Raw genomic sequence first — 57671 nt, forward strand, 5'->3', positions numbered from 1 at the left:
CTCCGAGGCGATCATTTCGAGGGTGGACTGCTGGCGGTGCAGCTCGGCATCGACGGCGGCGGCGACGTCGGGGTCGAGCTCATGGAGGGAGCTGTTGAGAATCGACATGAGTCTTTCCTGGGGAGAGGGGGTGGTCAGCTCTGGATGAAGGCGGCGTACTCGTCGGCCGACAGCAGCTCGCCCGGCTCGCCGCTGATCTTCACCTTGAACAGCCAACCGCCCTCGAACGGGGCGGAGTTCACCAGCGAAGGGTCGTTGACGACGTCCTCGTTGATCTCGATGATCTCGCCGTCCACGGGCGCGTAGAGGTCGCTGACCGACTTGGTCGACTCCAGCTCACCGCAGGTCTCGCCCGCCGTGATCGTCGAGCCGACCTCAGGAAGGTCCACGTACACCACGTCGCCGAGCGCGTTGGCCGCGTGCTCGGTGATGCCGACCGTCGAGACGCCGTCCTCGGCGCCCGACAGCCACTCGTGCTCCTTGCTGTAGCGCAGCTGCTGGGGGTTGCTCATGGCTCGATTCTCCTGTACGCGAGGGTGTGATCGTGAATGGGGGCACCTCCCGGACGAAGTCCGGGGGAGCGTCTTGCACAGTGAGACGCGCGGGGGCGCGCCGCTGCCCGGTCCGCCGTGCGGGAACCGTTACTTCTGCCGCTTGTAGAAGGGCAGGGCGACGACCTCGTACGGCTCATGGCTTCCACGGATGTCCACGCAGACACCCTCGGTGCCCGGTGTGGCGTAGGCCGCATCGACGTAGGCGATGGCGATCGGCTTGCCGAGCGTGGGGGAGGGGGCCCCGGAGGTGACCTCGCCGATGACCGTGCCGTCGGCGGTGACGACGGAGTAGCCGGCGCGCGGCACCCGGCGGCCCTCGGCGATCAGACCGACCAGCTTGCGCGGCGGGCTGGTCTCGGCGCGCTCGGCGGCCGCCGTCAGCGCGTCGCGGCCCACGAAGGCACCGTTGTTGGTGGTCTTCTCGAACTTCACCACCCGGCCCAGGCCCGCGTCGAACGGCGTGGTCGCGGTGGTCAGCTCATGCCCGTACAGCGGCATGCCCGCCTCCAGGCGCAGCGTGTCGCGGCAGGACAGGCCGCAGGGGACCAGACCGGCGTCCTTGCCGGCCTCGGTCAGCGCCTCCCAGAGGGCGACCGCGTCCGCCGGCCGGACGAACAGCTCGAAGCCGTCCTCGCCGGTGTACCCCGTACGGGCGATCAGCGCCTGGACACCGGCGACCGTGCCCGGCAGGCCCGCGTAGTACTTCAGACCGTCCAGGTCGGCGTCCGTCACCTTCTTGAGGATGCCGGGGGACTCCGGGCCCTGCACCGCGATCAGCGCGTAGGCGTCCCGGTCGTCGCGGATCGCGGCGTCGAAGCCGCCCGCGCGGGAGGTCAGCGCGTCCAGCACCACCTGGGCGTTGGAGGCGTTGGCGACGACCATGTACTCCTCGTCGGCGAGGCGGTAGACGATCAGGTCGTCGAGGATGCCGCCCTCGGCCTCACAGATCATGGTGTAGCGGGCGCGGCCGGTCTTGAGGGCGCCGATGTTGCCGACCAGCGCGTAGTCGAGGAGAGCGCCGGCCTGCGGGCCGGTGACGGTGATCTCGCCCATGTGGGAGAGGTCGAAGAGGCCGGCGCGGGTGCGGACGGCGACATGTTCGTCGCGCTCGCTGCTGTAGCGCAGCGGCATGTCCCAGCCGGCGAAGTCGGTCATGGTGGCGCCGAGCGCGCGATGGGTGGCATCCAGCGCGGTGCGGCGGGGGGCATCAGTCATGGTTCTGGGCTCCCAGGCATGGGTGACAAGACGTTCTCCCCATCTGTCATCGGAACCTGAGAGGTTCACCGGGATCCCGCGAACGGACCCGGTTTGCACCTTGGGTGGAGCCGCCCCTTCAGCCGGGCAGTGGCTCGCTTTTCAGATCTGCCTCGCCCGCGCGGTATAGGGGCCTGAGAGATTCAAGGGAGGACTTGCTCCTTCGGCGCCCCGCCGTGGCGGCCGGGGACTCTCCCGCGCGGATTCAAGCGGCCGGTATGGAGTTGGCGGTGCACGGGTGAAACGGGATGTGCACGTGGCGGCCACATCATTGCACGGGATCGCCCGGGGGAGGAGTCCCGGTCGCCGTCCCGTTCCCGACGTGGGCGGATCGGGATGCACCTTGATGAGCATTACCTTTTCTTGACACTCTGCGGGTAAGGGACGGACTCAGGCCGGACCGGAATGGACGGGGAGGCGATCACGGTGCACAGGGACGCGGCATTCGCGGCCACATCAGGGGCCGTACCGCCGGACACCGCGCCGGTGGCGGCCCCCGCCGTGCGCCGGACCGGCCGGCGGCGGCACTCCGTCGTACGGCCCGGGCGCAGCGACCGGGTCGTGGACCTGCGCGGCGAGGGGCGCGCCGGGAGCACCGCCGAGCTGCGGTTCCCGGCCGGTGACCTGGTCGTGGTCTCCGGTCTGCCGGGCAGCGGCAAGAGCACCCTGATGCACCGGGTGGTGCCGCCGCTGGACGGTCGCGGCGCCGTGGTGCACCGGATCGATTCGCAGGACGTACGTGAGCACTGGGAGCGCGGCAGGCTGCGCCGGCTGCCGTACGGCCTGTACCGCCCGCTGGTACGGGCCGCGCACTATCTGGCGCTGGGCAGGGCGCTGCGCTCCGGCGACAGCGTGGTGGTGCACGACTGCGGGTCGCTGTCGTGGGTGCGCCGCTGGATCGCGTGGTCGGCCGGGCGCCGTGGCCGCGGGCTGCATCTGCTGCTGCTCGATGTTCCGCCGGAGGTGGCGCGCTCCGGGCAGGAGGCGCGTGGCCGCGGGGTGTCGGGGTACGCCTTCGGCCGGCACCTGAGGGCGGTGGGACGGCTGGTCGGCGCGGCGGAGTCGGCCGCGCTGCCGAAGGGGTTCGGCTCGGCGGTACTTCTCGACCGCCGGTCGGCGAGCGCCCTGGAGACGCTCAGCTTCCACTGAGCGGAACCCCACTGAGTGGACCGAGTGGACCACTGGGTGGACCGCTGAGCGGACCGCCATTTCCGGCCACCTCGCGGACCCGGCCCCGTACGGTCCGCCCCGGACCTTCTCGTCTAGGGTCTTTGGCCAGGTAGCGCGGTTTGGAACGGGTGGATGCAGATGAACTTTCCGGAGCAGGGGATTCCGCAACTGGCATGGCCGGCGAACGAGCTCGAAGAGGTGCTGGCCGCGTCGGTCGGGCACCCGGGCGCCGGCGGCCGGATCGTCGAGGTGCTGGGCCGCAGCCGGCTGTGGGTGCCGCTGCCCAACGGCGGCGGCCCGGAGAGCGCGGGCCTCGGTGCCCGCGGCCTGGATCTGCCCACCGTCGAGATCGGCGGTGCGGCCTATGTCCCCGTCTACAGCTCCGAGCAGGAGTTTCTGCGGGTCGTCGGCTCGCATATGTCCTTCACCGTGGCCCCGGCCCGGGAGTTCGCCCGCGGACTGCCGCCGACGATCGGGATCGCGGTCAACCCGGACGGCACGGTCGGCGTACCGCTTCCGCCGCCCGCGGTGGCCGAATTGTGCCGGGAGGGACGTCCAGGACCTCAGGAATCCACCGGACTGCCGAGCGGCGGACGGGTGCGGCTCTTCGAACCGGACTGGCAGGACGAGCCGGTGGACTTCCTGGCCGCAGCCGGACTGGAGTTCTCCGGTGCCGGAATTGTCCTGAGTGCCCGGCGTGCCCTGGCTAGTGTCGAGGGCGACACGCCCGCGCTGTTCGTCGGTGTTCAGGTCGCCGCGGCACCCGCCGCGCTGCACGACGGCAGCGCCCGCGCGACGGTGCTCACGGCCCTCGGACGTGCGCTCGGCGCGGTACCGGTGCCCTGGCCGGTGCAGCTGGTGATGCTCGATCTCGCCCTCGGCGACCCGGTCGCCGACTGGCTGCTGGAGCGCGTACGGCCCTTCTACTCTCGGGACCACTCGTAAGCTGGTTGGATGACGCGCGGGCGCACCCACACGTGCCCTGCCGAGAGAAGGGACGGACACGTGAGCGCGGGTGCGCATCAGGGGCCGGCGGCGGCCGGACAGCTGGAGCAGTTGCTGCAGCAGGTCTCGCCCGGCCGGTACGACGCCTATGAGGCGCTGCTGCATGCGCTCGCCGCGGGCCAGGTATGGATGCTGCTCTGGCACGGCCGGGCCGGTTCGCCCGAGGCGCAGTACGGAAACATGGAGGTCGACGGCCTCGGCTATGCGCCGTGTGTGACCTCCGCGCCCGAACTCGCCGCCTCCGGCTGGAACCGCGACCACGAGGTCGTCAGCGGCCTGGAGATCGCCGGTTCACTCTTCCCCGACCGCTGGGGGCTATGGCTCAATCCGCACTCTCCCGGCGGCGGGGTCGGCATCCCCTGGCTCGATCTGCGCCGGATCGCCGGCGGTCTCGACCGGCTGCCCGCCGGGCCGCTGCGGATCTCCGAACCGGTCATCGACATCCCGCAGTTCTACGCCCTGCTCGCGCAGAACGCCCACCGCACGCCCGCCGTCCGGTCCTTGCGCCGGGCCTGGGTGCAGCCCGCCCTCGGCGCCCCGTATCTGGCGATCGGGCTGGATCTGTACGACACCGGCCAACAAGCGGTGGATTCCGCCCGGTTGATGATCCAGCAGTCGATCGGCGCGGTTCCGGACGGCCTGCCGGTCTCCACGGTCGCGCTGAACGACGAGTACGACCCGGTCGGGATGTGGATGCGGGCTTCGGCGCGCCCGTTCTTCGACCGTGACGGCTACGCCCAGCCGCCGGGGCAGCCCGCCCCCGCGCCCTCGTACGGCTACGGCTACCCAAGGGCCTACTGACAGCCTGTCCCGCCCACCGGAGCGTGTCGCTCCGGTGTCGCCCCTGGGGCGAATTCGCCCTGTATTCCCCGCGGTTGAGGCGTACTCCCGCGGCCTCACGCCCCGCTCAGCCCGCACGTCTGTCCGTATAACGGAATGCCGTGGAGCACATCACAGTTACGCATCCTTTCCCGGTCAGGGCTGGTGACTGATCGCGAAGGGGATGAAGACTCCGGAAACAACAGGGCCTCGGTCCTTTGTACGAGCGTCATCGAGCGTCATCCCGCACGGCTTCGCGTGAACTTTCAGATTTCCGCAAGACCACCTTCCGCGACGCCCACCGGACTTGCACCGAATTGCACCATTGCTCCATTGCACCAGTGATGTGAATCAGGCCGCTACCGCGGCGGGCAAGTGGCCGGCCACCGTCGGCCGAGAGGGGTCAAAGGCACCGTGACCACACCGATCGAGACCACCGGGGCGGCTGCCGAGGCGCAGCCGGAAGCGGTGCTGAAAGGCGTGGAGGGCAAGCGCATCGAGGGGCGCTCGCTCGGTCAGATCGCATGGCTGCGCTTCCGGCGGGACAAGGTCGCGGTGGCGGGTGCCATCGTTGTCATCCTGCTCATCGTCATCGCCGCACTCTCCCGCCCCCTCCAGGCCCTGCTGGGCCTGGACCCGAACAGCCCCAACCAGTCGCTGATCGACCCCAACACCACGCTTCCCAAGGGGGACTTGGGCGGCATGAGCGGGGACCACCCGCTCGGTGTGGACCCCAAGTTCGGCCGCGATCTGCTCGCCCGGATTCTGGAGGGCTCCTGGGTGTCGCTGATCGTGGCGTTCGGCGCGACGCTGCTGTCGGTCGCTATCGGCACCGTCCTCGGGGTGGTCGCCGGCTTCTACCGCGGACGGGTGGACGCCTTCATCAGCCGGATGATGGACGTCTTCCTGGCCTTCCCGCTGCTGCTGTTCGCCATCGCGATCTCCGCCTCGCTCCAGGGCGGCGCCTTCGGCCTGGAGGGCCTGCCGCTGCACATCTCGGTGCTGATCTTCGTGATCGGCTTCTTCAACTGGCCGTACATGGGCCGGATCGTGCGCGCCCAGACGCTGTCGCTGCGGGAGAGGGAATTCGTGGACGCCGCCCGCGGCATGGGTGCGCGCGGGCCGTTCATCCTCTTCCGCGAGCTGCTGCCCAACCTGGTGGGGCCGATCATCGTCTACTCGACGCTGCTGATCCCCTCCAACATCCTCTTCGAGGCGGCGCTGAGCTTCCTTGGCGTCGGTATCCAGCCGCCCCAGGCGTCCTGGGGCGGCATGCTCAACCAGGCGGTCAAGTACTACGAGGTCGATCCGCAGTACATGATCGTCCCCGGCCTTGCGATCTTCGTCACCGTGCTCGCCTTCAACCTGCTCGGTGACGGTCTGAGGGACGCGCTGGACCCGCGCAGCCGCTGACGGCCCCGCCGGATATCCGACCAGACGCCTCATCTGCGTTTTTGAAGTTTCGACGTTTCTCGACTGAACGAAGGGGACACCGACCATCATGCGAAGGTCAGTTCCGGTCGCGGCGATAGCGGCCATCACCAGTGCGGGCCTTTTGCTGGCCGGCTGCAGCGGAGGCAAGGGCTCCTCGGACGGTTCGTCGGAGGCCAACGCCGCCACCAAGGGCATCGTCAACGCCTCGGACGAGAAGGGCGGCACGGTCACCTACGCGATCAGCGACGCCCCCGAGTCGTTCGACCCGGGCAACACCTACTACGCCTTCATCTACAACTTCAGCCGGCTCTACGCGCGCCCGCTGACCACCTTCAAGCCGGGCCCCGGCACCAAGGGCAACGAGCTGGTCCCGGACCTCGCCGAGTCGATGGGCAAGCCCAGCGACGGCGGCAAGACCTGGACGTACAAGCTCCGCAAGGGCGTCAAGTACGACGACGGCTCCACCGTGACCTCGCAGGACGTCAAGTACGCCGTCGAGCGCTCCAACTTCGCGCGTGACACGCTCTCGCTCGGCCCGAACTACTTCCAGCAGTTCCTCAAGGACAACGACGGCGGCTACAAGGGTCCGTACAAGGACAAGAGCAAGGCCGGCCTGAAGTCCATCGAGACGCCGGACGACCAGACGATCGTCTTCCACCTGAAGAAGCCGTTCGCCGAGTTCGACTACCTGGTCAGCGCCCCGCAGACGGCCCCGGTCCCGCAGGCCAAGGACAAGGGCGCGGACTACACCAAGTCCGTGCTCTCCACCGGCTCGTACAAGTTCCAGAGCTACGAGGAGGGCAAGCAGCTCACCCTCGTCCGTAACCCCCAGTGGTCCGCGAAGACCGACCCGCTGCGCAAGCAGCTGCCGGAGAAGATCGTCCTCAAGCTGAAGGTCGCCCAGTCGACCATCGACAAGGACCTCCAGTCCGGCAACACCCTGGTCGACCTGGCCGGACGCGGTGTGGACGGCCAGACCCAGGCCCAGCTGCTGACCGACTCCAAGGCGAAGGCCAACACCGACAACGCGCTCGGTCAGCGCCTGGTCTACACGGCGATCAACACCAAGGCGAAGCCGTTCGACAACCTCGAGTGCCGCAAGGCCGTCGAGTACGCGATCGACAAGAAGGCCGTACAGACCTCGCTCGGCGGCCCGATCCGCGGTGAGATCGCCTCCACGGTCCTGCCGACCGACATCGACGGCTACCAGAAGTACGACCTGTACCCGCAGAAGTACGACGGCGACAAGCTGGACCTCGCCGAGGCCAAGAAGCACTGGGCCAAGTGCGGTGCCGGCAAGACCACCACGACGATCCTGGCCCGTAACGACCGCCAGGACGAGGTCGACGCGGCCACCTCGGTCATCGACTCGCTGAAGAAGATCGGCATCACCGCCAAGATCCAGTCGTACCCGACCAGCAAGTACTTCTCGGACTACGCGGGCGTGCCGGAGTTCAACAAGAAGAACAACGTCGGCCTCATCATGATGCAGTGGGGCTCGGACTTCCCGACCGGCTACGGCTACCTCCAGCAGATCCTCAACGGCAAGGCGATCAGCAAGTCCGGCAACACCAACCTCTCCGAGCTGGACGACCCGGAGATCAACAAGCTGCTCGACACCGCCATCGCCAACACCGACAAGGCGGCCCGCGAGAAGGCGTACGCCGAGATCGACAAGAAGACGATGGAGCAGGCGGCGCTGGTCCCGCTCACCTACTTCAAGGTCCTGATGTACCGCTCGCCCAAGGCCACCAACCTGGTGTCCACCTCGGCCTTCAGCGGTCAGTACGACTACCTCAACATCGGCGTCAAGAAGTAGCAGCCCTGGAAGGCAGGTGAAGGCATTGGTGTCCGCGGGCCGGTTCCGGCCGGCCCGCGGCGCCGACGCCGCATCCCCGTGTTCTCGTACATCATCCGCAGGTTGATCAGCGCAGTGATCCTGCTGCTGATCGTCAGCGCGGTCACCTTCGGCATCTTCTTCCTGCTGCCGAAGCTGGCCGGGCAGAGCACCGACCAGCTTGCCCAGCAGTACATCGGAAAGGCCCCCACGCCCGCGGACATCGCCGCGGTGAAGAAGAACCTCGGCCTGGACAAGCCCGTGTACGAGCAGTACTGGGACTTCCTCAAGGGCATCTTCGTCGGCGTCGACTACAAGTTCGGCCCGGAAGCGGCCAAGTGCCATGTGCCGTGCTTCGGTTACTCCTTCAAGACGCATATCGAGGTCTGGCCGGAGATCCAGTCCCGGCTTCCGGTGACCCTCTCGCTGGCCGCCGGTGCGGCCGTGCTGTGGGTCGTCTCCGGTGTCGCCACCGGCGTGCTCTCCGCGCTGCGCCCCGGCTCGCTCTTCGACCGGGCGGCGATGAGCGTCGCACTGGCCGGCGTCTCCCTCCCGATGTTCTTCACCGGCGCCCTGGCGCTGGCCCTGTTCACCTACCAGTGGCCGATCTTCGAACGCAGCGACTACGTACCGCTGCTGGAGGATCCGCTGCTGTGGGCCCGGACCCTGGTCCTGCCCTGGGTCACCCTGGCCTTCCTCTACTCCGCGCTCTACGCCCGGCTCACCCGGGCCGGCATGCTGGAGACGCTGAGCGAGGACTACATCCGCACCGCCCGCGCCAAGGGCCTGCGGGAGCGCAAGGTGGTCGTACGGCACGGTCTGCGCGCCGCGCTCACCCCGATCATCACGGTCTTCGGCATGGACCTGGGCCTGCTTCTCGGTGGTGCGCTCATCACCGAACAGGTCTTCTCCCTCAAGGGAGTCGGCGCCTTCGCCGTCGAGGCGATCAACGCCAACGACCTGCCGAACATTCTCGGCGTCACCCTGCTCGCCGCGTTCTTCATCGTCATTTGCAACCTGGTGGTGGACGTTCTGTACGCCGCCGTCGACCCGCGGGTGAGGCTCTCGTGACCGACTCCTCCGAGGACAAGACCGCCACCGCGGCGGCCGGGCCGGCCGCCGCCGACGCGAAATCGCCCTCCGCCTTCCTCGAAGTGCGGGACCTCAAGGTGCACTTCCCCACCGACGACGGTGTGGTCAAGTCCGTCGACGGGCTGACCTTCAGCCTGGAGAAGGGCAAGACGCTCGGCATCGTCGGCGAGTCGGGCTCCGGCAAGTCCGTGACCTCGCTCGCCGTGATGGGCCTGCACCGCGCCTCGCGCCAGCAGCGCAGCAAGGTGCAGATGTCCGGCGAGATCTGGCTGGACGGCAAGGAGCTGGTCTCCGCCGACCCGGACGAGGTGCGCCGGCTGCGCGGCCGCGAGATGGCGATGATCTTCCAGGACCCGCTGTCCGCGCTGCACCCCTTCTACTCGGTCGGCAACCAGATCGTCGAGGCCTACCGCGTCCACAACGACGTGGACAAGAAGACCGCCCGCAAGCGCGCCGTCGAGATGCTCGACCGGGTCGGCATCCCGCAGCCCGACAAGCGGGTCGACGACCATCCGCACCAGTTCTCCGGCGGTATGCGCCAGCGCGCCATGATCGCGATGGCGCTGGTCAACAACCCCGAGCTGCTGATCGCGGACGAGCCGACCACCGCCCTGGACGTCACCGTCCAGGCGCAGATCCTGGACCTGATCCGCGATCTCCAGAAGGAGTTCGGCTCGGCGGTCATCATCATCACCCATGACCTCGGGGTGGTCGCCGAACTCGCCGACGACCTGCTGGTGATGTACGGCGGGCGGTGCGTCGAGCGCGGCCCGGCCGAGAAGGTCTTCTACGAGCCCCAGCACCCCTACACCTGGGGCCTGCTCGGCTCCATGCCGCGTATCGACCGCGAGCAGACCGAGCGGCTGATCCCGGTCAAGGGCTCCCCGCCCAGCCTGATCAACGTCCCGTCCGGCTGTGCCTTCAACCCGCGCTGTCCGTACGCGGACGTGCCCAAGGACAACCTCACCCGTACGGTCCGCCCCGAGCTGAGCGAGGCCGGCGGCGGGCACTTCTCCGCCTGCCACATGGCGCCGGAGGAGCGGAAGCGTATCTGGACCGAAGAGATTGCGCCGAAGCTGTGACCGAGACGACTGACGACCCGAACAAGAAGATCCCGCTCCAGAAGGAGAGGGAGGTCCCGGCCGAGAGCGCGCCGACCTCCACCGGGCCCGAGCCGCTGCTCAAGGTCCGTGGTCTGGTCCGGCACTTCCCGATCACCAAGGGCCTGCTCAAGCGGCAGGTCGGGGCGGTGCAGGCGGTCGACGGCATCGACTTCGACGTACGGCCGGGGGAGACGCTCGGCGTCGTCGGAGAGTCCGGCTGCGGCAAGTCGACGATGGGCCGGCTGATCACCCGGCTCGACGAGCCGACCGGCGGCTCCATCGAGTTCCAGGGCCAGGACATCACCCATCTGTCGCCGGGCCGGCTGCGGCCGATGCGCCGCGACGTCCAGATGATCTTCCAGGACCCGTACGGTTCGCTGAATCCGCGGCACACCATCGGCGGGATCGTCTCCACCCCCTTCCGCCTCCAGGGCGTCGAGCCCGAGGGCGGGGTGAAGAAGGAGGTGCAGCGGCTGCTGGAGCTGGTGGGCCTGAGCCCGGAGCACTACAACCGCTATCCGCACGAATTCTCCGGCGGCCAGCGGCAGCGCATCGGCATCGCCCGGGCGCTGGCGCTCAAGCCCAAGCTGGTGGTGGCCGACGAGCCGGTCTCCGCGCTGGATGTGTCGATCCAGGCGCAGGTCGTCAACCTGATGGACGACCTCCAGGAGGAGCTGGGCCTGACGTACGTCATCATCGCCCACGACCTCTCGGTGATCCGGCATGTCTCGGACCGGATCGCGGTGATGTACCTCGGCAAGATCGTGGAGCTGGCCGACCGCAGCGCGCTCTACGAGGCGCCGATGCACCCGTACACCAAGGCGCTGCTGTCCGCGGTGCCGGTGCCCGATCCCAAGCGGCGTACCGAGCGCGACCGGATCCTGCTCAAGGGCGATGTGCCCTCGCCGATCAATCCGCCCTCCGGCTGCCGGTTCCGCACCCGCTGCTGGAAGGCGACGGAGGTGTGCGCCACCACGGAGCCGCCGCTGGTGGCCCTGCGGACGGGGCATCAGGTGGCCTGCCACCACCCGGAGAACGCCGAGGAGTCCGCCGCGGCGGGTACGGGTAACGCGTCAAGTGATCAGTAACACCTGACGACTTGGCAAAGTCCCGGGTAAAACGGGGCGGGAGAGTACAGAGTGAACACGGTTGTTTTCTTCATCCGTATGTTCGAAAGGACGGCTCATGGTGCTCTCCCGTTCTGTGCGTCGCACCCCCCGCCTGCTTGCCCTCGCCACCGCGGTCGTCGCGGCCGCCACGATGGCCACCGCGCCCGGCGCATCGGCCGATGCGCCCGGTGCATCGGCCGGTGCGCCCGGCGTGGGGGACCCGTACTTCCCCAAGCTGGGCAACGGCGGCTACGACGCCCTGCATTACGACCTCGGTGTCAGCTACGACCCCGAGAGCGGCCTCCTCGACGGCCGTACCACCCTCAAGGCCAAGGCCACCAAGAACCTCGACGCCTTCAACCTCGACCTTCAGAAGCTCACCGTCGAATCGGTCAAGGTGAACGGGCGGAAGGCGGCCTTCCGCAGAGCCGGCGACGAGATCACCGTCACCCCCGCCGCCCGCCTGCACAAGGGCGAGCGGTTCTCCGTGACGGTGACCTACGGCGGTATACCCCAGCCGCTCGGCGGCCCCATCATCTTCGGTTCCGACTACGGCTGGATGAAGACCAAGGACGGCGTCTTCGTGGCCTGCGAGCCCAACGCCGCCTCGACGTGGTTCCCCTCCAGCGACCACCCCGGCGACAAGGCCACCTACGACATCCGCATCGACGCTCCCAAGGGGCTGACCGGCATCTCCAACGGCCGTCTGGTCTCCTCGCACGTCAAGGGCGGCCGTTCGTACTCCCACTGGCGCGAGACCAAGCCGATGGCGACGTACCTGGCCACCGCCACCATCGGCAAGTTCGACGTCCGTACGGGCACCACCCCCGGCGGCATCCCCATCTACGTTGCCACCGACCCGACGCTGCCCACCGGCAAGGTCGATGTCTACGGCGTCACCGCCGAGGCCACCGACTACTGGTCGAAGGTCTTCGGCAAGTACCCCTTCGAGGAGACCGGCGCGATCGTCGACGACATGCCGGACGCCGGGTTCTCGCTGGAGGTGCAGTCCAAGCCGGTCTACTCGGCGGTGCGCAACGAGACCACCATCGTCCATGAGCTGGCCCACCAGTGGTTCGGCGACTCGGTGTCGGTGAAGACCTGGCCCAACATCTGGCTGAACGAGGGCTTCGCCACCTACGCGCAGTGGCTGTGGGACGAGCACAAGGGCCGTGCCAGCGCCCACGATTCCTTCCTGAAGGCCTACAACTCCCGCCCCGCCGACGACCCCTTCTGGAAGATCAAGGTCGGCAATCCGCAGCGTGACACGATGTTTGACGGCGCCGTCTACCAGCGGGGCGCGATGACGCTTCAGATGCTGCGCGAGCGCATCGGCGACAAGGCGTTCTTCAACCTGCTGCCCACCTGGACGCGTCAGCACCGCTACGGCAACGCGGAGACCTCCCAGTTCATCGCCCTGGCCGAGAAGATCTCGGGGCAGCAGCTGGACGATCTCTTCAAGACCTGGCTGCACACCGGCAGCAAGCCGGCGCTGCCCGGCAAGTAGACCCGGCGGGCCGGTTCAGTCGGCGTCCCGCTGGCCGCGGCGGCTGCGCAGCTGCTGCGGCCGCGGGAGATGCAGCCCGAGGTAGACGGCCCCCATCCGGAGTGCGAAGACCACCCCCGCCGAGACGGCCGCGGCGGGGGTGGCGCCCGTGCCGAGGTGGTGCAGCAGCAGGTAGCAGCAGGCGCCGGCCAGCGCGGCGATCGCGTAGACGTCCTCGCGCAGCAGCAGCGGCGGGAACTCGCCGCACAGCACATCGCGGATCACCTCGCCGGTGACCCCGGTCAGCACGGCCAGGATGATCACAGCCAGCGGGGTGGCGCCCGCCTCGATGGCGGCCCGGGCGCCGATCACGGTGACGACGGCCAGCCCGACCGCATCGACCACCAGCAGCGATTTGCGGGGCAGCGTCCAGAACCGCAGATAGGCCATGGTGCCCACGCCCACGCAGATGATCACGGTCAGCAGTACCCAGTCGTGCGTCCAGTACAGCGGCTGCCGGTCGAGGATGAGGTCGCGCAGGGTGCCGCCGGAGATGGAGGCGGCGAAGGCGAGCACCAGACCGCCGAAGGGGTCCATGTTGGCGCGGTAGGCGGCCAGCACCCCGCTCGCCGCGAAGGCCGCGACGCCGGCCAGGTAGAGGACGTGAAGCATGGCGCACATCATCGCAGGGACGGAACAAGGGGTTCCGCCCGAGGCCGTTAAAACTGACACTACCGGTCGGTAACTATCCGGTGTAGCGTGCAAGCCATGGCTCTGGTGACCATAGGCAACAGTGAGTTCGACCGCGACACCGCGGTCACCCGGCGCGCCCCCGGCGTCTACGACGCGTATCTCTCGGCCGGCTGGACGATCATCCAGGCGGTCAACGGCGGCTACCTCCTCGCCCTGATGGGCCGCGCCCTGGGCGACGCGCTCCCGCACCCCGATCCGCTCTCGGTCACCGCGCACTACCTCACCGCCTCCGTCCCCGGCCCCGCCGTCATCCGTACCGACGTGGTCCGCAGCGGCCGCACGATGTCCACCGGCACCGCCCGCCTCCTCCAGTTCGCCGAGGACGGCAGCGAGGTCGAGCGGCTGCGGGTGCTCGCCTCCTACGGCGACCTCGGCGCACTGCCCGACGACGTCCGTACGACCGCCAAGCCGCCCGCCATCCCGCCGTACGAGCACTGCCTGGGCGCCGACAATGCCACCGGCGGCCGGCCCGCCATCCCCGGCAGCACCGCCATCACCGACCGGCTCGCCCTCCGTCTGGACCCCGCGACCGCGGGCTGGGCCGTCGGCGCCCCGTCCGGCAAGGGCGAGATGCGCGCCTGGTTCGGCCTCGCCGACGGCCGCGACCCCGACCCGCTCTCCCTCCTGCTGACCGTCGACGCGCTGCCGCCCACCGCCTTCGAGATGGGCCTCTCCGGCTGGGTCCCCACCGTCGAACTGACCACCCATATCCGCCACCGCCCGGCGCCCGGCCCGCTCCGGGTCGCCATCACCACCCGCAATCTGGCGGGCGGTTTCCTGGAGGAGGACGCGGAGGTCTGGGACACCGAGGACCGACTGGTGGCGCAATCACGCCAGTTGGCGCGGACCCTGCCGGCGGCCTGACGCGGCGCGCCCGCCGCGAGGTACCGCGCCGGCCCCTATGGAGCGCCCTTTGCGCAGGTGACCCCCGGTAAGGGTGGGTTGAGCGTGACGCAAAAGCGCGCGCGGGGGCGCTGGGCCACGTGTCAGACTGATCGGCATGGGGGACGTACCGCTGACGCTGGAAGACGGCACCGTCGTATGGCTGCGGGCCGAGGAACCGGCCACCGCCGGGCAGCTCCCGCACCACGCCGCTGACAGCGAGGACGGCGAACTGGAGCTGCCCGACGCGTTCGGCTCCGCCCAGCCGGTCAGCGTGGACAGCCGGACGGCCCGGGCGCTGAGCCGCGGCGGGGAGGTCCTGGGGGAGGCGCTCCGTCCGCTCGGCGGCGTCCTCGGCCAGATCCACCGCTCGATCTCCAGCGGCAGCCACCGCCCCGACGAGGTCACCGTGGAGTTCGGCGTCACGCTCGGATCCGATCTGCGCCTGGGCGTGTTCTCCGGCAACGGCGAGGCGAGCTTCAAGGTCTCCGCCACCTGGAACCTGGGCGACGGCCGGGGGGACCCGGGCGGGGCGGCGCCGTGATCACAGGGGCAGGTCCGGACACCCCGCTCCAGCTGTCCTTCGCCTCCGTACGGCACGGCGAGCGGGCGGTCGGCGCGGGCGTACTGGTCGCCGAGCGGCTGGTCCTGACCTGCGCCCATGTCGTCAACAGCGCACTGGGCAGGGACCGTTTCACCCAGCAGGCCCCGGGCCCGGCCGACCCCGTCACCCTGCGGCTGCCCCATGTCGCCGCCGGCACGGACCTGACCGCCCGGGTGGTACGGGAGATGTGGGCGCCGCCCAGGGCCAGGGCGGCCGGCCGCGGACCGGTCGAGCCCGGACAGGTGCCCTACCACGGCGATCTCGCCGTACTGGAACTGACCGCCCCGCCGCCCGACGGCGCCGAGCCTGCCCCGTTCCTCCAGCACAACTACGCGGGCGAGACCATCGCGTTATGGGCCAGCGGCAATCCGCTGCCCACGCTCCGCGCCGTGCCCCGGGTCTCCGCACCGCCCTGGATCGCGCTCGATGTGCTCGGCGGCACCCAGGTCACCGAGGGCTTCAGCGGCGGACCCCTGTGGGACCGCGAACGGCAGGCCGTGGTCGGGCTGGTGGTGGCCGTGCACCAGGCCCCGGGGACGGCCGCTCCCGGAGACCGGCCGGCGACGATGTACGCCATCAGCGTCCCCGCCATCGAGGCCGAACTCCCCACGCTCCCGCCCTCGGCGGTGCCCACCGCCCGCCGCGGAGTCCAGCAGCTGCTCACCGCGCTGGAGCGGGTCCTGAAGGGCCGCGAGACGATCCTCGACTGCGAACAGCGGCTCGCCGCCCGGCTCGGCAGGCCCTCGGCGGGCCCGGCGGCCGACCTCGAACGGCTCGTCGGCCTCGCGATCAGCGTCCGCCGCGGCATCCCCGAACTCCTCGACCTGGTACGGGACTGTGAACCCCCGGGCACGGCCGGCCCGTACGACCCGCACGTCCGGCCCGTCCTCCACGGCGCCCGCGAGGACTGGGAACGGCTGCGCCGCGCCGCCCGTACGGTCCGCCCCGGCGAATACCTGACCACCCGCCAGCGCCGCGACCTGTCGGGGCTGCTGGCGCACTGCACCCGTACCGACCCCCGCACCCTGCTGGAACGCGTACTGCCGCACGCCCCCGAACTCCCCGCCGTCGCGGGCCTCGCCGACGCCATGGACGCACTGGAGGGCTTCGGTTCCGCCACCGGCGCGCCGGTGCCGCCGCTGCTCCAGGCCGTGGTGCGGATCAGTGTCGAGGAGCGCGCTGCCGGTGAGGTCTATCCGGCCGAGGATCTGGATGCCTGGGTCGAGCGGGTGGCCGGCCGGTCGGGGGTGGACGCGGCGGCGGTCAGCCAGTTCCGCGCCGATCTGGAGGCCGCCGCGGCACCGGTCCGCCCCGTGGCCCACGGCCTGGCCTGTGGCGGCGCCCGCCCGGCCGCGGTCGCCCCGCGCGTCCAGGTGGAGCTGCTGCCCACCGCCACCGGCCGCCGCTTCACGTACCAGATCTGGACCTTCGCCGACGGCCAGCCGCACCGCCTCGCGCTGGTCCGGGACGCCGAGGCGGGCAGTGAGCAGGTGGTCGACGACATCCGCCGGGTGCTGCGCACCGAAGTCCGCGAGGACCCGGAGACCGCCCTCGTGGAGTACTTCCTGCCGTGCGCCTGGCTCGGCCTCGACGTCGACTCCTGGGAGTCACCGGACAGCGACGAGGACGGGCCGTTCGCACCGGGCATCACCCGCCGGGTGGTGGTGCGCACCACCGAGCGCTCCCGGGAGAGCTACGCCGGCTGGAAACAGCGCACCGCCGCCCTGCCGTACGCCAAGCGCCTCGTCCTCGATCACCGGCACACCGACCGCAAGGTCGCCCGCGCCCAGCTGGAGGTGCACCGCGACGCCGGGACGGTGATCGTGGCGTGCGAACCGCACCACCACGGCACGCTGCTGCGCCAGTGCGTCCAGGCCGGTGTGCACACCGTGCTGTGGCACCGCGCCGAACACGGCGCACACATCGCCCGGGAGCTGCTGGCCCTGGTGGACGGTACGGACCACACGGAGGTCCCCGAAGTGGTGCGCCTGGAGCGGGCGAAGGCGATGGCCGAGCCGGAGAGCACCGCCCACCACGGCCGCCGGCTCTCCCTGCTCTACGACGCGCCGGACCACCGGCCCCCGCAACTCGCCCCGGACGCCTGGGCGTTGACGCAGCCATGAACGAGGAGAACGCAGCGGTGACCGGACAGAGCGCAGCAGGCGCACACGACGACCCGGTGGCGGAGCCGGAGGACTGGTGGGTCTTCCGCGGTCCGTCTGAGCTGCCCGCACCGCCGCCCTGGCGACGCTTTCCGGCCACCCGCGGTACGGCTCCCCGGGCTCCGTACCTCCTGGAGCGCAATGAGATCTCCGTCGTCAACGCCGCCCTGCATCTGCACCGCCCCCTGCTGGTCACCGGCCGTCCCGGTGCCGGCAAGAGCTCGCTGGCCCGTGCCGTCGCCGAGGAGCTGAAACTGGGCGAGGTGCTGCGCTGGTCGGTCAACAGCCGTTCCACGCTCCAGGACGCCCTCTACCGCTATGACGCCGTGGGCCGGCTGCGCGAGGCCTCGCTGCGCCGCGAGCGCGAGGCCCCCCGCGCCTCCGCGCGCCGCCCGCGGGCGCGGCGCACCGGTGCGGCCGGCGACATCGGCCAGTACCTGCGGCTCGGGCCGCTGGGCAGCGCACTGGCGGCCGACCGCCCCCGGGTTCTGCTCGTCGACGAGCTCGACAAGGCCGATATCGATCTGCCCAACGATCTGCTGGTGGTCCTGGAGGAGGGCGAGTTCGAGATCCCCGAGCTGGCCCGGCTGCCCGAGCACCAGCAGGAGGTCCAGGTCCTGCTGAGCGGCAGCCGCGAGCGGGTCGCGGTGCACCGCGGGGTGGTGCGCTGTGCGCACTTCCCGGTCGTCATCATGACCAGCAACGGCGAACGGGACTTCCCGCCCGCGTTCATGCGCCGCTGCGTACGGCTCGATCTGCCGGAGCCGACCGGCGACCGGCTGCGGAGGATCATCGAACACAACCTGGGCGCGCAGGCGGTGGCCGCCGCCGAGGACCTGATCGACCTCTTCCACCAGCGCTCGAAGACCCAGACGCTGGCAACCGACCAGCTGCTGGCCGCCGTCCACCTGCGCGTCAGCGGCGCCGACCTCAGCAGGGAAGAGCTGCTGGCCGCCGTGCTGCACCGTCTCGACGAGCCCATGTCGCCATGATCGACCGACTGCGACGGACGATGTCGGCCGCCGGCTACGACCTCGGGGCGACCGAGCTGCTCGAAGTGCTGTGGCTGGCGCGGGTGATGGAGGGGCGCGCGGCATCCGGGGCGCCGGAGGGGCCGGACGGACCGGAAGGGCTGGAAGGGCCGGACGGACCGGAGGAGTCGGGCGGGCCGGGGGAGGCTGGGGAGCCGGCGGAGACCGTGTGCGGCGAGCCGGCGCGGGACGGTGCCGGGGCCCTCGGGGCTGTTGCGGCCGACGATGGCGCGGAGGTACCAACGGCCGCCGACGGCGCTGACGATGATGCCGGCGGCTCCGCGGGCCCCGATGGCTCCGATGCCCTCGAAGACCCCGATGCCCCCGAAGACCCCGACGGCTCCAGCGGCGCCATTGACCCTGCCGCCCGGCCCGGAGCCGACGAACCGAGCCCTCCCGCCGCGCCTCCGGCCCCCGCCGGGCCGCCCCGCCGCGCCCTGTACGCGATGGGCAGCCAGGGCGGCGGGCCGGACGCGGACCGGGCCCGCCTCGCTCGGGTGCCCGGTGGCCGTGCGCTGCCCGACGCCCAGCAACTGGGCAGCGCATTACGCCCGTTGCGCCGGTCGCGGGACCATCCGCACCGCACCGTCACCGATGTCGAGGCCACCGTCCGGCTCGCCGCCGAGACCGGCTTCCTGGAGGTCGTCGCCCGCCCGGAGCAGGAGCGGCGCTGGTCGGCCGTGCTGCTGGTGGACTGTTCGCCGGCCATGCAGGTGTGGGGTTCGCTCGCCGCCGAGCTGCGTGCGCTGCTGATCCGGAGTGCAGCCTTCCGCTCGGTCCGGGTCCACCCGGTCGACCCCCAGGACCCCGGCGGCCCGGTGCCCCGCCGGCGGATCGCGGACGGAACGGTGACCTTTGTGCTGACCGACGGGACGAGCCCGGGGTGGCGCGCCCCGCAGGCCGTACGGGCGCTGGCCGACCGGGGCCGGAGCGGCCCGGTCGCCGTGCTGAACCCGCTGCCCCGCCGGCTGTGGCGCGCTACGGCACTGGACGCGCGGCCCCGGCTCCTCGCCGCCCCCGGCGAGTTCGACCACCCGGGCCGAATGGTCGTCTGTGATGCGCTGAGCGGTGAGCCCGACCCGGAGGCGGAGGGCCTGCTCGCGCTGCCCGTCCTGCACCCCACCGCCTCCGCGCTGGAGCAGTGGGCCGGCCTGCTCACCCGCCCCGGAGTGCCGCATCTGATCGACACGGCGCTGCTGGACGAGGTGCCCTCGCCCGTCCCGCCGCCCCAACCACACGGCACGGCCGAGGAGTTGCTGGCCCACTTCCGGGGCGCGTTCTCACCGGAGGCCTACCGCCTCGCGGTCCGTCTCTCCGCGATCCGGCCGCTGACCACGCCCCTGATGCAACTGGTCCGCGCCGCCACGATGCGCGAGGCGAGCCCCACCCATGTCGCGGAGATCCTGCTCGGTGGTCTGCTGGAGCGCACCGACCGGACGCGGGACGCGGTCGCCGCCCGGACGCTCGTCCGCGCCCTGGGCACCCCGTCGCTGGGCCGCACCGTCCAGCCCGTCTACGACTTCCGCCCCGGCGTACGGGAGCTGCTGTTCAGCGGGCTCGGCGCCGAACAGGCCGTCGAGGTCGTCGAGTCGGTCGGCCGGTCACTGGAGCCGTACATGGGACGGCTGCCCGACTTCCCGGTCCTGATGGGCGACGCCGAGGGGGAGGTGCGGCTGCACGCCACGGCGCGGGCGTTCGCCGTCCTGGCCAGTCCGGTGCTGGAGCGGATGGGCGGTGCGGTGCCGTCGCAGCGGGCCGAGGAGTCCCGGCCGCCGCGGCGGGGACTCGTCCCCTCGCCGCAGCCGCTGCGCTTCACCGTGCTCGGCCCGTTGCGCGCCTGGCGCGGGCAGCAGACACGCCTCGCGCTCGGCTCCCCCCAACAACGGGCGCTGCTCGCCGCCCTCCTGCTCCGCCGAGGCCGTACCGTCAGCGTGCAGGAACTGATCGCCGATCTCTGGGGGGACGAGCCCCCGTCCGCCGCGCGGGCCGCACTGCACACCTACGCCGCGCGACTGCGCAGGGCGTTCGAGGCGGACGGGGTGGTCGTCCTCAACGAGCGGGGCGGCTTTGCGCTGCGCCACCGGGACGGCAGCCCGCCCGCCCTCGACCTCGACGAGGCCGAGCTGCTGAGCGCGCGCTCCCGCAGCGCCGGCGTGCCCGACGAAGCCCGTCAACTGCGCGAGTCCGCCCTGGCGTTGTGGGACGGTGAGCCGCTGGCCGGGGTGCCCGGGCCGTTCGCCGAGGGGCAGCGGGCGCGGCTGGTGCGGTGGCGGAACGACCTCCTGGCCGAGGCCTGCCGCGCCGCGGCTCCGGGGGCCGCGACCGGTCCGGAGCCCCTTGCTCTGCCGCCCGCCCCGGAGCCGTTCGACGGGCGCACGGAGCAGATCGCCCTGCTGACCGGGCAACTGACGCGCACCGACGGCGGTGCGACGCCCTGCTGGGCCATCCACGGACCGGCCGGGGCCGGCAAGACGGCGCTCGCGCTGCGGGTGGCACACGAGGTCGCACCGCACTTCCCGGACGGTCAGCTGTTCTGGGACCTCCGGCGCAGGGAGCCGGCCGGCCTGGTGCACTGCCGCGCGCTGCTGGCCGAGCGCCGCGTGTTGGTCGTACTGGACGATGTGGCGGATGCCGAGGGGATCCTGTCCGCCCTCCTCCCGGGCCCGGCGGGCACACCGGGTGCGCCGCGCGGCGCCGTCCTGCTCACCGGCCGGCGCCGTCCCCGTTCCGGCGCGCTCACCGGCGCGCTCGCGCTGGACGCACGGTCCGCGGCCGGCCCCTTCGCGCTCCCGTGGTCCGACGGCCGGTTCACCCCGGAGGCGCGGCGCGCCCTGTGTCTGCTGTCCGTAGTGGACGGCATGGACCTGTCGGCCGGTGGCGCGGCCGCCCTGCTCGATGTGCCGGCGGCGCGGGGCCGGGCGCTGCTGGAGGACTTGCTGGCCGCCGGTGTGCTGGAGGAGGCGGCTCCCGGACGCTACCGGCACCGTGGCGCACTCCGGCAGCCCGCCCGCGAGACCGCCGCACAGGAGCTGTCCGGAGCGGAGCGGGAGGAGGCGCTGTCCCGTCTGGTGGCCTGGTACCTGGCCCTGGGACGGAAGGTGCACGAAACCCGCTATCCGGGCGAGCGGATGCCGTACGACCTCGTGCGGGTCTCCCCGCGGGACCTGCCGCCCCTCAAGGACGGCGCCGAAGCGCTCGCGGTCTGGGTCGCGGAGACGCCCCAGCTGCTCGCGCTGGTCCGGCAGATCGCGGTCGAGGCACCCCGGCTGGTCCGGCGGGCCGCTGACCTCCTGCTGCTCGCCCAGGTGACGGCGGATTCCGGGGCGCACGCCGCGGCGTTCGAGCCGGCCGCGCAGGTGGTGGCCGCCCGGGCGGCGAGGGCCGGCGACGCCCGGGCCGAGGCCCGGGCCCGGGTGGCGCTCGCCGACGCCTACGCCGCCATCGGCAGACTCGCGCGGGCCGAACGGGAGGCGCGGGAGGCCGGCCGGCTCGCCCGTGCCGCGAACGACCCGCTGTCGCTGTTCCGCGCCCCGCTCGTGGCCGGTGTCACCGCCCTCCAGCAGCGGCGCCACGACGACGCGGAGCGCCATCTCACCGCCGCCTGGGAGCGCTGCCGGCGCCGCAACGACCAGCTGGGCGAGGCCGCGCTGCTCGCCGCGCTCGCCCGGCTCTGGGCGTCGGGGACCGGCACCGGCAAGGACGCCGTGCTGTTCGCGGAGCGGAGCGTGGGCATCTACCACCGCTCCGGCCGCGGCACCCCGCGGCTCGCGCACGCCCGCTACGCCCGGTCCCAGGCACTGGCCGCCGCCGGCCGGCACGCCGATGCGCTGCGCGAACTCTTCGAGGCGCTGCCGCTGTTCGAGGAGGACCGGCAGCGCCTGTGGGCGGGGCGCACCCGCTGCCGGATGGCCGAGGAGATGGTCGCGCTGATCCGGCCGACCGAGGCCGTGGCGGCGGCCGAGGACGCCGCCAGGCGGCTGCTGGTGCCGGGCGGTGAGCGGTGGCGGGCCGATGCGCTGAACGTGCTGGGGCACGCCGAGACCGCCCTGGGCCGCAAGCAGAGCGCCCAGACCCACTGGCGCGAGGCGCTGGCCGTCTACGAGGCGTTCGGCGCCCCGGAGGCCCGCGACGTGCGGCCACTGCTGCGGGACAAGGGCGTCACGGCGGGTACGTCGGCGAGCGGTTCACGCGGCAGGGCCGTGTCACGCACCGCCCAGGTGGCGAGCACCGGTACCGCGCTGCGCGATCTGACCGCGGCCGTCCGTACGCTGCGCGACCAGCTCCGTCTCCAGGACGCCGGCCAGGGGGCGGACCGGAGCCCGGCCGGCGCCGTCGGCCGCCCCGCCCTCGAAGCCTTCGAGACCCTTGAGGCCGAACTCGCCTTCCGGGTGGCCGACTTCGAACGGACCGGCCGGGTGCCGCGCGACGAGCTCAGCCGGCTGCGGGCCGGCCTGGAGTCGCTGCTGGCCTCCGGGGCGCTGGGGGAGCCGGGCACCGGCGCGGCCGAGGCGGCCGGTGCGGTCCGTGAACTCAGCCGCTGTCTCGCGTCGTAGCGAGGGCCCGACCGCGGTCCGGCGGACCAGCGCACCGCGGCGCACTCCGGCCGCTGTGCGGGGAGCCGTGTCGCTCATGTTCAGAAATGTGCACTTTTGGCGCACGGGGAGAAGGGCGCGCGAGTGGGATGCGTGCGCCCCCGCGCCGGGCCTGCGCCCCTCCATTGCCTCGTAGAATCGTGCGCACCATGGTTTACCTCGACCACGCCGCCACCACCCCGATGCTCCCCGAGGCGGTGCAGGCGATGACCGCCCAGCTGACCGTCACCGGCAATGCGTCCTCGCTGCACGCCGACGGCCGGCGGGCCCGGCGCACCGTCGAGGAGGCGCGGGAATCCCTCGCCGCCTCGCTCGGCGCGCGCCCGAGCGAGATCGTCTTCACCGCCGGCGGCACCGAGGCCGACAATCTCGCGGTCAAGGGCCTGTACTGGGCGCGCCGCGCGGCCGATCCGGCCCGTACCCGGCTGCTCGCCAGCCCCGTCGAGCACCACGCCGTCCTCGACGCCGTCGAATGGCTGGCGGAGCAGGAGGGCGCCCGGGTCGAGTGGCTGCCGGTCGACAGCTACGGCCGGGTGCACGCCGAGGCGCTGCGCGAGGCCATCGCCCGCAACCCCGCCGATGTCGCGCTGGCCACCGTCATGTGGGCCAACAACGAGATCGGCACCGTCCAGCCGGTCCGTGAACTCGCCGAAGTGGCCCGGGAGTTCGGGATTCCGCTGCACGCCGACGCGGTGCAGGCGGTCGGCCAGCTGGAGGTCGACTTCGCCGCTTCCGGGCTCGCGGCGATGACGGTCTCCGGCCACAAGATCGGCGGCCCCTACGGCATCGGCGCCCTGCTGCTGGGCCGGGAGTACGCCCCGGTGCCGGTGCTGCACGGCGGCGGCCAGGAGCGGCACGTCCGCTCCGGCACCCTCGACACCCCCGCCATCGCCGCGTTCGCCGCCGCCGCCCGGTGCGCCGTCGCGCACCGCGAGGACTTCGCCCGCGACATCGGGGCACTGCGCGACGACCTGATCAAGGCGGTGCGTGCCGCGGCGCCGGACGCCGTCCTCGGCGGCGACCCGGACCCGGCCGGCCGGCTCCCCGCCAATGCGCACTTCTCCTTCCCCGGATGCGAGGGCGACTCCCTGCTGCTCCTCCTGGACGCCCAGGGCATCGCCTGCTCCACGGGCTCCGCCTGCACCGCCGGTGTCGCCCAGCCCAGCCACGTCCTGCTGGCGACGGGCATGTCCCCGGAGCTGGCCCGCGGCACCCTGCGCTTCTCCCTGGGGCACACCTCCACCGCGGAGGACGTGGCGGCGCTGGCCCACGCCATCGGCCCGGTGGTCGAGCGGGCCCGCAGCGCGGGGCTGAGCTAGGGCGAAGGCGCCCCGCGGGGCCGGCTCCCCCGCGCGGGCTTGCGCAGCTCGACGCGGACGAGCCGCAGATAGCGGCCCCAGTCCCAGTGCGGCCCCGGGTCGGTGTGGTCCGTCCCGGGGACCTCCGCATGGCCCACGATGTGTTCCCGGTCGGCCGGGAACCCGTACCGCCGGCAGAGGGCCGCGGTCAGTCGCGCCGACGACGCGTACATGTCCGCGGTGAAGGACTCCGGCCGGTCCACGAACCCCTCGTGCTCGATGCCGACGCTCCGCTCGTTGTAGCCGCGGTTCCCGGAGTGGAAGGCCACATCGAGCTCCCGCACCGTCTGGGCGATATGTCCGTCCCGGCGTATGACGTAGTGGGCCGCCGCCTCATGATCCGGGTCCTGGAACACGTCCAGCGCGGTCGCAAAGCTGCCCTGGACGACATGGATGACCACCCGGTCGATCCCGTAGTCCGCGGGCCGGTCCGCCCGCCGGTAGTTCTCCGGGGACGCCTCGACCCACTGGGCGCCCCGGAAATCGACCGCGCCCGGTGTGCGCGGTTTGTCGTTCCCCGGCAGCTGCCACCACCAGTGCCGCAGCTCGTCCCGCGCCGTGAGCGCCACGGCCCCGGCGGCCAGCACCCCGCCGCCCCCGACCCACAGCGCCCGCCGCCGGGTGAGCCCGGACGAACCATCCTCGCCGCTGCCCCCGCTGCCCCGTTCCCCAGCCCGTTTCCCCATGCGCTGCATAACGCTTTCCGCCCTGTCAGCGGTTCCGTCTACTCTGGACTGGCTATGACTGATGACGCCCCCCGCCGCCTCCGCGTACTCGCCGCCATGTCCGGCGGTGTCGACTCCGCCGTCGCCGCCGCCCGCGCCGCCGAGGCCGGCCATGATGTGACCGGCGTGCATCTCGCGCTCTCCGAGAATCCGAAGTCGTTCCGCACGGGTGCCCGCGGCTGCTGCACGATCGAGGACTCGCACGACGCCCGCCGCGCCGCCGACGTCATCGGCATCCCCTTCTACGTCTGGGACCTCGCCGAGCGGTTCCGCGAGGACGTGGTCGACGACTTCATCGCCGAGTACGAGGCGGGGCGCACCCCGAACCCCTGCCTGCGCTGCAACGAAAAGATCAAGTTCGCCGCGCTGCTGGACAAGGCCCTGGCGCTGGGCTTCGACGCGGTGTGCACCGGCCACTACGCCACGGTCGTGGTCACCGAGGACGGCACCCGCGAGCTCCACCGCGCCTCCGACATGGCCAAGGACCAGTCCTACGTCCTCGGCGTCCTCGACGACCGCCAGCTGGCGCATGCGATGTTCCCGCTCGGCGACACCCGCACCACCAAGGCCGAGATCCGCGAAGAGGCCGCCCGCCGCGGCCTGTTCGTCGCCAAGAAGCCGGACAGCCACGACATCTGCTTCATCGCCGACGGCGACACCCAGGGCTTCCTCGCCAAGCGGCTCGGCGCGGCCGAGGGCGACATCGTCGACGAGGACGGCAACCGCCTCGGCACACACGAGGGCGCCTACGGCTTCACGATCGGCCAGCGCAAGGGCCTGCGGATCGGCCACCCGGCGCCCGACGGCAAGCCGCGCTACGTCCTCGACATCTCCCCGGTGGACAACACCGTCACCGTCGGCCCCGTCGAAGCCCTCGACGTCACGGCCCTCACCGCGATCCGCCCCCGCTGGTGCGGCCGCCCCCCGACGGCCGGCCCCGCCACGTACACCGCCCAGCTCCGCGCCCACGGCGGCGAGACCGAGGTCACCGCCGAGCTGGTCGACGGCGGCGAGGTCCGGGTGACCTTCACCGAGCCCGTCCGCGGCGTGGCCCCCGGCCAGGCCATCGTGCTCTACGACGGGACCCGGGTGGTCGGCTCCGCCACGATCGCCACCACGGAGCGCCGGGCGCGGGCGGGGGCGTAGCCGGAGCGTCAGCGGCCTACACGGATCACCGGCGGCCGGTGGGGCGGCACCAGGTGCCGCCCCACCGGTGTCCGCTCAGACGGCTTCCGGTGCGACCTGCGCGTAGGCGAGGAAGGACGCCCAGGAGGCGGGGGCGACGGTGAGGTGGGGGAGCGAGGTGTCCTTGGAGTCGCGGATGTGGACGGTGTCGGGGCAGGCGGCCACCTCGATGCAGGCTTCGCCCTCGCTGCCGCTGTAACTCGACTTCCGCCAGGCGACGGCGACTTCGATACAGGCTTCGCCGTCACCGCCGCTGTAGCTGCTCTTGAACCACGCCAGTTCGGTGTTCATGCTGATGCTTCTCCTGTCAGCAGACGCTGAATGAAGGCTCGCGACGCTTCGGCGTCATGGGCCTGCGATCGGATTGTCCCGTACCGGTGGCTCAGTACGCTGACGTCGTCGGGATCTGTCAGGAAGTAGCTCCCCTGCTGACCCTCGACGTAGCCGATGGTGTGGTGGTCCCGCGTTTCCAGCAGGGTCATTGGGCCGTCTGCGCCAGCGTGGCTCTGCCGGGAGAGCGGCATGATCTGGATCTGGACGTTGTGAAGCTCCCCGAGCTTGAGGAGGTTCCTCAACTCGCCTTCCCAGACTCGCTGTCCACCGATCTTCCGCATGATCACGGGTTCCTCCAGGACGAAGGTGATCCGGCACGCGGGCTTACGCGTCAGCAGCTCCTGTGTGAGCAGTCTGGCCTGAACGACTTTGTCGATCTCTTCGTCGTCCAGGCTCGGGCGCCGAGACCGGAACACCGCCCGCGCATACTCCTCCGTCTGCAACAGCCCGTGCAGGAAGTGCGTCGAGTACGCATGCAGAGCCAACGCCTCCGCCTGCAAGTTCACATACTCCTCCGCCCACGCCGGATGATGCTTCTCCGCGACATCCGGGATCAGTACGCGCAGCACGCCGCCCGCGTCGAGCGCCCCGTCCACCGCGTCGACGTAACCCGGCTTCGGTGGCCGTTCGCCGCGTTCGACCATCGCGATGAGGGATTCGGAGTACGGGATGAGGGCGGCCAGTTCACGGCGCGTCATCTCGCGTTGTTCGCGCAGGAACCGGGACTGCTTCCCGAAGATCCTGAGGCTTACGGGTGGTTCGTCGTTGTGGGGCATCGCACACCTCGCACAGTTGCAGCGTGGTGACGCACAGTCGCGCCGTTCCTGTGGCCAGGCTAGATGCGCGCGCAGATGCTTGTCCGCATGATGAACGAACCACCAGGATCCGAACTTTCCGCACCGTCCGATGCTTCCGAACGTGCCGCTCCGCGGCTGAGGCTGCTGCCCTGGACCACTCCGGATGACCGGTCCTGCTTCCTGATCACCGACGGTGCGGGCGGGCCGGTGTCCGACCTCGCCGACAGCATCGAGGAGATGCAGTTGGACATCGGCGAGGAACTGTTGCGCCACGCGCGGGCGATGCACGCCGACCCGAAGGTGCCGGACCGTGAGTTCCGCTACCTCTCGCGGCGGCTCGCCGAGGCGCTGGGCGATGCGCTGCGCGTTGCCCGTAACTGACCTCGTTACCCGGTACTCGGGGAACTGACAAATGTCATGGCGAAGCCGGGACAGTCGGAACTGCCGGTGGGTCCGGGCCGTGGACGAAGCTGAGGGCGTCGTGGGAACGACGAGACCAACACCAGTTCACCAGTTCACTGTCCGATGGGGGAGTACGCCGTGAGTCAGCGCGAGAGTCAGCACGAGGCCGTCGCCGGGGAGAAGCCGGGCAATGCGCTCGTGAAGAGCCTGGCGCCGCTGATCGTGGACGCGGGGATCCCGATCGCCTCGTACTACCTCCTCAGCTCCGTTTTCGGGCTCAGCACGGTGGCCGCGCTGGGCTGGAGCAGTGTGGTGCCCGCCGTGCGCACGGTCTGGGAGCTGGTCGCTCGCCGCGGCGTCAATGGGCTGGCGCTGCTGATGCTGATCGTGAACGCGGTCGGGCTGGCGATGAGCGCGGTGGCCGGGGACGCGCGGCTGATGATGGCCAAGGACAGCGCGGTGAGCAGCGTCATCGGGATCGCGATCCTGCTTTCGGTACGCGGCCGGCGGCCGCTGATGACCACGGGGCTCAAGCCGTGGGTCACCAAGGGGAGCGCGGCCGGGAACGCCGCATGGGACCGGCTGATGGCCGGCTCGGAGCGGTTCCGCCGGGCCGAGCGCAGGTTCTCGGCGATCTGGGGCGCGGCCCTGCTGACCGAGTGCGTGGCCAAGGTCATCGGCGCCTACACGCTGCCGGTGGACACGATGGTCTGGCTGGGCACGGTGCTGACCGTGGTGGCCGTCCTGCTGGCCATGTTCCTCGCCGGGGGCAGCTCCGCCGACCCGATGGAGAAGATGGTCAAGGCCGAGATCGAGCGCGCTGCCGGTGACGCTCAGGAGGCAGCGGGGGCGGCCGCGGAGGACGGGCCGGCCGTCGCGATGGCGTCGGCCGGCTGACGACGGGCGCCGGATGCCGCACCGCGGCGCGCCGGAAGGCCCTGTGAGGTGCGGCACAGCGCGGTCCCGGGCCGGGCTCGCGGGCAGGCGGCGCTTGCGGTGCGCTGACCTGCGGCCACGGGGTGGCGAAGAGGGTGGCCGGGGGAGCCGGTGCAGGGCGCGGGATTGCGTACGTGAACGGGGTGTCGCCCATCCCACAGTCGGCGGGACGGGCCCGGCCCATAGTGTCGGTGGAACGAGGGACGTCAGAAGCAGTTGTACGAAGGAGCGGTGACGCCGAGGGTCCGCAGCAAGTTGAGGGACACATGAGGGGGCGTCACGGTCCGGACTGCGGGCGGCCTTTCCTCGGCCACGAAGGGAACACAACCATGTCGACTGTGCAATCAGAGGTCACGCCCGGCGTTCATACGGCCGGGCCGGCCTCCCTGTACGCGGAGCTGGTCCGGCGCAATCCCGGAGAGCCCGAGTTCCACCAGGCGGCCCTGGAGGTGCTGGAGACGCTGGCCCCGGTGCTGGCCGCCCGCCCGGAGTTCGCCGAGGCGAAGATCCTGGAACGGATCTGTGAACCGGAGCGGCAGATCATGTTCCGGGTGCCCTGGCAGGACGATTCCGGGACGGTCCGGGTCAACCGGGGCTTCCGGGTGGAGTTCAACAGCGCGCTCGGCCCGTACAAGGGCGGGCTGCGCTTCCACCCGTCGGTGAATCTGGGGATCGTGAAGTTCCTCGGCTTCGAGCAGATCTTCAAGAACTCCCTGACCGGGCTGAACCTCGGCGGCGGCAAGGGCGGCAGCGACTTCGATCCGCGCGGCAGATCGGACGCCGAGGTGATGCGCTTCTGCCAGGCGTTCATGACCGAGCTGCACCGCCATCTCGGGGAGCACACGGACGTACCGGCGGGCGACATCGGCGTCGGCGGCCGGGAGATCGGCTACCTCTTCGGCCAGTACCGGCGGATCACCAACCGCTGGGAGGCCGGTGTGCTCACCGGCAAGGGGCTGTCCTGGGGCGGCTCCAAGGCCCGTACCGAGGCCACCGGTTACGGCAATGTGCTCTTCACCGAGGAGATGCTCAAGCAGCGCGGCGAGGAGCTGGACGGCCAGCAGGTGGTGGTCTCCGGCTCGGGCAATGTCGCCCTGTACACCATCGAGAAGGCGCAGTCGCTCGGCGCCCACGTGCTGACCTGCTCGGACTCCGGCGGCTATGTCGTCGACGAGAAGGGCATCGACCTGGCGATGCTGCGGCAGATCAAGGAGGTCGAGCGCGGCCGGGTCGGTGAGTACGCCGAGCGGCGCGGGGTGTCGGCCAAGTACGTGCCCGGTGGCCGGGTGTGGGACGTGGCCTGCGACGTGGCGCTGCCGTCGGCGACCCAGAACGAGCTGGACGAGGACGCCGCCCGGATCCTGGTCCGCAACGGCGTCAAGGCGGTCTCCGAAGGCGCCAACATGCCGGCCACACCGGAGGCCGTGAAGCTCCTCAAGGAGGCCGGGGTGGCCTTCGGCCCGGGCAAGGCGGCCAACGCCGGCGGGGTGGCGACCAGTGCGCTGGAGATGCGGCAGAACTCCACCCGCGAGGCGTGGTCGTTCGAGCGTACCGAGGGCGAACTGGCGTCGATCATGCGCGGGATCCACCGCACGTGCTACGAGACCGCCGAACGCTTCGGGCTGCCCGGTGACTATGTCGCGGGCGCCAACATCGCCGGCTTCGAGCGGGTGGCGGACGCGATGCTCGCCCAGGGGCTGATCTGACCGGGGAGTGGCCGGGAGAGACCGGTCCGGGGCGGCACCGGCGGCGCCGCCCCGGACCCCGCTCGTAGGGTGACCGCATGAATATCTGCGTCTTCTGCTCCGCCGCCGACCTCGGTGACCGTTATGTCATCCCCGCCCGCGAGTTCGCCGAGCTGATCGGCAAGGGCGGGCATGCGCTGGTCTGGGGCGGTTCGGACACCGGGCTGATGAAGGTCATGGCCGACGGGGTGCAGGAGGCCGGCGGCAAGCTGATCGGGGTCTCCGTGGAGTTCCTGGCGCACAAGGCATACGCGGGCGCCGACGAGATGCTCGTCACCAAGGACCTCGCCGAGCGCAAGGCACAGATGCTGGCGCGCGCCGACGCCATCGTGATCATGGTCGGCGGTACCGGCACGCTGGACGAGGCCACCGAGATCCTGGAGCTGCGCAAGCACGGGCTGCACACCAAGCCCGTGGTGCTGCTGAACACCGCCGGTTTCTACGACGGGTTGAAGGAGCAGTTCCAGCGGATGGAGGCGGAGGGGTTCCTGCCGCTTCCACTGACCGAGCTGGTCTTCTTCGCCGAGGACGGGGTGGGCGCGCTCGCGTATCTGGAGGAGAGGGCGGGCGTGCAGGGCTGACCTGCCCGGTCCGGTCCCCGGGGCCGCGGACCGCGCGGGCCGTCGGCTCCTGAGGGCCGCCCCCTCGCTCGTTAGGATCGCCCCATGGGTACGCACTTGATCACGGGCGCAGGGTCGGGCATCGGAGCGGCGGTCGCACGGCGGCTCGCGGAGCGCGGGGAGGACCTGTGGCTGCTGGCGCGCAACGCGGTCCGGGCGAAGGAGCTGGCCGAGCAGTTCCCCGGCGCCCGCACGCTCGTGGGTGACCTCGACCGTCCGGAGAAGCTGTCCTGGGCCCTGGGGCAGCAGCCGCTCCCGGACCGCCTCGACTCCCTCCAGCACATCGCGGGCGTCATCGAGCTGGGCGCGGTCGGCGATCTGCCGGCCAAGGCCTGGCAGCGGCAGCTCGCCGCCAACCTCGTCGCCCCCGCCGAGCTCACCCGGCTGCTGCTGCCGCTGGTACGGGTCGCCAAGGGGCATGTGGTCTTCGTCAACTCCGGTGCGGGGCTCAATGCGCACGCCAACTGGAGCGCGTACGCCGCGAGCAAGCACGGCCTGAAGGCGCTGGCCGATGCGCTGCGTGCGGAGGAGCACGGCAACGGTGTGCGGGTGACGTCGGTCTACCCGGGGCGTACGGCCACGCCGATGCAGGAGAGCACCCACCAGCAGGAGGGCAAGGAGTACGACCCCTCCCGCTGGATCGACCCGGAGTCGGTCGCGACGGCCGTCCTCACCGCCATCGATCTGCCGCGGGACGCGGAGATCAACGATGTCTCGGTGCGTCCGGGGCGCTGAGCCGCCGGGCGCGGCGACGTACGCTGCATGAGTGAGCACTGAAGCGAAGCCGAGCGCCGCGGCGGGCTGCGGGTTCCGCGAGATCCGGGGGCTCGTGGCCGAACTGGGCCGTCGGCTGGACGCCCATCAGCGCAGCCGGATCGCCGAGCTGGACCTGACGCCGACGCAGGCCAAGGCGCTGGAGGAGCTCGGTGAGCCGAAGACCGCGCGGGAGCTGGCCGGGGCGCTGTGCTGTGAGCCGCCGAATGTCACCTATGTCATCTCAAAGCTGGAGAAGCAGGGCATGGTCGTACGGCAGCCGCACCCGCTGGACGGGCGCGCCAAACAGCTCGTACTGACCGAGGCGGGGCGGGAGTTGCGGCTCGGTCTGCTGCGGCGGATGGGGACCGCCTCGCCGCTCGGCCATCTGTCGCACGAGGAGCGGGCGGCGCTCCGCGACGCTCTGCTGAAGGCGTTGGGGCGCGAGGGCTGAGGCCGGCTGCGGGGCCTGCGCGGCCGGGGGTGACGGGTGGGCGCGCCCGCCCCGCCGCCGCATACCCTTCCTGGGTGAGCGAGAACAGCAAGTACGCGTGGGGCCCGGGCGCGGCGACCGGGATCGGATCGATGCCGGGCGGTGACGCACGGGAGGCGGCGAAGACCGTCACCGGGTCGCTGGAAACCTTCCCGTATCTGCCGGAGCTCCCGGCGCGGGGACCCGGCGCCGACATGATCGGCCGGACCCTCGGCCTGCTCGTCGAGGTCTACGGGCATGTGGAGCCCAGCGGCTGGCGGATCAGCGACCGGCCCGGCCGCGACACCCGGCGCGCCCACTCCTGGCTCGGCGAGGACCTCGACGCACTGGAGGAGTTCACCCAGGGGTACGAGGGGCCGCTGAAGGTCTCGGCGGTCGGACCGTGGACCCTGGCCACCGCCCTGGAGCTGCGCAACGGCGAGGCGGCCCTCAGCGACCCCGGCGCCTGCCGCGATCTCGCCGCCTCCCTGGCGGAGGGGCTGCGCGGCCATCTCGCGGACGTACGGCGGCGGGTGCCCGGCGCGCGGGTCGTGGTGCAGCTCGACGAGCCGTCGCTGACCGCGGTGCTCCAGGGGCGGGTGAAGACCGCGAGCGGCTACCGGACCCACCGGGCCGTGGACCGGGCGGTCGTCGAGGACGCGCTGCGCACTCTCGTCGGGGTCGCGGACGGCGGTCCGGTGATCGTCCACTCGTGCGCGCCCGAGGTGCCGTTCGCGCTGCTGCGGCGGGCCGGCGTCACGGGCATCTCGTTCGATTTCGCGCTGCTCACCGAGCGTGAGGAGGAGGCGATCGGCGAGGCGGTCGAGGGCGGTACCGCGCTGTTCGCGGGCGTGGTGCCGGGCGTGGACGGCCGATTGTCAGACCCTGCCGGTAGCGTCATGGGTGTCAGGACGCTGTGGCGCAGGCTGGGGCTGGCGCCGGGGACTCTGGGCGAGTCCGTGGTCATCACCCCGTCGTGCGGACTGGCGGGCGCTTCGCCCGCATATGCCCGCTCGGCTCTCGCCCACTGCGTCCGGGCGGCGAGATCACTCGTAGACAACCCTGAGTGACCGCACTCAAGGACACGGGAGGACAAGACGGTGGCTGGCGAACGGCACGCAGCGCAATCCGAGGTGCCCGCAGCGGCGCGGGAGCAGCACGCGCAGCTCGCTGAGCAGATCGAGGAGCACCGCTTCCGCTATTACGTGAAGGACGCCCCGGTCGTCAGCGATGCGGAGTTCGACAGGCTGCTGCGCTCCCTGGAGGCACTGGAGAACGAGCACCCGGAGCTGCGCACTCCGGATTCCCCGACCCAGAAGGTCGCCGGCGCGTACGCCACGGAGTTCACCGAGGTCGCACACCGCGAGCGGATGCTCTCGCTCGACAACGCCTTCGACGACGAAGAGCTGGCGTCCTGGGCCGAGCGGATCGCCGGTGAGCTGGGCGGCGCCCCGCACAGCGCCGGGTACCACTTCCTGTGCGAGCTCAAGGTCGACGGTCTCGCCGTCAACCTCACCTACGAGCACGGCCGGCTGACCCGCGCGGCCACCCGAGGCGACGGCCGTACGGGCGAGGACATCACCCCCAACGTCCGTACGATCGCCGAGATCCCGCACCGCCTCAAGGGCGACCGGATCCCGGCCCTGGTCGAGGTGCGCGGGGAGGTCTACTTCCCGATGGAGAAGTTCCTCGTGCTCAACGAGCGGCTGGTCGCCGAGGGCAAACCGCCGTTCGCCAACCCCCGTAACGCCGCGGCCGGTTCATTGCGCCAGAAGGACCCCAAGGTCACCGCGGGCCGCCCGCTGCACATGGTCGTCCACGGCCTCGGCGCCCGCGACGGCCTGGAGATCGACCGGCTCTCGGAGGCGTACGGCCTGCTCAAGGAGTGGGGCCTGCCGACGGCCACGCACAACACGGTCGTCGACTCCCTGGCGAAGGTGCGCGAGTTCATCGCCCACTACGGCGACCCGGAGACCCGCCGGACGGCCGTCGAGCACGAGATCGACGGGGTGGTCGTCAAGCTCGACGAGATCCGCCTCCAGGGCCGGCTGGGCTCCACCTCCCGGGCGCCGCGCTGGGCGATCGCCTGGAAGTACCCGCCGGAGGAGGTCAACACCAAGCTCGTCGACATCCGCGTCGGCGTCGGCCGTACCGGCCGGGTCACGCCGTACGCGGTGGTCGAGCCGGTGACGGTGGCCGGCTCCGAGGTGGAGTTCGCGACGCTGCACAACCAGGACGTGGTCAAGGCCAAGGGCGTGCTGATCGGGGACACCGTCGTCATCCGCAAGGCCGGCGATGTCATTCCGGAGATCCTTGGACCGGTCGTCGATCTGCGGGACGGCACCGAGCGGGAGTTCGTGATGCCGGCCGAGTGCCCCGAGTGCGGGACGGCGCTCCAGCCCGCCAAGGAGGGCGATATCGACCTGCGGTGCCCCAACACCCGTTCCTGCCCTGCCCAGATCCGTGAGCGGCTGTTCTATCTGGCCGGCCGCAAGTGCCTGGACATCGAGAACTTCGGCTATGTCGCGGCCACGGCGCTGAGCCAGCCGCTGGAGCCCGCCGAGCCGCCGCTGAAGGACGAAGGGGATCTTTTCGGCCTCTCCGTCGAGCAACTGCTGCCCATCAAGTCCTATGTCCTCGACCCCGATTCCGGTCTGCCCAAGCGCGATCCGAAGACCGGCGAGGAGAAAATCGTCACGTTCTTCGCCAACCAGAAGGGCGAGCCGAAGAAGAACACCCTGGCGATGCTGGAGAACATCCAGGCCGCCAAGGAGCGTCCGCTGGCCCGGATCCTCACCGGACTGTCGATCCGGCACGTGGGTCCGGTGGCGGCCGAGGCGCTGGCGCGGGAGTTCCGTTCCATCGACCGCATCCGGGACGCGGACGAGGCGGAGCTGGCCGCCGTGGACGGCGTCGGGCCCACCATCGCCGCCTCGTTGAAGCAGTGGTTCACCGAGGACTGGCACCAGCAGATCATCGAGAAGTGGCGGGCCGCCGGCGTCCGAATGGAGGAGGAGCAATCGGGTGATGAGGGCCCGCGTCCTCTGGAAGGCGTCACCGTCGTCGTAACGGGCACACTTCAGTCACACACCAGAGATGGCGCGAAAGAGGCCCTCCAGAAGCTCGGAGCGAAGGTGACCGGTTCCGTTTCGAAGAAGACCGGTTTTGTAGTGGTGGGCGAGAACCCCGGCTCGAAGTACGACAAGGCCATGCAGTTGAAGGTCCCCGTCCTGGACGATGACGGCTTTGCAGTGCTGCTGGAACAGGGTCCCGAGGCAGCACGGGCGGTAGCCGTCACTCCGCCTGAGGAGGAGTGAGGTGTCACCCCATCGGCGCATACCAGATTGATCCCGGACGCCGGGTCGCATTCGGGCAACCGTCGTGGATCGGTGCCCGCGGCGGCCTTCTGCGGCCTAACCTTGAGAGGTGCGCCTGCCGTGGCGCGGGCTCAGCCGGCTGTGAGAGGGATCGGAATGAAACCGACCGACAGCGCCGCTCCGGCGTCGCGGCTCCGGCGGCTCGTCGTGCCCGCGCTGCCAGCGACCATCGTCACTGTGGCGGGCCTCGCGCTCGCCACAGGCGTGATACGGACCCTCGTCGAAGGTGATGCGCTGTTCCCCGGCGGATCCGTGGGCTGGTCGCTGGCGATCCTCACCGGCGTCATCGTCGGTCACCTGGTCGCCCTCGGCCGCGAACGCTGGTGGGGCGGCACGGGTTCCGGCGCCGCCCTCGCCCTCGCCGTCCTGCTGCTGTACGGCTGGGTGCCGGCCACGCTCGTCAGTCTCTCCGTGGTCGTGCTCGTCGGCGCCGCCCGGCGGCACCGCTGGCGACAGGCCGTGGTGCACGGTGCCGTGGACATCCTCGGCATCGGCGCCGCGGCGCTCGGCCTCGCGGCGTTCGGCGTGGTCTCCAGCGTGCGGCACCCCTGGTCCCCCAAGGCCTGGGATCTGACCGTCCTGCCCGAGGTCCTCGTCATTGCGGCCGGCTATCTCCTCGTCAGCCGCGCCCTGTTGTGGATCAGCCTCGCGCCGCGCAGCGGCACCCTGCCCGCGATCCCGCGAACGGCCGTCGTACGCCAGGCCCTTGTCGGCACCGCGCTGCTCGGCATCTCCCCGCTGATCGCCATCTGCGCGGTGCACGCCCCCCTGCTGCTGCCGCTGTTCGCGGTCCCGCTGATCGCGCTGGACTCCACGCTCTGGATAGCCCGCGCCCGCGCCGAGGAGCAGCTGCGCGATCCGCTCACCGGACTGCCCAACCGCCAGTGGCTGCTGGAGCGCACCTGGACCGCCCTGGACGAGGCCGAGGGCGCGGGCGTCCGCTCGGCGCTGGTCCTCATCGACCTGGACCGCTTCCGCTCCGTCAACGACACCCTCGGCCACCTCGCCGGCGACCGCCTGCTGCTACAGATCGCCGACCGCCTGCGGCACGCCCTCCCACGCGGCGCCGAGGCGGCCCGGCTCGGCGGCGACGAGTTCGCCGTCCTGCTGCCCACCACCGACTCCCTCACCAGCTCCCAGCGGGTGGCCCGCAACCTCGTCGCCGCCCTCGGCTCCCCGCTGGACCTCGACGGACTGACCCTCGTACTGGAAGCCAGCGCGGGGGTCGCGGTCTTCCCCGACCACGCGCTGGACGCCGAAGGGCTGCTGCGCCGCGCCGATGTGGCCATGTACCAGGCCAAGCGGGACCGCAGCGGTGTCGAGCTCTACGAGGCCAAGCGCGACGGCAACACCCCCGACCGGCTCGGCCTGTTGGGCGATCTGCGGCGCGCGCTGGACGCCGGCGATGTCGAACTGCACTACCAGCCCAAGGTGGGCTTCGACGGACATGTCGCCGGACTGGAGGCGCTGGTCCGCTGGGTGCATCCGGACCGCGGACGGGTGCCACCGGACGAGTTCATCGCCATCGCCGAGTCCTCCGGGCTGATGCCCAGGCTGACCGAGTACGTCCTGGAGACCGCGCTCGCCCAGGTGGCGCGCTGGCGGGGGATGGGCCTGGAGGTCCCGGTCGCCGTCAATGTCTCCCCGCGCGATGTGCACTCCCCGGGCTTCGCCGGCGCCGTCGCGGCCCGGCTGGCCCGACATCGCGTCCCACCGGGCGCCCTCCAACTGGAGATAACCGAGCATGTCCTCCTGGAGGACCCGCAGCGGGCCGCCGACACCCTGGCCGGACTCACCGCCCACGGCGTGAAGATGTCGCTCGACGACTTCGGCACCGGCTACTCCTCCCTGGTCCATCTGAGGCGCCTCCCGGTCAGCGAGCTGAAGATCGACCGCTCCTTCGTGGCCAGGCTCGCCGTCGACACGGAGGACGCCGAGATCGTCCGCTGCACCCTGGACCTCGCCCACTCCCTCGGCCTCCTGGTCGTCGCCGAGGGGGTCGAGGACGACGAGACCTGGGAGCGCCTGCGCGACCTCGGCTGCGACGCCGTACAGGGCTGGCTGGTGGCGGCGGCGATGCCACCGGACGAGACCACGGCCTGGCTGAGGGCCCGCGGTGAGCACGGCTGGCACCGCGAGTCGGAGACGGCCGCCCTGGCGGCGGAGAAGGCAGCTGAGCGCCCTTCGGGACAGGTCCTGAAGTGACCCGGCCACCGGCCGTCCCGTGTCCCCGCTCCGAGAACGACCAGAACCACCAGAACGAAGAGAACGGCGAGAACGACCGGAACCACCGGAACGACAACAGCGACCGGAACGACGAGAACGACCGGACCGACGCGACGGAGCAGCGCGACGAGACCGACGCCACCGACGCCACCGACACGTCCGACCGGACCGATCACCCCGACCGGACCGATCACCGGCCCGACGCACACCGCACCGCCGACGAGACCGACGCGACCCGCGACGGATCCGTGTCCGACCGCGACTGACCCGTCGACCGACCCGTCGACCGACCCGCGACACCCCCGGGCCGGGGCCGTCCTGGCAGGCCGGCCGCCGGCCCGTGACGGCCGGCCGCCGGCTCGCGGCACCCGGCGGCCGGTCCTGGCGGCGGCCCGCTCCCGGCGTCCCCCGGCCGCCGCCGGCGAAAGCGTTTCGCGGCAGCTCCGCCCTACGCCATAGGATTGGGCCGGAAAAGTTCACAGGAGCATTCGAGCATCCGCCTGGACGCGCGCCTGGAACACTCCGCCCGGAACACTCCGCCAAGAACACCAGAGGATCGCTGCATGCCTGGCATCACGCGCGAGGAGGTCGCCCACCTCGCCCGGCTGGCACGTCTGGAGCTGAAGGACGAAGAGCTCGACCACTTCGCCGGACAGCTCGACGACATCATCGGCGCGGTCGCCCGCGTCTCCGAGGTCGCCGACCAAGACGTACCGCCGACCTCCCACCCGCTGCCCCTGACCAATGTCATGCGGCCGGACGAGGTCCGTCCGTCGCTGACCCCCGAGCAGGCGCTCTCCGGCGCCCCGGCCCAGGAGCAGCAGCGTTTCAAGGTGCCGCAGATCCTGGGGGAGGAGTGACCGACATGGCAGACCTGATCAAGCTCACCGCCGCCGAGATCGCATCGAAGATCGCGGCCGGCGAGGTCACCGCCGTCGAGGTGACCGAGGCGCACCTGGCCCGCATCGAGGCCGTCGACGAGAAGGTGCACGCCTTCCTGCACGTGGACCGCGAAGGCGCGCTGGCCCAGGCCCGCGCCGTGGACGAGAAGCGCGCCCGCGGCGAGAAGCTCGGCCCGCTGGCCGGCGTCCCGCTCGCGCTCAAGGACATCTTCACGACGGAGGGCATTCCCACCACCGTCGGCTCCAAGATCCTGGAGGGCTGGCTCCCGCCGTACGACGCCACGCTCACCAAGAAGCTCAAGGCCGCCGACGTCGTCATCCTCGGCAAGACCAACATGGACGAGTTCGCCATGGGGTCCTCGACGGAGAACAGCGCCTACGGCCCGACCGGTAACCCCTGGGACCTGACCAAGATCCCCGGCGGTTCGGGTGGTGGGTCGAGCGCCGCGCTCGCCTCCTTCCAGGCTCCGCTCGCCATCGGCACGGACACCGGCGGCTCCATCCGCCAGCCCGCCGCCGTCACCGGCACCGTCGGCGTCAAGCCCACCTACGGCGGCGTCTCCCGTTACGGCATGGTCGCCTTCTCGTCCTCCCTGGACCAGGGCGGCCCCTGTGCCCGTACGGTCCTGGACGCAGCCCTCCTCCACGAGGCCATCGCGGGCCACGACCCGCTCGATTCCACCTCCATCGACGCCCCCGTACCGCCGGTCGTCGAGGCGGCCCGCAACGGCAGCGTCGAGGGCATGCGGGTCGGCGTCGTCAAGCAGTTCCGCGGCGAGGGCTACCAGGCCGGTGTGCTCCAGCGCTTCGACGAGTCGGTCGCGCTGATGAAGGAGCTGGGCGCCGAGATCGTCGAGCTGGACTGCCCGTCCTTCGACCTCGCGCTCGCCGCGTACTACCTCATCGCGCCGTCCGAGTGCTCCTCCAACCTGGCCCGCTTCGATGCCATGCGCTACGGCCTGCGGGTCGGCGACGACGGCTCGAAGTCCGCCGAGGATGTCACCGCGCTCACCCGTGAGGCCGGCTTCGGCCCCGAGGTCAAGCGCCGCATCATGCTCGGCACCTACGCCCTGTCGTCCGGCTACTACGACGCGTACTACGGCTCCGCGCAGAAGGTGCGGACGCTGATCACCCGCGACTTCGAGAAGGCCTTCGAGCAGGTCGACGTGATCATCTCGCCGACCACGCCGACCACCGCCTTCCCGATCGGCGAGCGCGCCGACGACCCGATGGCGATGTACCTCGCCGACCTGTGCACGATCCCCGCGAACCTGGCAGGCAATGCGGCGATGTCGTTGCCCTGCGGCCTGGCCACCGAGGACGGGATGCCGGTAGGCCTCCAGATCATCGCCCCTGCCATGGCCGACGACCGGCTCTACAAGGTCGGTGCCGCGGTCGAGGCCGCGTACACCGCCAAGTGGGGTCACCCCCTGATCGAGGAGGCACCTGCACTGTGAGTGGAAAGCTTGCCAAGGCCAAGGGCTTCAAGAAGTCCAAGCCCGGTACGTACCTGTCCATCGGCACCACGCTGTTCGGCGCGGTGAGCGTCGTCAAGCAGGCGAAGAAGGCCAAGACGGAGCAGGACACGCTCCAGATGATCGATGCCGTCGTCTCCGCCGCCGCCATCGTCACCGGCGTCGCCCTGCTCATCCGCGAACTGCGCCGTCTGGGCGACGACGACGTCCTCGCGGACTGACCGGCGCCGGACCTGAGAGGTTAGTTTCACCGTGACTGTCACCGACCTGGTGTCGTACGAGGACGCGCTGGCCACCTATGACCCCGTCATGGGGCTTGAGGTACACGTCGAACTCGGCACCAAGACCAAGATGTTCTGCGGGTGTTCCACCACCCTGGGCGCCGAGCCCAACTCGCAGACCTGCCCCACCTGCCTCGGTATGCCCGGCTCGCTCCCGGTCGTCAACGCGACCGGCGTCGAGTCCGCCATCAAGATCGGCCTCGCGCTCAACTGCAAGATCGCCGATTGGTGCCGTTTCGCCCGGAAGAACTACTTCTACCCGGACATGCCGAAGAACTTCCAGACCTCCCAGTACGACGAGCCGATCGCCTTCGACGGCTACCTCGACGTACAGCTGGAGGACGGGGAGGTCTTCCGGGTGCACATCGAGCGCGCCCACATGGAGGAGGACACCGGCAAGTCGACCCACGTCGGCGGCGCCACCGGCCGTATCCACGGCGCCCGGCACTCCCTCCTCGACTACAACCGCGCCGGCATCCCGCTCATCGAGATCGTCACCAAGCCCATCGAGGGCGCCGGTGACCGGGCCCCCGAGGTCGCCAAGGCGTACGTCGCCGAACTGCGCGAGCTCATCAAGGCGCTGGGCGTCTCCGAGGCCCGTATGGAGATGGGCCAGATGCGCTGCGATGTGAACCTCTCGCTGCGCCCCAAGGGCACCGAGAAGTTCGGCACCCGCTCGGAGACCAAGAACGTCAACTCGCTGCGTTCGGTCGAGCGCGCCTGCCGCTTCGAGATCCAGCGGCACGCGGCGGTGCTCAGCAGCGGCGGGAAGATCATCCAGGAGACCCGTCACTTCCACGAGGAGGACGGCTCCACGACGCCCGGCCGGGTCAAGGAAGAGGCCGAGGACTACCGCTACTTCCCCGAGCCGGACCTGGTGCCGGTGGCCCCCTCCCGCGAGTGGGTCGAGGAGCTGCGGGCGGTCCTGCCCGAGCTGCCGCGGGTGCGCCGCAACCGCCTCCGCGAGGAGTGGGGCATCAGCGAGCACGACATGCAGTCGATCCTCAACGCGGGCGCGGTCGACCTGATCGTCGCCACCGTTGAGGCCGGTGCGGATGCCGCCGCGGCCCGTAAGTGGTGGATGGGCGAGCTGGCCCGCCGCGCCAACGAGGACGGCAGCGAGCTGGCCGCCCTGCCGATCACGCCCGAGCAGGTCGCCCGGGTCACCGCGCTGGTCGCCGAGGGTTCCCTCAACGACAAGCTGGCCCGCCAGACCATAGAGGGGGTGCTGGCCGGCGAGGGCGACCCGGACACCGTCGTCGAGAAGCGCGGCCTCAAGGTCGTCTCCGACGAGGGCGCCCTGGGCACCGCCGTCGACGAGGCGATCGCCGCCAACGCCGCCATCGCCGACAAGATCCGCGGCGGCAAGGTCGCCGCGGCCGGCGCGCTGGTCGGCGCGGTCATGAAGGCGACGCGTGGTCAGGCCGACGCGGCCCGGGTGCGCGAACTCATCCTGGAGAAGCTGGGCGTCGAGGGCTGACGCACCACTGATCCGGTTGTGCCGAGCGGCCGTCCTTCCGAGACCGAGTTCTTGGAAGGGCGGCCGCTTTTGTCGTACGGGACGGAATGCCACGGCCGCGCCGGACGCTGTGACACGGTACGGATCTTGATTCCCGACAGTGGAGGAACGATGCAGCAGCAGGATCTCGCTTCGCGGCTCGGCCGGGTCGGTGTCTGGCACGGCGGGCTCGGTCTGGTACCGGCCGCCACCGCCCGCCAGGCAGCCGCCGAGATCGAACAACTCGGTTACGGCGCCCTGTGGTTCGGGGAGAATCCGGCGACCGAATCAGCCAGCCAGGCCGGGCTGCTGCTGGCCGCCACCGAGCGGATCACGGTCGCGACCGGCATCGCCAACATCTGGGTGCGCGACGCCTCCGCCGCGAACGCCGCCGCCCAGACCCTCGCCGAGGCGTACGACGGCCGCTTCGTACTCGGCCTGGGCGCCAGCCACGCCCCGATCATCGGCCAGCGCGGCCACACCTACGCCAAGCCGCTGGCGGCGATGCGCGAGTACCTCGACGCCATGGACGTCGCCCCCTACGACGGCCCGGTGGCCGACCCCGCGCCGCCCCGGGTGCTGGCGGCCCTCGGCCCGAAGATGCTGGAGCTCGCCCGGGACCGGGCGGCCGGTGCCCACCCCTACTTCGTCACACCGCAACACACCGCCCGCGCCCGGGAGATCCTCGGCACCGGCCCGCTGCTCGCCCCCGAGCAGGCCGTCCTGCTGGAGACCGACCCGGCGAAGGCCCGCTCCCTGGCCCGCGAGCACCACACCCGCTTCTACCTCCAGCTGCCGAACTACACCGGCAACCTGCGCCGACTCGGCTTCGACGACGCGGACTTCGCCGACGGCGGCAGCGACCGGCTGGTCGACGCGATCGTGGCATGGGGCGATCTGGACGCGATCCGGCGCCGCGTACAGGAACACCTCGACGCGGGCGCCGACCACGTGGCCGTCCAGCCCCTGGCCGCCGACCGCGGCCTGGGCATCGACCAACTCCGGGAGCTGGCCCCGGCGTTGCTGACGACCTGACCGGCGTGCCACGGGCGGCTCGGTGGCTCAGGCTCAGGTCAGGGTCAATGGCCCAGGCTCAGGCTCAGGCTCAGTGGCCCAGGCGGGCCAGCGCGGCGAGCGGGTAGCGCTCCCCGGCCACAGCGCCGTCGGGCACCGCCGCCCGCAGCCGGGCCGCCTGCTCCGGGCCGAGCGCGATCCCGGCCGCCGCCACGTTCTCCTCCAGATACGCACGGCGCTTGGTGCCGGGGATCGGCACGATGTCCTCGCCCTGGGCCAGCAGCCAGGCGAGGACGGCCTGCGCCGAAGTGCAGCCGAGGGATTCGGCGGTGGTCCGGACGGCCTGCACCAGGCGCAGATTGCGGTCGATGTTCTCCTCGGAGAACCGCGGCCACCGACGCCGGGCGTCCTCGGCGGTGAGGTCGTCACGGGAGGAGAGCGCCCCCGTCAGCATCCCGCGCCCGAGCGGCGAGTACGCGACGACACCGACGCCCAACTCCCGGCAGGTATCCAGCATCTCCCCTTCCAGGACGTCGCGCGTGAAGAGGGAGTACTCCAGCTGTACGGCGGCGATGGGATGCACGGTGTGCGCCCGCCGCAGCGTCTGCGGGCTCACCTCACTGAGGCCGAGGTGCCGTACGACGCCTGCGGCGACCAGCTCGGCCATCGCCCCGACCGTCTCCTCGATGGGGACGGCCGGGTCGCGGCGGTGCATGTAGTAGAGATCGATACGGTCCGTCCCGAGGCGGCGCAGCGAGGCACGGCAGGCCTCCCGCACCCAGGCCGCGGAGGTGTCGACCGCGTTCACCCGCCCGGTGGCGGCGTCGTGCCGCAGCCCGAACTTGGTCGCGACGACCAGCTCGTCCCGCTGCGACGCCGTACGGCCGCGCAGCCAGCGGCCGATGAACTCCTCGTTGGCGCCCCGCCCATAGGCGTCCGCCGTGTCGAGCAGCGTCACACCGAGCTCAACCGCCCGGTCGAGGGCCCGTACGGACTCCGCATCGTCCGGAACGCCGTACGCCCTAGACATCCCCATACAGCCGAGCCCGAGCGCGGAGACGCCCGGCCCGTACGCCCCGAGCCGCCGCTGCTGCATCATCAGGCGGTGACGTCCGCGATGAAGGCCGCCCAGGCGCCGGCGCTGAGCGTGAGGGTGGGCCCTTCGGGGTGCTTGGAGTCGCGGATGTGGATGGTGGCGTGGGGGGAGGAGCAGGCGGCGACCTCGATGCAGTCACCGCCTTCGCTGGCGCTGTAGCTGGACTTGCGCCAGTCGTAGGCGACTTCGAGGCAGGCCCCGCCCTGGTCACTGCTGTAGCTGGACTTGAACCAGGTGAGATCGTCCGAGGTGTGTGGGGCGGCTGCGCTGGTCATGACCCTCCTAGCAGATCGTCCAGCAGACTCATGGTCTCCTCGGGGGTGAGAGCCTGCGAGCGCAGCATTCCATACTTTTGTTGGAGCACACTGACCTGATCAGGGTCATCATGGAGGAAGCTGGTCAACTGCCCTTCGACGTAGGCCAGGTGATCGTGTTCGGGTGTTTCCAGAAGGATCAACGGCCCCGCAAGTCCTGCGTGGTTTCCCCGACTTGTCGGCACGACCTGCAGCCCAAGGAAGGGAAGCTCTGAGCAGTGCCGCAGGTGCCGAATCTGCTCGCGCAACACGTCGGCTCCTCCCACGGGTCGGTGCAGGATCACCTCCTCCAGGATGAAGTTCATCATCGGTGGAGGGTTGCGGGTCAGAGCTTTCTGCCGGTTGAGTCGAGCCGTCACCCACTCCTCAAGTTGCTCTCCGCCAATCGGCGGGTAGAGGCAGTCGAAGACGGCGCGTACATAGGCCTCAGTCTGCAGCAATCCGGGCACGACCTGGTTCTCGTACCACAGCAGCGTCAGGGCCTCTTCTTCGTACTCCAAGTAGTCCTGCACGAACGCAGGTAGCTTCTCCCGCACCGGAACCTTCGACACCGCGACCGCCAACGCGCCCTTCGTGCCGAGGAGTTCATCGATCGTCTCGGCCAGATCGATCTTCAGGGCTCTGCGGCCCTGCTCGATCGAGCCGATGGTGTCCTCGTGCAGACCCACTGCCTCGGCCAGCGCCGGCTGCGTTAACCGGGCCGCCTTGCGGAAGTGACTCAACTGGGCCCCGATCACATGCCAGGACGTGATCCTCTTCGGTTTGTTCGCCGGGTGCATGCGACTGGACTCCCCCCGTGGTGACTGCCTGATGCAGCGCGAAGTCGTACAACGGATCTGTACGACCTCACGCTGTGGTCCAGCATAATTACTCTCTGTGACGATGTCGATATGCAAAAGGAGATCCAGACCCTCCGCTCCCGGACCGCGTTCTACCGGCGCGAGCGCCGATCCGTGCCGCTGGCCAGGGAGTTCGCCCGTACCGCATGTGCCGACTGGGACCTGAAGGCGCGGGCGGACGATGTTGTGCTCTGTGTGAGCGAACTGGCCACCAACGCGCTGCTGCACGGCGTCCCCGCGGGGCGCGGTTACCGACTGTCGATGTCGCTCTCGATGTCGCTGACGGGCGAGCGTCGCGACCTGCTGCGCGTCGAGGTGCACGACAGCGGCGGCGGGGAGCCGCGCGTACCGGCGGAGAACAGCGGCGAGGAGCGCGAGTGCGGGCGGGGGCTGTGGCTGGTGGCCGCGTTCGCCGACGCATGGGGCGTCGGCGAACGCGTACCGGGGAAGGTCGTCTGGTGCGAGTTCCGCGGCTGTGGACACGGCTGCGACCAGGACCGTGCCCGGGGCTGCGACCAGGACTGCGACCAGGGTTACGGCAGGGCGTGAACGTGCGGGCCGACCGCCGACGACCAGGCGTTACCGCTTGCCGCGTCCCAGTTGGTGGACCACGTCATGGCGCCGCGCACGCCCGGGTAGGTCCTGGACGGCTTGAAGGAACCGCAGTTGGTGCCCTTGGTGAGGCAGTCCAGTGCGGCATTGACGACGGACGGGGCGACATAGCCGCTGCCCGCGCCGCGCGGGGAGGCGGGCAGGCCCAGGCCCACCTGCGAGGGGTCGAGGCCGCCTTCGAGCTGGATGCAGGCCAGGGCGGTCAGGAAGTCGACCGTGCCCTGGGAGTAGACCTTGCCGTCGCAGCCGAGCATGGAACCGCTGTTGTAGTACTGCATGTTGACGACGGTGAGGATGTCCTTGACGTTCAGCGCGGTCTGGAAGTAGCCGCCCGACGTGGACTGCATGTCGAGGGTCTGCGGGGCCATGGTGAGGACGAATTTCCCGCCCGCCTTCTGGGAGAGGGAGCGTAGCGCCTGGGTCATATAGGTCGGATTGAGGCCGTTTTCGAGGTCGATGTCGACGCCGTTGAAGCCGTACTGCTGCATGAGCGCGTAGACGCTGTTGGCGAAGTTGGCGGCCGAGGCGGAGTCGTTGACGGAGACCGTCCCCTTCTCGCCTCCCACGGAGAGGATCACCGACTTGCCGGCCGCCTGCTTGGCCCTGATGTCGGCCTTGAACTGGTCGACGGTGTAGCCGCCGAGGCCCGCCGAGTCGAGGGCGAAGGTGACGGCGCCGGGTGTGGTGGTGGCGTCCGCGAAGGCGACCGCGATGATGTCGTACTGGTCCGGCACGTCGCTGATCTTCTGCACCGTGGCGCCGTTGTTGAAGTTCTGCCAGTAGCCGGTGACCGCGTGCTTGGGGACGGCGGGGTCGGTGCCGCCGCCAGAGGGGGCGGTGGTGGCGGTGACCTCGGCCGAACGGGCCGACTCTCCCGCGGCGTTGGAGGCGGCGACCTGGAAGCGGTAGGTGGTGGAGGGTGCCAGGCCGCCCACGGTCGCCGAACTGCCGCTTGTGGTCTGCGCCTTGGTGCCGTCCCGGTAGACGGTGTAGCCGGTGGCGCCGGAGACGGGCCTCCAGGAGAGGGCGACGGAGGACGACGTCACCGAGCCGGCCGTGAGCCCACCAGGAGTTGCCGGAACCTCGGGTCCCGGGTCGGTGCCGCCACCCCCATCAGGGCCCCGAACGCTGAAGTCATCGGCGTAGTAGGCGGGTTGGCCGTACCAGCCATGGGTGTGGACGGTGACGGAGGTGGTGCTGGGGCCGGTGGTGAAGGTGGTGGTGAGCTGCTGCCAGTCGGCGGCGGAGGGGGTCCAGGTGGAGACATCGGTCGTACCGGTGCCCGAAGCGCCGAGGTAGACGTAGGAGCCCTGGACGTACGCGCTGAGCCGGTACGTCGCGTTGGGCTTGACGGCGACGGTCTGCGAGCAGGTGGCGTTGTCCGAGACAGTTGGGGTGGCCTTGAGGGCGGCGGTGCCGCCGTGAACGGGGGAGCCGACGGTGCTGCCACTGCCCGCCGAGCAGGTCCAGCTGCTCAGGCCGGATTCATAACCGGCGTTCTTGGCGACGTTGACGTCGGAGGCGGCCGAGGTGGGGGAGGAAGCGGAGGTGGCGGGGGAGGCCGAGGCGGTCGCGGTGGCCGCCGCGGTGGTGGCTGCCGCGGTGGCGAGGACCGCCAGGAGCGCGCTGAACAGACGCAGGCGTCTGTGGCGGGACGGTCTGTTGCTGTGTTCGGTGCGAGGCATACGTGTCTCTCCAGTGCCGAAGAGGAAAACCCGAAGGGGAAGCCCGGAGGGCTGAGTGAGACGGTGGCCACCGCGTTGCTGGGGCCGGCCGGTCAGCGACCCTGGGCACAGAATGGTTCAGACCAATGGGGCGGTCAAGAGGCTTGGCGGGATGGGCTGTTGGCGGTGCCTCGCCGGTCGGGGAGCGGGAGGTGGAACGGAATCCGCAGGGCGGGAGGTGGTGGTGCACCCGTCGGTCACGACCCGCTTCAAGCCCCTTCCGACATTCTCTGGTGCATGTAATTGAATACAAAAAGAACCGGCGGCCGGTTTCCTTGCCCGGTGTCGTACGCCTCGTTTGCCCTACGCCTCGTTGTCAGTGCCGTATGCCAAAGTGACTTCAGCAGTTGAGCAGAGAACCGGGGAGGGGTCGGTCCGTCATGTCATTGGCCGATGAGGTAGCGGCAGTTCACGCGGGACAACCGGATCCAGCCGCTTTGGTGGGCGAATTCCGCCGTACGCACGTCATACTCCCCACGCTCAACGACACGCTCATGTCTGCCGAGTTGGACGGCATCCGCTGGCTCTACGCCTTCACCGACGAAGAGGCCCTTTCGCGCTTCGCGCACTCCCGTGGGAGCGAGCCCGGCACGGAGTGGCCGTACGTGACCGCGTCCGGCGCCCGGGTCCTTGACGTGCTGATTCCCGCCATCGAGGGGCCTACGGGGGTGGCCCTGGACGCGGGCAGTGAACAGGGTGCGCTGTTCCCGCCGGTGGCCGGAATCGTCCCCGACGGCGCAGCGGTGGGCGTCTCCACGGACGGCACGGGCGGCATGGCGGACGTACCACACAGGGGGGAAGGGTAAATGGGCCTGATTCACGGAGCCGGTTACCAGCTCGAACCCGAGGCGTTTGAGCAACTGACCAAGGGCATTAAGGCGGCAACCGCCGAGCTGAAAGAGCTGGGCTTCGATATAGAGGCTCAAATGGGGCGTGGTTTTGACCGTTTGGCCCTGGACGGCATGGAATGCGGGGACGATGGCCTCGCTGCGGCTCTTGACTCCTTCTGTGACCGCTGGGGTTGGGGCGTGCGCTCCTTGATGCAGGACGCCAATGAATTCTCCAAGAAGCTGGGCATCACGGCCGGCATGTACTACGAGCAGGAGCAGTACGTCTCGGACGCGCTGAAGCAGACCGTGAATGCCGCGATGGGCGACCCGACTGCGTCCGCCGAGGCCCTGCACACGACCTCCTGGAGCGAGATCGTGGACGACAACCCCATCTCACAGGTGATGAACCCGGACTTCGACTACATGTCCGAAGACTCGATGGAGAAGCATCGGAACCTGGCGACAGCAGCTCAGCAGTTCGGTCACGACGTGACCTCGATCCCCGACCGCGTCACCCACGGCGGCGAGGATCCCGCCGATGTCGAAACGAAGATCGTCGAATCGAAGCCGAAGGGCCACGGGGGTAGCGAGAAGTGAGCTGGATCGGGGATGGCTTGAACGCCGTCGGTGACGGCCTGAGCAAGGTCGGCGGTGCCGTCGAGCGCACGGTCGGCAATGTGGTCGAGCACGGCTCGGAGATGGCCGGCGATGCGCTGGAAACCGTAGGGCTCGATGACGCCGCACACGCCGTCCGTACCACCGGCGCCGACATAGCCGGCGCCTTGGGGGCGCATGTCGACGAACGCCAGCTCGGCGAGACCGAGGACCCCAAGGAGCTCATCCACGGTGATCCAAACAAGATCACCGAGACGGCGTCCCACCTGAAGGACTTCTCCGCGGCCTTCGACCGGGTGGCGGACGGTATGCGCAAGCTCGGCTCCCACGGGGGCTGGAGCGGCAAGAGTGCCGATGCCTTCCGTGAGAAGTTCGATATGCATCCCAAACAGTGGATGCACGCCGCCGACGCCTGCGATGACGCCTCCAAGGCCCTCAAGTCCTATGCGGAAACGGTGAGATGGGCGCAAAGCAAGGCCATCGACGCCATCGAGAAGTACCGCAAGGCGCAGGAGGCCGCCGAGCGCGCCCGCAGCGAGTACGAGTCGCAGTACGACAGCTACCGGGAACGCCACTCCGCCTACGAGTACCTCGCCTCACGCGGTACAAGTGCGGGACCGGAACCGCAGGCACCCACGGAGCCCGGCGACGTGGGCAAGGAGGGCCGCGAGGCCGCCCAGGACATCCTCAAGGACGCCCGCAGCCAACGCAACGAAGCGGCTGAGCGGGCCCGTAACGCCATCAAGGCCGCCTTGGCTCACGCCCCGGAGAAGCCTGCGCTGACGGAACTGGCGGGTGCGGCTCTCAAGGACGGCAGCGAGGCCTTCGTCCTGGAGCACATGCACCTGGCCGGCGGCGCCCTCAAGGCCGCCGCCTCGACCCTCAAGCTGGCCCGTACGGTCAACCCCCTCGACCCCTACAACATCACCCACCCCTGGCAGTTCGCCGACAACGCCTCGATGACCCTCATGGGTCTGGCTTCCGCACCGCTCCACCCCGTCGAGACCGCCAAGGGCATGCTCGGCTCCGGCTGGGGCAGCGACCCGATCGACTCGGTCGGTGCTGCGATCGTCAACGCGATGGGCGGCAAGGGCGCGGGCGGACTGGCCAAGGGCGCGGCCAGGGCGGGGGCGAAGAACGCTGCCAAGAGCGCGGCGCGCACCGCCGCCAAGGAGGGCGGCAAGCGCACCATCCGGGACCGGCTGCGCACCGCCTGGTGCAAGACGTTCGGCAGCGACCCGATCGACATGGCCACCGGCCGCATGATCCTGCCGCAGACCGACATCACTCTCCCCGGCAGCCTCCCCCTCACCTTCACCCGCACCTTCGAATCGTCGTACCGCACCGGCCGCTGGTTCGGCCCGGCCTGGATGTCCACCGTCGACCAGCGCCTGGAGATCGACTCCGAGGGCGTCATCCTCATCGGCGAAGAGGGCAACTTCCTCCTCTACCCCCACCCCGCCGTCGGCGTCCCCACCCTCCCTGCCGAAGGTGACGGCGCACCCCTCGAACTCACCCCCGAGGGCGACTACCTCCTCACCGACCCCGTCACCGGCATCCGTCGCTACTTCACCACCTACACCGAAAACCTCGCCGTCCTCGACGAGATATCCGACCGCCACGGCAACCACCACACCTTCGACTACACCGAAGACGGCACCCCCACCGCCCTCACGCACAGCGCCGGCTACCGCCTTCTGCTCACCACAGACGAAGGCCGCATCACCGCCCTCCACCTCGCCGGCGCCGCCCCCGACGGCAGCGACCAACTCCTGGTCACCTACGGCTACGACGACTTCGGCAACCTCACCACCGTCACCAACTCCACCGGCCGCCCCCTGCGCTTCACCTACGACGACGCCGGCCGCATCACGTCCTGGACCGACACCAACAACAGCAGCTACCACTACGCCTACGACGACCAGGACCGCTGCACCTCACAGGGCGGCATCGAAGGCCACCTGCGCGCCCACTTCACCTGGGGCGACCCCGACCCCGTAACCGGCCTGCGCACCAACCTCCACACCAACTCCCTCGGCCAGGTCATCACCTACCAGGTCAACGACCACCACCAGATCGTCGCGACCACCGACCCCACCGGTGCCATGACCCGCACTGTCCGCGACGCCAAGCACCGCATCCTCTCCACCACCGACCCTCTGGGCCGCACCACCCACATCGATTACGACGACGCCGGCCGCCCGGTGCGCGTCACCTTCCCCGACGGAAGCCGCTCCACCACCACCTACAACGACCTGGGCCTGCCCCTGACCGCCACCGGCCCGGACGGCACCACCTGGACCCACACCTACGACACCTACGGCAACCGCACCTCCACCACCGACCCCACCGGCGCCACCACCACCTACACCCACGACCAACGCGGCAACCTGGCCAGCATCACCGACGCCCTCGGCAACACCACCCATCTCTACTGCAACAAAGCCGGCCTGCCGCTCTCAGCCACCGACCCTCTGGGCGCCACCACCTACTACCGCCGCGACGCCTTCGGCCGTGTCACCTCGGTCACGGACCCTCTCGGCGAGACCACCCACATGGTCTGGTCCGTCGAAGGCAAACTCACCGGCCGCATAGACCCCACGGGCGCCACCGAGCAGTGGACCTACGACGGCGAAGGCAACCGCCTCACACACACCGACGCCATCGGTCAGACCACCTACTACGAGTACGGCCACTTCGACCTGCTCACGGCCCGCACCGACCCCGACGGCGTCCGCCACGAGTTCACCCACGACACCGAACTCCGCCTCACCCAGGTCACCAACCCCCAGGGACTCACCTGGAACTACACCTACGACCCCGCAGGCCACCTCGCCTCCGAAACAGACTTCGACGACCGCACCCTCACCTACACACACGACGCCGTCGGCCAACTGGTCACCCGCAGCAACGCTCTCGGCGAGACCACCACCTACACCCGCGACACCCTCGGCCGGATCACGCACAAGGACGCCGCGGGCCTCGTCACCACCTACGTCCACGACGCCAGTGGCAATCTGCTACAGGCGGCCAATCCGGACGCCACCGTCACCTACACCCGCGACATCCTGGGCCGAGTCACGGCCGAGACGGTCAACGGCCGCACCATGACGTTCACCTACGACGCCCTGGGCCGCCGCACCTCCCGCACCACCCCCACCGGCCACACCACCACCTACACCTACGACGCCGCCGGCAACCGCACCGCCATGGACATTGCCGGTCATGTCCTCACCTTCGACCACGACGCCGCCGGCCAGGAACTCACCCGCACCATCGGCGACCACCTCACCCTCAATCACACCTGGGACCCCACCGGCCGCCTCACCACCCAATCCCTCACCACCGCAGGCACCGGCACCATCCAGTCGTCCGGCACCACCGGCACCGAAATACAGAACGTCCTCCACCGCGCCTACACCTACCGCCCCGACGGCAACCTCACGTCGATCGACGACTCCCACACCGGCCGCCGCACCTTCGACCTCGACCGCGCTGGCCGCGTCACCGCCGTCCACGCCACCGACTGGACCGAGACCTACGCCTACGACGCCACCGGCAACCAAACCCACGCCACCTGGCCCGACCACCACCCCAACCCCTCAGCCCGAGGCGAGCGCAACTACACCGGCACCAACATCACCCGCGCCGGCCGCATCCGCTACGAGCATGACGAACTCGGCCGAGTAACCCTCCGCCAAAAAACCCGTCTCTCGCGCAAGCCCGACACCTGGCACTTCACCTGGAACCCCGAAGACCGCCTCACCACCGTCACCACCCCCGACGGCACCACCTGGCGCTACCTATACGACCCCTTCGCCCGCCGTATAGCAAAACAACGCCTCGCCGCCGACGGCACAACATTCATCGAGCAAACCGACTTCGCCTGGGAAGGTCACACGCTCACAGAACAAACCATGCAAACCTCAGGATCTCGAGAGGCGATAACACTCACCTGGGACTACGAGCAGTTGACGCCACTCAGTCAGACCGAACGCAAGATCAGGTGTGGCGAGTTCTCTGACGTTCCGCAGCATGTCGTAGACCAGCGCTTCTTCGCCATCATTGGTGATCTCGTTGGCACTCCTACGCATCTAGTGTCCGAATCAGGCCAAACCGCATGGCAGTCCCAAGCCGCATTGTGGGGAACTGCGACGTGGGACGCATCGGCGACTGCTTATACCCCTCTGCGCTTTCCGGGGCAGGTCTTCGATGGCGAGACCCAGCTCCATTACAATTACTTTCGAAATTACGACCCCGTCACAGCTCGATACTTCACGCCGGACCCACTTGGATTGGCGCCCGCACCAAATCCGGTGACATATGCGCATAACCCCACAGCGGTAATCGATCCATTCGGGCTAACCCCATGTCGTCCAGAAGGGTTTACCGACCTCGGGGGAAACAAATTTCAATCTCCGGGTGGCCTGGTTTATGGTCCTGGGTCTTCGCACGGTCACCGTTTGTCTCACGTGATGGAGCATGCCGCACCCGACCCATCCAAGCCCGCTCACAGTGTTTTCAAGGACCCAGGGCAGAAGGATATCCTGTCGCTGATCGATGAAGGGTGGGCCAAGCGTGGGGCGCCAGATCCTAATGACCCTGCAAAATACGTAGTCCCCATGGGGCGAGTGGTCGGAACTATGGGTGAGCGGAACCTTAGAATTGTCGTCATACCGGGCACGGGAAGAGTAATAACCGCATTCCCGCAAATGTGAAAGAGGTGCATAAAATGCTTCAATGTCCCCGCTGTGGTCAGGGGTGGGTTATTACATGTCGCGCAATCGGAAAGTCCGATGCGATTAAGGTGTGCGAAGAGTGTGATACTGTTTGGGAATGTGGGATCACCCCTTCGAATACCCCCCCATTCCTTTTCCTTGAAGAATACCTGGAAAGGTTGGGCATGTCTCCACTCTGGACTAATCTAGAGCGTCTTGAGGACGGTTGAGGCGGCGCGAAGAGACCGAAGGCTAATTTTCCGGGTCGGGATGTCGCAGGCGGTCCGGTCATGCGCGAGGTCCGGCACAGCACCGGGCGTGGTGAAGGCTCGCCCCCCGGTGGTGTCTGGAGCCCGGCGGCGGGAGGGGAGTCCGGAACGGTGGAGTCGCAGACATGCAGAGACGCGGGAGCCAGGAGCGGCGGGTCGCCGGGACGAGTTCCCTGTTACCGGATTTTTTGTGGGGAAGTCCACAAAGGACTCAAAGGATCTTTTCGGGCTGACACTCTGCTCTGTTAGGTGAAGCCCGCCGCAGCCCACCGGCGTGCGGCGGGCCCGTCCCGTCCCCGTACATCCGCGCTCGGCACCACCCGTACCCGGGAGTTATCGACGCACAACCCGGGAAGCAGTCGAGGTCCGTGACCGCTCTGGCTCGGTGGTGTCTTAGGCGCCGCATCGTGGTGATCGTTCTTTGGCTCGCGGTTTTTGCGGGTGTTGCGGCTGCCGCGGGGGTGGCCGGTTCGGCGTACTCCAATGACTACGAGGTGCCGGGGACGGAGTCCGGGCGGGTCGCGGCGCAGATGGCGAAGGCCTTTCCGGGGCAGGCCGGGGACAGCGACACGATCGTGTGGCACACGGACGCGGGGACGGTGCGTTCGGGTGCGGTCGTCAAGACGATGCGGCAGACGCTGGAGAAGGTTGCCGAGCTGCCGGGTGTTTCGGAGGTGCGGAGCCCCTACGGCGAACGCGGAGGCGGGGCGCGGCACGACGGGCATGTGTACGGCGGGCGGCAGATCAGTAAGGACGGGCACACCGCGTATGCCTCGCTGGTCTTCGACCGGTCCACCGATGAGCTGGATGCGGGGCAGGTCCGGAAGGTCGTGGACACGGCTCGGGCCGCGGCCGGGGGTGGGCTTCAGGTGGAGCTGGGGGGTGCCGGGGTTGCGCTGACCGAGGCGCCGCGGGCCCAGCTTGCGGAGGTCATCGGGCTCGGCGCGGCGGCCGTGGTGCTGTTCCTGGCGTTCGGATCGCTGGCCGCGACCTTTCTGCCGATCGTCACCGCGGTGGCCGCGGTCGGTACCGCGTCGGCCGGGATCACGCTGCTCAGTCATGCCATGACCGTGGCCGACTTCGCGCCGATGCTGGGCATGTTGATAGGGCTCGGGGTCGGGATCGACTATGCGTTGTTCATCGTTACCCGGCATCGGAAGGGGCTGAGAGGCGGGCTGTCCGTTCAGGAGGCTGCTGAGCGGGCTGTTGCTGTATCGGGGCGGGCGGTGGTCTTCGCCGGGGCGACGGTGTGTATTGCCCTGCTCGGGATGTTGATTCTGCGGCTGGGGTTCCTGAACGGTGTCGCGCTGGCCGCCTCGCTCACCGTCGTACTGACCGTGGCCGCGTCCGTGACCCTGCTGCCGGCGCTGCTCGGGCTGATCGGGATGCGGGCGCTGAGCCGGCGGGAGCGGCGGCGGCTGGCCGAGGACGGGCCGCGGCCGGAGCGGCCCACCGGTATCGCCGCCCGCTGGTCCGGGTTCGTCGAGCGGCACCCCAAGCTGCTGGGGATGATCGCCGCCGCCGTCATGCTCACCCTCGCCCTGCCCACCTTCGGGCTCCATCTGGGCACCTCCGACCAGGGCAACAACCCGGCCACCTCGACGACCCGCAAGGCGTACGACCTGCTGGCGGGGGAACGGACCGGGGCCGGCGCCGGGCACGGCAGCGGCTTCGGGCCCGGCTTCAACGGGCCGCTGACCCTCGTCGGGACGCTGGACGGGCCCAAGGACCGGATCGCCTTCGACAAGCTGCCGCACCGGCTGCGGGAGGTGCCCGGCGTCGCCCAGGTCAGCGGCCCCCAGTTCGACGGCAGTCGCAGTACGGGTGTGATCACCGTGGTGCCGGACAGCGCGCCGCAGTCCCGGCAGACCTCCGGTCTGGTGGACCGGCTGCGTACGGATGTGCTGCCGGCGGCCGAGCGCGGCACCACGATGCAGGTGCGGGTCGGCGGGGTCACGGCCAGTTATGACGACTTCGCCGCCGTCATCGTCGGTAAGCTGCCGCTCTTCATCGGCGTCGTCGTCGCGCTCGGTTCGGTACTGCTGCTGCTCGCCTTCCGCAGTGTCGGCATACCTCTCAAGGCCGCGCTGATGAATGTCGCGGCGGTTGCCTCGTCCTTCGGGATCGTCGTCGCGGTCTTCCAGTGGGGGTGGGGGAGCGAGCTGCTGGGGCTGGGCAGCGCCGGTCCGATCGAACCGTTCCTGCCGGTGATCATGGTGTCGGTGCTCTTCGGGCTGTCCATGGACTACCAGGTGTTCCTGGTCTCGCGGATGTACGAGGAGTGGCAGCTGACCGGCGACAACCGCCGGTCGGTACGGGTCGGCCTGGCCGAGACCAGCCGGGTGATCAACTCGGCGGCGGTCATCATGATCGCCGTGTTTGCGGCCTTCATCCTCAGCGGCGACCGGACCATCGCGATGTTCGGCATCGGGCTGGCCTCCGCGGTCGCGCTGGACGCCTTCGTCCTGCGGACGCTGCTGGTCCCGGCCCTGATGCACATGCTGGGCGGCGCCAACTGGTGGCTGCCGTCCTGGCTCGGCCGGTGGCTGCCGCGGATCAGCATCGAACCGCCGCCGGAGCCGTCCGCCACGCCGGCCCCGCCCGGGCCACGGGACGACGACCGGCCGCTGGTGGGTGTGTAGGGCGGATCGGTCCTGTCGGGCCGATCGCTCCCGTCGGGCGTACGGCGGGGTGTATGGGGGTGTTTGACGTTTTTTGGGCGCTTTGGGTGTGTTTGTTAGAGGGCGCCTGGGGTGGGTCTGGCCTAAGGGGCCGTCCGGGGCCCGCTGCGGCGGTTCTCATCTTGCTCTCAGAACCGGCACCTACGGTCGCGCCCATGGGAACGACCAGGACGACCGAGAAGCGAACCGACGACGAGACCGTGCCGGCGCAGGCCGCCGCCGCGGAGGAAGAGACGAGTGCGGGGGCCGCGGACGAGGCCGTCGCCGCCGGGTCCGGCGAGGATCGTGACCCCGACGCCGCCGGTGCCGAGGCATCCGATGACACCGCGGGCGCCGAGGGCCTGGACAAGGACGACGCCGCCGCCCGGCCCACCGGTATCGCCGCCGGCGCCGGTGCCGTCGTCGCCGCGGGGCTCGGCCTCGCGTCCGTCACCGGCACCTGGCTCGGCACGCTGATGGCCGAGCGGCAGCAGCTGCTGGGCCAGATCAAGCTCCAGTCGCGGCAGGCCACCGACCAGATCGCCGCCATGTACGGCACCCCCTGGCACACCACGGCCCTGGTCAACGGCGTGTTCGCGCTGCTGGCCGGGATCATCGCCGCGGTCGTGCTGACCCGGCCGCGTACGCCCTGGGTGCGGGCCGTGGCCTGGGGCGGGCTGGCACTCGCCGTGCTGGGGATCCTGATCTCCGCGGGTATGTACCTCGACCTGTTCGCGAGCATGCCCAGCATTCCTAAGGGCCCCGGGCCCGGTGCCTAAGGCACGCGGCGGGGCATGAGGTGCGTACGGGCGGGTTTCTAAGCACCGCCCGTACGCAAAGATCGGGAACTCTCCCGATGTGGCAGACCCCCCTTGGCGACGAGGCTTGAGCACGTCAACAAGCCCACGTCATTGGGCAAGCCCACGTCATTGGGGGAGAACCACCATGTACCACTCCGAGCTGGAGATCCGGGTCCGTTACGAAGAGCTGCGGCGCGAGGCCGACCGG

At 70.4% G+C, this 57671-nt stretch carries 48 protein-coding genes and 2 riboswitches (1 of these 50 running past the window's edge); of the genes, 38 read left to right on the forward strand and 10 right to left on the reverse strand.

Annotated elements, in window-relative coordinates:
• Positions 1-134: 134 nt before the first annotated feature.
• Positions 135-512: a glycine cleavage system protein GcvH gene (gene gcvH / locus ACZ55A_RS33470; protein WP_468848267.1), complete on the reverse strand. Its 378-nt coding sequence runs from the start codon at positions 510-512 to the stop codon at positions 135-137.
• 129 nt (positions 513-641) lie between these two features.
• The gene (gene gcvT / locus ACZ55A_RS33475; protein WP_468848270.1) at positions 642-1769 is read right to left on the reverse strand and encodes a glycine cleavage system aminomethyltransferase GcvT; all 1128 of its coding nucleotides are present in this window, start codon (positions 1767-1769) and stop codon (positions 642-644) included.
• Between the two features lie 33 nt (positions 1770-1802).
• A riboswitch (glycine riboswitch) is annotated at positions 1803-1920 on the reverse strand.
• Positions 1921-2016: riboswitch (glycine riboswitch) on the reverse strand.
• A gap of 212 nt (positions 2017-2228) precedes the next feature.
• On the opposite strand from gcvT, the gene ACZ55A_RS33480 reads away from it, so the two are divergent.
• The 9 genes from ACZ55A_RS33480 (at position 2229) to ACZ55A_RS33520 (ending at position 12884) form a co-directional block, all read left to right on the forward strand.
• On the forward strand, positions 2229-2957 hold the full coding sequence (locus ACZ55A_RS33480) for an AAA family ATPase (RefSeq protein ID WP_468848477.1): 729 nt from the start codon (positions 2229-2231) through the stop codon (positions 2955-2957).
• A gap of 159 nt (positions 2958-3116) precedes the next feature.
• On the forward strand, positions 3117-3923 hold the full coding sequence (locus ACZ55A_RS33485) for an enhanced serine sensitivity protein SseB (protein ID WP_468848480.1): 807 nt from the start codon (positions 3117-3119) through the stop codon (positions 3921-3923).
• Between the two features lie 60 nt (positions 3924-3983).
• Positions 3984-4784 (forward strand): enhanced serine sensitivity protein SseB C-terminal domain-containing protein, encoded by an 801-nt coding sequence (locus ACZ55A_RS33490; RefSeq protein WP_468848273.1) that lies wholly within the window; start codon positions 3984-3986, stop codon positions 4782-4784.
• Between the two features lie 432 nt (positions 4785-5216).
• The gene (locus ACZ55A_RS33495) at positions 5217-6215 is read left to right on the forward strand and encodes an ABC transporter permease (protein WP_468848276.1); all 999 of its coding nucleotides are present in this window, start codon (positions 5217-5219) and stop codon (positions 6213-6215) included.
• Positions 6216-6303: 88 nt separating this feature from the next.
• The gene (locus ACZ55A_RS33500; RefSeq protein ID WP_468848279.1) at positions 6304-8055 is read left to right on the forward strand and encodes an ABC transporter substrate-binding protein; all 1752 of its coding nucleotides are present in this window, start codon (positions 6304-6306) and stop codon (positions 8053-8055) included.
• 78 nt (positions 8056-8133) lie between these two features.
• A complete protein-coding gene (locus ACZ55A_RS33505; protein ID WP_468848281.1) occupies positions 8134-9144 on the forward strand; it encodes an ABC transporter permease in 1011 nt (336 codons plus the stop codon).
• Positions 9141-10247 (forward strand): ABC transporter ATP-binding protein, encoded by a 1107-nt coding sequence (locus ACZ55A_RS33510; protein ID WP_468848283.1) that lies wholly within the window; start codon positions 9141-9143, stop codon positions 10245-10247. Before ACZ55A_RS33505 ends, ACZ55A_RS33510 begins: the two co-directional genes overlap by 4 nt.
• Positions 10248-10276: 29 nt before the next feature.
• Positions 10277-11356 (forward strand): ABC transporter ATP-binding protein, encoded by a 1080-nt coding sequence (locus ACZ55A_RS33515; RefSeq protein ID WP_468848483.1) that lies wholly within the window; start codon positions 10277-10279, stop codon positions 11354-11356.
• Between the two features lie 97 nt (positions 11357-11453).
• Entirely contained in the window at positions 11454-12884 is a 1431-nt protein-coding gene (locus tag ACZ55A_RS33520; protein WP_468848285.1) for a M1 family metallopeptidase, read from the forward strand.
• Between the two features lie 15 nt (positions 12885-12899).
• On the opposite strand, the gene ACZ55A_RS33525 is transcribed toward ACZ55A_RS33520, so the two are convergent.
• On the reverse strand, positions 12900-13535 hold the full coding sequence (locus tag ACZ55A_RS33525) for a trimeric intracellular cation channel family protein (RefSeq protein WP_468848287.1): 636 nt from the start codon (positions 13533-13535) through the stop codon (positions 12900-12902).
• A gap of 96 nt (positions 13536-13631) precedes the next feature.
• Between ACZ55A_RS33525 and ACZ55A_RS33530 the strand changes: the two genes are divergently transcribed.
• The 6 genes from ACZ55A_RS33530 to ACZ55A_RS33555 all read left to right on the forward strand — a co-directional run bounded on the left by ACZ55A_RS33530 (position 13632) and on the right by ACZ55A_RS33555 (position 24206).
• Positions 13632-14480 carry a thioesterase family protein gene (locus ACZ55A_RS33530; protein WP_468848290.1) on the forward strand — a complete coding sequence of 283 codons (849 nt, stop codon included), beginning with the start codon at positions 13632-13634 and terminating at the stop codon, positions 14478-14480.
• Positions 14481-14616: 136 nt separating this feature from the next.
• Positions 14617-15042, forward strand: a complete 426-nt coding sequence (locus ACZ55A_RS33535) for a CU044_2847 family protein (protein WP_468848293.1) — start codon at positions 14617-14619, stop codon at positions 15040-15042.
• Entirely contained in the window at positions 15039-17225 is a 2187-nt protein-coding gene (locus ACZ55A_RS33540; protein WP_468848295.1) for a VMAP-C domain-containing protein, read from the forward strand. The genes ACZ55A_RS33535 and ACZ55A_RS33540 overlap by 4 nt, the downstream gene beginning before the upstream one ends.
• 17 nt (positions 17226-17242) lie before the next feature.
• The gene (locus ACZ55A_RS33545; RefSeq protein WP_468848298.1) at positions 17243-18256 is read left to right on the forward strand and encodes an AAA family ATPase; all 1014 of its coding nucleotides are present in this window, start codon (positions 17243-17245) and stop codon (positions 18254-18256) included.
• Complete coding sequence (locus ACZ55A_RS33550) at positions 18253-22848, forward strand: SAV_2336 N-terminal domain-related protein (RefSeq protein ID WP_468848301.1); 4596 nt, start codon at positions 18253-18255, stop codon at positions 22846-22848. Before ACZ55A_RS33545 ends, ACZ55A_RS33550 begins: the two co-directional genes overlap by 4 nt.
• 188 nt (positions 22849-23036) lie before the next feature.
• The gene (locus ACZ55A_RS33555) at positions 23037-24206 is read left to right on the forward strand and encodes a cysteine desulfurase family protein (RefSeq protein WP_468848306.1); all 1170 of its coding nucleotides are present in this window, start codon (positions 23037-23039) and stop codon (positions 24204-24206) included.
• On the opposite strand, the gene ACZ55A_RS33560 is transcribed toward ACZ55A_RS33555, so the two are convergent.
• Positions 24203-24931, reverse strand: a complete 729-nt coding sequence (locus ACZ55A_RS33560; RefSeq protein ID WP_468848309.1) for an N-acetylmuramoyl-L-alanine amidase — start codon at positions 24929-24931, stop codon at positions 24203-24205. The two genes, ACZ55A_RS33555 and ACZ55A_RS33560, sit on opposite strands and share 4 nt — an antisense overlap.
• A 54-nt stretch (positions 24932-24985) precedes the next feature.
• Between ACZ55A_RS33560 and mnmA the strand changes: the two genes are divergently transcribed.
• Entirely contained in the window at positions 24986-26116 is a 1131-nt protein-coding gene (gene mnmA / locus ACZ55A_RS33565) for a tRNA 2-thiouridine(34) synthase MnmA (protein WP_468848311.1), read from the forward strand.
• Positions 26117-26191: 75 nt separating this feature from the next.
• Here the strand turns inward: mnmA and ACZ55A_RS33570 are convergent, their stop codons facing one another.
• Both ACZ55A_RS33570 and ACZ55A_RS33575 read right to left on the reverse strand, forming a co-directional pair.
• A complete protein-coding gene (locus ACZ55A_RS33570; RefSeq protein WP_468848314.1) occupies positions 26192-26446 on the reverse strand; it encodes a DUF397 domain-containing protein in 255 nt (84 codons plus the stop codon).
• The gene (locus ACZ55A_RS33575; protein ID WP_468848317.1) at positions 26443-27264 is read right to left on the reverse strand and encodes a helix-turn-helix domain-containing protein; all 822 of its coding nucleotides are present in this window, start codon (positions 27262-27264) and stop codon (positions 26443-26445) included. Before ACZ55A_RS33575 ends, ACZ55A_RS33570 begins: the two co-directional genes overlap by 4 nt.
• Before the next feature lie 87 nt (positions 27265-27351).
• Here ACZ55A_RS33575 and ACZ55A_RS33580 point away from each other — a divergent pair, with 87 nt between their 5' ends.
• The 15 genes from ACZ55A_RS33580 (at position 27352) to ACZ55A_RS33650 (ending at position 43007) form a co-directional block, all read left to right on the forward strand.
• Positions 27352-27666: a hypothetical protein gene (locus ACZ55A_RS33580; RefSeq protein WP_468848320.1), complete on the forward strand. Its 315-nt coding sequence runs from the start codon at positions 27352-27354 to the stop codon at positions 27664-27666.
• A gap of 159 nt (positions 27667-27825) precedes the next feature.
• The gene (locus tag ACZ55A_RS33585; protein ID WP_468848323.1) at positions 27826-28584 is read left to right on the forward strand and encodes a VC0807 family protein; all 759 of its coding nucleotides are present in this window, start codon (positions 27826-27828) and stop codon (positions 28582-28584) included.
• A gap of 368 nt (positions 28585-28952) precedes the next feature.
• Positions 28953-30329 carry an NADP-specific glutamate dehydrogenase gene (gene gdhA, locus ACZ55A_RS33590; RefSeq protein ID WP_468848326.1) on the forward strand — a complete coding sequence of 459 codons (1377 nt, stop codon included), beginning with the start codon at positions 28953-28955 and terminating at the stop codon, positions 30327-30329.
• A gap of 77 nt (positions 30330-30406) precedes the next feature.
• A complete protein-coding gene (locus ACZ55A_RS33595; RefSeq protein WP_468848329.1) occupies positions 30407-30949 on the forward strand; it encodes an LOG family protein in 543 nt (180 codons plus the stop codon).
• A gap of 84 nt (positions 30950-31033) precedes the next feature.
• A complete protein-coding gene (locus ACZ55A_RS33600) occupies positions 31034-31723 on the forward strand; it encodes an SDR family oxidoreductase (protein ID WP_468848332.1) in 690 nt (229 codons plus the stop codon).
• 31 nt (positions 31724-31754) lie between these two features.
• Positions 31755-32195: a MarR family winged helix-turn-helix transcriptional regulator gene (locus tag ACZ55A_RS33605; protein WP_468848334.1), complete on the forward strand. Its 441-nt coding sequence runs from the start codon at positions 31755-31757 to the stop codon at positions 32193-32195.
• A gap of 74 nt (positions 32196-32269) precedes the next feature.
• The gene (locus ACZ55A_RS33610; protein WP_468848337.1) at positions 32270-33283 is read left to right on the forward strand and encodes a methionine synthase; all 1014 of its coding nucleotides are present in this window, start codon (positions 32270-32272) and stop codon (positions 33281-33283) included.
• A gap of 30 nt (positions 33284-33313) precedes the next feature.
• Complete coding sequence (ligA, locus tag ACZ55A_RS33615) at positions 33314-35530, forward strand: NAD-dependent DNA ligase LigA (RefSeq protein ID WP_468848339.1); 2217 nt, start codon at positions 33314-33316, stop codon at positions 35528-35530.
• 156 nt (positions 35531-35686) lie between these two features.
• A complete protein-coding gene (locus ACZ55A_RS33620) occupies positions 35687-37795 on the forward strand; it encodes a putative bifunctional diguanylate cyclase/phosphodiesterase (protein WP_468848341.1) in 2109 nt (702 codons plus the stop codon).
• Positions 37792-38082 (forward strand): hypothetical protein, encoded by a 291-nt coding sequence (locus ACZ55A_RS33625; protein WP_468848343.1) that lies wholly within the window; start codon positions 37792-37794, stop codon positions 38080-38082. Before ACZ55A_RS33620 ends, ACZ55A_RS33625 begins: the two co-directional genes overlap by 4 nt.
• 297 nt (positions 38083-38379) lie before the next feature.
• On the forward strand, positions 38380-38676 hold the full coding sequence (gene gatC, locus ACZ55A_RS33630; RefSeq protein ID WP_043266233.1) for an Asp-tRNA(Asn)/Glu-tRNA(Gln) amidotransferase subunit GatC: 297 nt from the start codon (positions 38380-38382) through the stop codon (positions 38674-38676).
• Positions 38677-38681: 5 nt separating this feature from the next.
• Entirely contained in the window at positions 38682-40175 is a 1494-nt protein-coding gene (gene gatA, locus ACZ55A_RS33635) for an Asp-tRNA(Asn)/Glu-tRNA(Gln) amidotransferase subunit GatA (RefSeq protein WP_468848353.1), read from the forward strand.
• The gene (locus ACZ55A_RS33640; RefSeq protein ID WP_384431787.1) at positions 40172-40414 is read left to right on the forward strand and encodes a hypothetical protein; all 243 of its coding nucleotides are present in this window, start codon (positions 40172-40174) and stop codon (positions 40412-40414) included. The genes gatA and ACZ55A_RS33640 overlap by 4 nt, the downstream gene beginning before the upstream one ends.
• Before the next feature lie 31 nt (positions 40415-40445).
• A complete protein-coding gene (gene gatB, locus ACZ55A_RS33645; protein ID WP_468848356.1) occupies positions 40446-41954 on the forward strand; it encodes an Asp-tRNA(Asn)/Glu-tRNA(Gln) amidotransferase subunit GatB in 1509 nt (502 codons plus the stop codon).
• Positions 41955-42104: 150 nt separating this feature from the next.
• The gene (locus ACZ55A_RS33650) at positions 42105-43007 is read left to right on the forward strand and encodes an LLM class F420-dependent oxidoreductase (RefSeq protein ID WP_468848359.1); all 903 of its coding nucleotides are present in this window, start codon (positions 42105-42107) and stop codon (positions 43005-43007) included.
• A gap of 70 nt (positions 43008-43077) precedes the next feature.
• Here ACZ55A_RS33650 and ACZ55A_RS33655 read toward each other — a convergent pair whose 3' ends face one another.
• From ACZ55A_RS33655 to ACZ55A_RS33665, 3 genes are read right to left on the reverse strand one after another with little or no spacing between them, the layout of a single operon-like run.
• Positions 43078-44082: an aldo/keto reductase gene (locus ACZ55A_RS33655; RefSeq protein ID WP_468848485.1), complete on the reverse strand. Its 1005-nt coding sequence runs from the start codon at positions 44080-44082 to the stop codon at positions 43078-43080.
• 2 nt (positions 44083-44084) lie between these two features.
• Positions 44085-44357, reverse strand: coding sequence for a DUF397 domain-containing protein (locus ACZ55A_RS33660; protein ID WP_468848361.1), 273 nt, complete (start codon positions 44355-44357; stop codon positions 44085-44087).
• Positions 44354-45175, reverse strand: a complete 822-nt coding sequence (locus tag ACZ55A_RS33665; protein WP_468848363.1) for a helix-turn-helix domain-containing protein — start codon at positions 45173-45175, stop codon at positions 44354-44356. Before ACZ55A_RS33665 ends, ACZ55A_RS33660 begins: the two co-directional genes overlap by 4 nt.
• Positions 45176-45286: 111 nt before the next feature.
• On the opposite strand from ACZ55A_RS33665, the gene ACZ55A_RS33670 reads away from it, so the two are divergent.
• Positions 45287-45784: an ATP-binding protein gene (locus ACZ55A_RS33670; RefSeq protein WP_468848366.1), complete on the forward strand. Its 498-nt coding sequence runs from the start codon at positions 45287-45289 to the stop codon at positions 45782-45784.
• Here ACZ55A_RS33670 and ACZ55A_RS33675 read toward each other — a convergent pair.
• Positions 45769-47532, reverse strand: coding sequence for a chitinase (locus tag ACZ55A_RS33675; RefSeq protein ID WP_468848369.1), 1764 nt, complete (start codon positions 47530-47532; stop codon positions 45769-45771). The two genes, ACZ55A_RS33670 and ACZ55A_RS33675, sit on opposite strands and share 16 nt — an antisense overlap.
• A gap of 419 nt (positions 47533-47951) precedes the next feature.
• On the opposite strand from ACZ55A_RS33675, the gene ACZ55A_RS33680 reads away from it, so the two are divergent.
• The 6 genes from ACZ55A_RS33680 to ACZ55A_RS33705 all read left to right on the forward strand — a co-directional run.
• Positions 47952-48377, forward strand: a complete 426-nt coding sequence (locus ACZ55A_RS33680) for an SseB family protein (RefSeq protein ID WP_468848371.1) — start codon at positions 47952-47954, stop codon at positions 48375-48377.
• A complete protein-coding gene (locus tag ACZ55A_RS33685; protein ID WP_468848372.1) occupies positions 48378-48998 on the forward strand; it encodes a hypothetical protein in 621 nt (206 codons plus the stop codon).
• Positions 48999-49099: 101 nt separating this feature from the next.
• Positions 49100-53734, forward strand: coding sequence for a putative T7SS-secreted protein (locus ACZ55A_RS33690; RefSeq protein WP_468848488.1), 4635 nt, complete (start codon positions 49100-49102; stop codon positions 53732-53734).
• Positions 53735-54371: 637 nt separating this feature from the next.
• The gene (locus tag ACZ55A_RS33695; RefSeq protein ID WP_468848375.1) at positions 54372-56645 is read left to right on the forward strand and encodes an MMPL family transporter; all 2274 of its coding nucleotides are present in this window, start codon (positions 54372-54374) and stop codon (positions 56643-56645) included.
• 194 nt (positions 56646-56839) lie between these two features.
• The gene (locus tag ACZ55A_RS33700; protein WP_468848378.1) at positions 56840-57442 is read left to right on the forward strand and encodes a hypothetical protein; all 603 of its coding nucleotides are present in this window, start codon (positions 56840-56842) and stop codon (positions 57440-57442) included.
• Positions 57443-57608: 166 nt separating this feature from the next.
• Positions 57609-57671, forward strand: the beginning of a protein-coding gene (locus ACZ55A_RS33705; protein ID WP_468848381.1) for a hypothetical protein. 129 nt of this gene lie beyond the right edge of the window; 63 of the gene's 192 nt are visible here — the first part of the coding sequence; it begins with the start codon at positions 57609-57611; its stop codon lies off the right edge, out of view.

It is taken from the genome of Streptomyces sp. NPDC034111, assembly GCF_055575375.1.

What these genes read in the sequence shown, in the direction of transcription:
- ACZ55A_RS33550 (WP_468848301.1), top strand. Translation starts at nt 18,253, where the DNA reads ATGATCGACCGACTGCGACGGACGATGTCGGCCGCCGGCTACGACCTC.
- ACZ55A_RS33580 (WP_468848320.1), top strand. Translation starts at nt 27,352, where the DNA reads ATGATGAACGAACCACCAGGATCCGAACTTTCCGCACCGTCCGATGCT.
- mnmA (WP_468848311.1), top strand. Translation starts at nt 24,986, where the DNA reads ATGACTGATGACGCCCCCCGCCGCCTCCGCGTACTCGCCGCCATGTCC.
- ACZ55A_RS33530 (WP_468848290.1), top strand. Translation starts at nt 13,632, where the DNA reads ATGGCTCTGGTGACCATAGGCAACAGTGAGTTCGACCGCGACACCGCG.
- gcvH (WP_468848267.1), bottom strand. Translation starts at nt 512, where the DNA reads ATGAGCAACCCCCAGCAGCTGCGCTACAGCAAGGAGCACGAGTGGCTG.
- ACZ55A_RS33675 (WP_468848369.1), bottom strand. Translation starts at nt 47,532, where the DNA reads ATGCCTCGCACCGAACACAGCAACAGACCGTCCCGCCACAGACGCCTG.
- ACZ55A_RS33620 (WP_468848341.1), top strand. Translation starts at nt 35,687, where the DNA reads ATGAAACCGACCGACAGCGCCGCTCCGGCGTCGCGGCTCCGGCGGCTC.
- ACZ55A_RS33600 (WP_468848332.1), top strand. Translation starts at nt 31,034, where the DNA reads ATGGGTACGCACTTGATCACGGGCGCAGGGTCGGGCATCGGAGCGGCG.
- gatA (WP_468848353.1), top strand. Translation starts at nt 38,682, where the DNA reads ATGGCAGACCTGATCAAGCTCACCGCCGCCGAGATCGCATCGAAGATC.
- ACZ55A_RS33500 (WP_468848279.1), top strand. Translation starts at nt 6,304, where the DNA reads ATGCGAAGGTCAGTTCCGGTCGCGGCGATAGCGGCCATCACCAGTGCG.
- ACZ55A_RS33650 (WP_468848359.1), top strand. Translation starts at nt 42,105, where the DNA reads ATGCAGCAGCAGGATCTCGCTTCGCGGCTCGGCCGGGTCGGTGTCTGG.
- ACZ55A_RS33680 (WP_468848371.1), top strand. Translation starts at nt 47,952, where the DNA reads ATGTCATTGGCCGATGAGGTAGCGGCAGTTCACGCGGGACAACCGGAT.
- ACZ55A_RS33660 (WP_468848361.1), bottom strand. Translation starts at nt 44,357, where the DNA reads ATGACCAGCGCAGCCGCCCCACACACCTCGGACGATCTCACCTGGTTC.
- ACZ55A_RS33535 (WP_468848293.1), top strand. Translation starts at nt 14,617, where the DNA reads ATGGGGGACGTACCGCTGACGCTGGAAGACGGCACCGTCGTATGGCTG.
- ACZ55A_RS33655 (WP_468848485.1), bottom strand. Translation starts at nt 44,082, where the DNA reads ATGCAGCAGCGGCGGCTCGGGGCGTACGGGCCGGGCGTCTCCGCGCTC.
- ACZ55A_RS33690 (WP_468848488.1), top strand. Translation starts at nt 49,100, where the DNA reads ATGGCCGGCGATGCGCTGGAAACCGTAGGGCTCGATGACGCCGCACAC.
- ACZ55A_RS33485 (WP_468848480.1), top strand. Translation starts at nt 3,117, where the DNA reads ATGAACTTTCCGGAGCAGGGGATTCCGCAACTGGCATGGCCGGCGAAC.
- ACZ55A_RS33595 (WP_468848329.1), top strand. Translation starts at nt 30,407, where the DNA reads ATGAATATCTGCGTCTTCTGCTCCGCCGCCGACCTCGGTGACCGTTAT.
- ACZ55A_RS33555 (WP_468848306.1), top strand. Translation starts at nt 23,037, where the DNA reads ATGGTTTACCTCGACCACGCCGCCACCACCCCGATGCTCCCCGAGGCG.
- ACZ55A_RS33525 (WP_468848287.1), bottom strand. Translation starts at nt 13,535, where the DNA reads ATGCTTCACGTCCTCTACCTGGCCGGCGTCGCGGCCTTCGCGGCGAGC.
- ACZ55A_RS33575 (WP_468848317.1), bottom strand. Translation starts at nt 27,264, where the DNA reads ATGCCCCACAACGACGAACCACCCGTAAGCCTCAGGATCTTCGGGAAG.
- gcvT (WP_468848270.1), bottom strand. Translation starts at nt 1,769, where the DNA reads ATGACTGATGCCCCCCGCCGCACCGCGCTGGATGCCACCCATCGCGCG.
- ACZ55A_RS33670 (WP_468848366.1), top strand. Translation starts at nt 45,287, where the DNA reads ATGCAAAAGGAGATCCAGACCCTCCGCTCCCGGACCGCGTTCTACCGG.
- ACZ55A_RS33560 (WP_468848309.1), bottom strand. Translation starts at nt 24,931, where the DNA reads ATGGGGAAACGGGCTGGGGAACGGGGCAGCGGGGGCAGCGGCGAGGAT.
- ACZ55A_RS33685 (WP_468848372.1), top strand. Translation starts at nt 48,378, where the DNA reads ATGGGCCTGATTCACGGAGCCGGTTACCAGCTCGAACCCGAGGCGTTT.
- ACZ55A_RS33700 (WP_468848378.1), top strand. Translation starts at nt 56,840, where the DNA reads ATGGGAACGACCAGGACGACCGAGAAGCGAACCGACGACGAGACCGTG.
- ACZ55A_RS33665 (WP_468848363.1), bottom strand. Translation starts at nt 45,175, where the DNA reads ATGCACCCGGCGAACAAACCGAAGAGGATCACGTCCTGGCATGTGATC.
- gdhA (WP_468848326.1), top strand. Translation starts at nt 28,953, where the DNA reads ATGTCGACTGTGCAATCAGAGGTCACGCCCGGCGTTCATACGGCCGGG.
- ACZ55A_RS33520 (WP_468848285.1), top strand. Translation starts at nt 11,454, where the DNA reads ATGGTGCTCTCCCGTTCTGTGCGTCGCACCCCCCGCCTGCTTGCCCTC.
- ACZ55A_RS33570 (WP_468848314.1), bottom strand. Translation starts at nt 26,446, where the DNA reads ATGAACACCGAACTGGCGTGGTTCAAGAGCAGCTACAGCGGCGGTGAC.
- gatC (WP_043266233.1), top strand. Translation starts at nt 38,380, where the DNA reads ATGCCTGGCATCACGCGCGAGGAGGTCGCCCACCTCGCCCGGCTGGCA.